The following is a 57,671-nucleotide window of genomic DNA, read 5'->3' as shown; positions in this document are numbered from 1 at the left end:
TGAACATGCTAACGAAAGAAATTGCCCCATTAATGAATATATCTGAAAGAGGAGTTGAAACACATCGTTACCGACTTAAAAAGAAATTGAATTTAGACAAGGAAGATTTGCAAACATTCTTGAAAATTTACTAGTCAATTTTGTAAATGTGATAATTTTAACGTTATAAATTTGTCATAATATGAATTTCATTTACTTAATATATACGTCATTACTACGTCATTTTTATATATTACTTCCCAAATCAATCTAATTTAGATTGATTTAAACTACGTCAATAGTGATTTTTTCAATTTTAACATCTCTTGACGTAACTAAAATGTATTTCATTTTTTGAATACCTATTTACTTGTATTAAATTTAACCATACTAACATTCAAATATATAATTTTATGAAAAGAGCATGTTTAAAAAGCACGAACTTTAGTAAAAAAGGTATAGTTAATTTAAATTCAAATCCTTTACTTAAAATGGGATTTAGATTGACTTCAAAAATACCTTTACTATTGTTATTTTTTATCTTCACGCTAACCGCAAATGCCCAAGAAATAACTGTTTCTGGGATGGTTACAAGTGCAGATGATAATTTACCACTACCAGGAGTAAATGTCATTATTAAAGGAACCACAAATGGTACAAGTACTGATTTTGATGGTAATTATTCTATTTCAGTAAATAAAGGTGAAGTTTTAGACTTCAGTTTTATTGGTTTTACAAATCAAAGTATTACTGTAGGGGACCAAACAGAAATTAATGTAGTGATGCAAGTTGATGCACAAGCCTTAGATGAAGTAGTTGTTGTGGGATATGGTGAATTAAAGGTAAAAGATTTAACTTCAGCCATTACAACGATTAAAGCAGAGGAAATTGGTAAAACACCTACTGGTCAAGCGATGCAGGCTTTACAAGGAAAAGTGGCAGGTTTGCAAGTCGTAAGTAGTGGTGCACCTGGTGCATCTCCAACTATACGTGTTAGAGGTATCGGTAGTTATCCTGGTGTGGGTGATGAAAGTCCACTCTATGTTGTGGATGGTATGTTTTATGATAATATCGATTTTTTGAACCCATCTGATATTGCATCAATATCAGTTTTAAAAGATGCTTCGGCATCGGCTATATATGGTGTAAAGGCTGCTAATGGTGTAATTTTAATTGAGACCAATTCTGGAAAGTTTAATCAAAAGGGGAAAATTACCTATGATGGTTATTATGGAACTCAAATAGCCCAAAACGTTTTAAAAATGGCCAATTCAGAGCAATTTGTAAATATGGCTATGGAATCGGGTTCACCCGCAGATATTGGCTATGTTCAAAACGCTATGCAACGGTATGGAAGAAGTAGAACCAATCCTAATGTTCCTGATGTTAATACTGATTGGTATGACGAAATTTTACGACCCGCTGCGATAATGAATCACAGTTTAAATTTTACAGGGGGTAGTGAAAACGCCAGTTATGCTGTTGGAACCAATTATTTCGCACAAGAAGGGGTTTTAGATATGAAAAATGAATATGAGAGATTTAATGTGCGAGCAAAACTTGATTTTAAGGTAAACAATTGGTTGACCGTTGGAGGTAATACCATTTTTAGTAATGGAACAACCTATGCACAAGAAGAAAGTGCTTGGTTTACCGCTTATTATGCAGTTCCAATAATGCCAGTATTAGATCCGTCAAATACTGAGGCATGGCCTACACCTTATGCTTCTGCAGAAGATTTAGGATATCGTGGAGCTAAAAATCCAAGACCTGTAATGGATAATAATAGAGAACGGTTAAAAATAAGAAAAATATTGGCCAACTTTTACGTTGATATGGAAATTGTTCCTGAAAAGTTGAGTTTTAAAACCAGTTATAATCATAGTTATGAAACACTTAATAAAAGAGAAGCAGGTTTTCCTTATTTCGTGAGTAATGGGTCACAAAGACAAAGAGAATCAGCCTTTGTAACTAAACGATCTGAGGTTTATTCAAAACAAATATGGGATAATGTGCTAACATTTACCAATACGTTTGATGATCATGATGTAACAATTATGGCAGGTACTTCTTTTAGAGATGATTCCTTTGATTTTGTTACGGGCACGGGTACAAATTATCCATATGATTTATCTGATGATAATGAAGAGCTTTGGTATTTAAGTCAATCAGAAGCAGAAACTCGCACAGCTGATGATGGCGGAAGTAGACAATACGGAATGTCTTATTTTGGTAGGGTTTCCTATAATTTTAAAGACAAGTATTTAGTATACGGTACATTTAGAGCCGATGGAAGCTCTAAATTTCAAGAAAAATGGGGGTATTTTCCAACAATTGGTGCAGGATGGGTACTTTCAAGTGAGTCATTTATGGAAGACAATAATGTAATTGACTATTTAAAAGTTAGAGCAAGTTGGGGGCAGTTAGGTAATGACAAGGTTCCTGCTAGTGATGGTGCCAATTCTTTAAGTACAGAGGAAGTTGCCATTGGAGATCAATTAGAAACAGGTACCGTAGGTAGTAATACTTTTGATTACTTAAAATGGGAACGAACTGAAGAATATAATATCGGATTAACTTCAAGAATTTTGGATAATAAATTATCTATTGAAGCTGATTATTATATCAGAAATACTAAAAATGCTATAATTCCTATTAATGTGCCTGCGACAGGTCAAAGTATTAGAAGAAATAGTGGCGAAATAAGAAATTCTGGTTTTGAATTATCATTAGATTGGAAAAATTCAATTTCAGATAAGCTGAGTTATAATGTTGGGGTCAATTTAAGTACCTTGAAAAATGAAGTTATTGATATTTTTGGTCAAGACTATATAGATGGTGGTTCAGCTGAATTTAGACAACGTACTCTTGTGGGTGAACCTTTGTTGGCATTTTTTGGATATGAAGTAGCAGGAGTGTATCAAAATGATGCTGAAATTGCTGCAGATCCAACAGCTCAAAATGAAATCAATAATAATAACAATATCTTAGTTCCAGGTGATTTCAAATACCAAGATATGAATAATGACGGAAAGATAGATGGCGACGATAGAGTAGTACTTGGTTCTTACTTGCCTTCATTTAATTACGGATTAAATTTAGGTGTAGATTATAAAAACTTTTCTTTTTCAGCGAACATGTTAGGGCAAACAGGTAATAAAATCCTAAATAGAAAAAGAGGTGAAGTAATCTTCACACCCGATGGTAATATGGATGCCGATTTAGCTATAAATCGTTGGCATGGAGAGGGAACTTCTAATACATACCCGTCATCATCAGGTTTAAGAAGAGGATGGAATCAAAAGATGAGCGACTACTTAGTAGAAGATGGTTCGTTTTTTAGATTGCAAAATGTGAGAATGGCTTATAAATTTAATGGTGAAGAATTATTTGGTACACCTATGCCAAATGCAACCATCTCATTAACTGCAGAAAGACCTTTAACTGTGTTTGGTTATAATGGGTTTAACCCAGAAGTGCAAGATGGAATAGATAGACAAGTTTATCCAATACCAGCAGTGTATACAGTAGGATTAAATATCATATTTTAAAAAGAAATTATGAAAAATATAAAAAATTTCACAAAGTATTTTTTGGTCATATTAGTAGCAATGGTTGCTATTAACTGTGACAGCAAATTAGATGACCCAGTTGAAAATTTATCATTGTCGGCAGAGGAAGATTTTACACAATCTAGCAATATGATTTCACCTTTAATTGGTGCCTATGCTCAGTTTTATAGTCGTGGTTGGGAGGAGTCTTTATTGATTTCAGTCAGGGGAGATGATGTAAACCATGGTGGTTTAGGTGATCAACAACCGTTCGCAGATACCGATTTTTATAATTATGATAAAGATTATTGGATGTACAATTCAGTATGGCAAAACGGATATAGAGATATATTTGATTTACACAATGCCATGGAACGTATAGAAAAATATAAAGAGGCTGGGGCTGATGCTGCACTTGCCGATCAATACGTGGCAGAAGTTAAAGTTTTACGAGCACATTTACTTTTTGAAATTAGTCGTCTTTGGAGTGCCATGTTTATAACAAATTCATCAGATGCTTCTGAATTGTATCAGGCTGATGTGTCTTCAAGGGATGAAGTATTACAACACATTTCTGATCAAATGGATGAAGCTATACCCTATTTATTAGATGAACATCCTGCAAATAGAGCAGATGTTACTGGTGGCGTTACAAAGCATGCAGCATTGGCTATTAAGGCTCGGGCAAATTTAGAATTGAAAAATTATCAAGCTGTGGCAGAGGCTACAGGTCAAATTATTGCTTCCAATAAATTTAGTTTATTTCCTGATTTTTATGAGGAATTTAAAACTGCAGGAAAATTGAGTCAAGAGAATGTATTTGAAATGCAGTATTCTGATTTCGGACAAGGATCAGGACCTAGTTCAAATCATTTATGGGCACCTTATGGACCTCAAGGCTGGACTCCTGCGGTTACTGGAGCGAGTGCTGGATGGGGATTTTACGAACCTAGCTTAAAATTTATTAAGTTTATGTTAGATCGTGATGAAACAGTACGGTTAGAAACTTCAGTTTTATTTACAGACAGAGGAATTGCTAAAATTAAAGAAGATCCAGATTATGCAACGTTGCCTAGTTGGATATCAAATACTACCCGTGATGGTGATGTAATTAATGATTATGCAAGAGCAATGTTTGCTAGTGGTAAACATTATTTACCCTCTAATGAGCTCATTGCAGGAAGAACATCTTATGGTAGCAATAAAGATTTTATTATAATTCGTTATTCAGAAGTATTGCTCATGTATGCAGAGGCTTTAACACAAGGAGCTACCGGTACTGGAATAACTGCAGATCAGGCTGTGAATCTTGTGAGAGATAGAGCTGGATTAGATGATTTGTCTGGGGTAACTACCCAACAAGTTATGGATGAAAAATTTGCTGAATTAGGAATGGAATGGGGTATCAGATATTATGATATGGTTAGATTAGGTACAACCAGTGAGTTGACCTATGATGATCATGTATATGATGACAATAAAAGATTTTTACCTTTTCCTCAAAATCAAATTGATCAAATTCCTGCTTTAAGAACGTATGTTCAAGGACTATAAAAAAAACTAAAGATGAAAAAAATTAGAAATATTCTTCCGTACTTACTATTAGTACTATTTATATATTCCTGTAATGATGGAATTGACCCACTTACTGAGGTAGCTCCAGGGCCTGACGCCACAGCACCAGATGTAATGATAAAGTATCCTGTTGAGGGTACAAAAATAAAGGTAAATGAGCCTGTTGTACCAATTACCATTGAATTTGAAGTTACAGATGACATCGAAGTTGCAGACATTCAAGTGCTGATGGATGGTACTGAAATTGCTATGATGAGTGATTTTTTAGACTATCGACGTGTGTTAGCAGAAGTAGCTTTTGATAATGTTACTACAGGTGTTCATGAATTAAAAGTTACAGCAACTGATTTAGATGGTAAATCGACGACATCTACTGTGAATTTTGAAAAAGAACCACCTTATATTCCTTTATTTCCAGATTTAGGCGAGCAGTTTTATATGGCTTTTGACGGTGATTATACAGAGTTGATAACGGTTACTAAAGCTACGAAAATTGGCACACCTGGTTTTTCAGGTGAGGGTGTTGCAAGTCCCAACGCTTATGCGGGGGCAATAGCATCTCAATTAACATTTCCTGTTGAAAAAATGAACTTAGGAACCGAAATAACCGGTATGTTTTGGTATAAAGTTAATGCGAGTCCTGACAGGGCAGGTATTTTAGTTATTGGTGATAATGCTGATGATCGTAAACAAGGTTTTAGGTTATTTAGAGAAGGTAGTGGTACGGAGCAAAGAATAAAATTAAATGTAGGTACTGGTGATGGTGAAAGTTGGAATGATGGTGGCGTTATTGATGTTACCGCTGGAGATTGGGTGAATGTTGCATTCACTATATCTGAGACTAAAAGTGTAATTTATTTAAATGGAATTGAGCAAAATTCGGGAAGTTTGTCAGCTCCAATTGATTGGACAGGTGTTTCTGTTCTTGATATAGCTTCTGGAGGTGAAACGTTTTCATACTGGGGGCATGCAAATGACTTAAGTTATATTGATGAATTGCGTTTCTTCGATACAGCATTGTCTCAAGAGGAAATTCAGAATGTTCTTGGTATAACCAATCCTTATGAACCTGCTGATGGTGAAACGTTGTACATGACTTTTGATGATAATTTTAGTAATAAGGTAGGCGGAGCAGTAGCCGAGCAAGTGGGGAGTATAGGTTTTGCAAGTGAATCGAAAAAAGGTTCCAATGCTTTTGCTGGTGCTGCAGATTCATATCTAACATATCCTATTGATGGTTTATTTGGTGAAGCTTTCAGTGTAGTATTTTGGTATAAAGTAAATGCTGATCCTGATAGAGCAGGTATAATCGCTGTGGGAAATGACACGCCAGAAAATAGAATGCAAGGTTTTAGAATTTTTAGAGAAGGTGATGCTTCGGAACAAAGAATTAAATCTAACATTGGTATTGGTACAGGTGAAGTATGGAATGATGGAGATGTTATTGATGTGACAGCCGGTGAATGGGTACATATTGCAATTACGGTCTCTACTACAAAAAGTAAAATATTTTTTAATGGTGTAGAAAAAAGAGCTTCTGATATGGCTTCTCCTATTGATTGGGCTGGCTGTAGTAATATGAGTATTGGTTCGGGAATGCCATCCTTTGGTTATTGGAATCACTTATCAGATTCAAGTTATATTGATGAATTGAAAGTATTTAATAAGGCATTATCTAGTGAAGAAATACAAGATTTAATGTAAAGTATATTTAAGTTGAGTTAGTAATTTCCGTCTGGGGGTATTAATAGCTTTATTAGTTGACAAACCAACTAAAACCTGGATGGTCTTTTGGCTGCATTCTTAATTGAATGCAGCCAAAATTTACTATACTATTTGTTATTCCCAGTGAAATAAACGAATGTTTTTCAGCTAACTACAAATTAAATGGAGCGAAAAATCTGTTCAAAACTAGTAGAGAGCTTTATTATAATAATATTACAAAAAATGAAAAAATACAATCACCTATATTTATTGACCTTAATACTGTTTTTTGTCTTTTCTTGTGAAAAGAAAAAAGAGGTAGAAGAAATTAAATCTAACGGTAACGAAGAAGTTGTTGACTTTAAACTAACAGCAGAGGATGAAATTTTGCTTGACACCATTGAAAAACAGACGTTCAATTACTTTTGGGAAGGAGCAGAACCAAATTCTGGATTAGCCCGAGAACGTTTGCATATGGATGATATTTATCCCACATCACCCAAAAATACAGTAACCACGGGAGGAAGTGGCTTTGGACTCATGGCTATTTTAGTAGGAGTTGAAAGAAAGTTTATAACTAGAGAACAGGCTCTTAAAAGGTATCAAAAAATAGTAGCCTTTTTAGAAAAATCTGATCGTTTTCATGGGGCTTGGCCGCATTGGATTAACGGAGAAAATGGTAAAGTAGTAGCTTTTAGTAAAAAAGATAATGGTGGAGATTTGGTAGAAACCGCATTTTTAGCACAAGGCTTATTAACAGTTGCAGAGTATTTTAGAGAAGGTAATGAAGAGGAAAAGGAATTGGTAAATAGCATTGAAAATCTTTGGAAGGCTATTGATTGGAATTGGTATACAAAAGGAGATGATGTACTCTATTGGCATTGGTCACCTGAATATCAATGGGAAATGAATTTTCCTGTAGGTGGTTATAATGAAGCTTTAATCATGTATGTGCTTGCGGCCTCTTCTCCCACGCATCCAATTCAAAAATCTGTATATGATAAAGGTTGGGCAAGAAACGGCGATATTACAAAAGATACGGTTTATTATGGCTTAGAAACGGAATTAGATCATTACGAACATGACAAGTCTCCAGTGGGGCCACTTTTTTGGGCACATTATTCGTATTTAGGCTTAAACCCTAATGGATTAACTGATCAATATGGAGATTATTGGAAATTAAATCAGAATCATGCGATGATCCATTATAAATATGCGTTGGATAATCCTAAAAAATATAAAGGCTATGGCGAGGATTATTGGGGTTTTACTTCAAGTTACTCCATAAAAGGTTATGACGGACATCGTCCCGATAGAGATCTTGGCGTTGTTTCACCTACTGCGGCACTTTCTTCATTTCCGTATACACCCAAGGAGAGCATGCAAATGTTAAGGCACCTTTATAAAGACATGCCAGAATATATTGGTAAATATGGACCATATGATGCCATTGCATTAGATAGTGATTGGAAAACGGTAAGGTATTTAGCCATTGACCAAGGTCCAATTCCTGTAATGATTGAAAATTATAGATCTGGCCTACTGTGGAATTTATTTATGAAAAATAAAGATGTTCAAAAAGGATTAAAGAAATTAGGGTTTCAAAGTCCAAATTTGAAAACGAATGATTAAAAGAATCACATATATACTATTACTAATTACAATTATTTCGTGTAAAGACGATACATACGTATATGAGCCACCTGTGATAATTGACCCAGACCCTGTACCAACACTTACAGATGAAGAGTTATTAGATCTTACACAAAAAGAAACGTTTAAGTATTTTTGGAATTTTGCTCATGTAAATTCTGGAGCAGCAAGAGAACGTTATCATCCTGGTAATCCTTCAAATGATGCCAATACAGTAACTACAGGAGGAACTGGTTTTGGATTAATGGCTATTTTAGTTGGTGTAGAACGAGGGTTTGTAAGTAGAACAGAAGCATCAGAAAGGCTAACTAAAATTTTAATTTTTTTAGAAAATGCAGACCGCTTTCATGGAGCGTGGCCACATTGGTTAGATGGTGATACAGGTGCTGTAAAACCTTTTAGTACCAAAGATAATGGTGGTGATTTAGTAGAAACGGCTTTTTTAGTGCAGGGTTTAATCTGTGTTAAAGAATATTTTAAAAACGGAAATGATTCCGAAAAGGAACTGGCTGCAAAAGCAGATGTTCTTTGGAAAGGAGTAGATTGGAACTGGTATACAAACGGTAATAATGAGCTGTTATGGCATTGGAGCCCTAATTTTGGTTTCGATATAAATTTAAGACTGAAGGGGTATAATGAAACCTTAATCACATATATTTTGGCCGCAGCATCACCAGATTATAGTATTTCAAAAGAAGTTTATGAAGAAGGCTGGGCGGATAACGGAACCATAAAATCAACCGTTACCCAATATGGATTCCCATTGGTATTGAAACATGCTGGTGCTCCACAATTCGGTGGGCCTTTATTTTTTGCTCACTATTCTTATTTGGGTTTAAATCCTACCAATTTATCTGATCAATATGCTAATTATTGGCAGCTAAATGTAAGTCATGCTAATATCAATTATCAATACTGTGTAGAAAACTCTAAAAACTTTAGAGACTATGGAAAAGACTGTTGGGGGTTGACGGCAAGTTATTCTAGAAATACTGATGGTTCTATAGGTTATACGGCTCATAGTCCAAACAATGACATTGGCGTTATTTCTCCAACGGCTGCAATAAGTTCTATACCTTATACTCCTAAAGAATCTTTAAAAGCATTACATTATTTTTATAAAAATAAAGATATTTTATTAGGTCCAGCGGGATTTTATGATGCCTTTAGTCCGCAATACAATGATTGGGTAGCGGAAGCTTATTTAGCTATAGATCAAGGTCCACAAATTATAATGATAGAAAATTATAGAACAGGATTATTGTGGAATTTATTTATGCAAAATAGTGACGTAAAAAAAGGGTTGGATAAATTAAAGTTTAATTATTAATAGTGGATGCCCTTAAACCAAGTTAATCTTTTAATGAATTCGACTATAGACGGTTGGAAAAATTGAATTAGCTTACTAAATAATGATTAAATCTGTTCAGAATATTTTAACTTTAAGGTCCAAATAAAATAAAAAAACATGAAAACAAAAATAATACTTACCATGGTCTTCTTATGTTCTGCATTCGCAATATATGCACAACATCAACAGGAATTTGTAAAAGAATATTTGGTTGAAGGAACAGATACGTTGAAATTAAGGGTTTTGTACCCAAAAGATTTTAAAAAGACTGAGAGTTACCCATTGGTGGTATTTCTTCATGGAGCAGGCGAGAGAGGGAATGATAATAAAAAGCAATTGACACATGGTAGTAAATTATTTTTTGATTCTATCCAGAAATATCCTGCAATTGTGATTTTTCCGCAATGTAAGGAAAATGATTATTGGGCTAACGCTGAAGTAGATAGGACTTCCCAACCTTTAACGATACAATTCCCTAAAGACAGTAAACCTACAAAATCGATGCACTTAGTAATGCGATACTTAGATGAATTGGTGAAGAATTCCTATATAAAAAAGGAACAGATTTATCTTGGAGGGCTTTCGATGGGAGGTATGGGCACATTTGAACTCCTAAGTAGAAAACCAAACACTTTTGCTGCTGCTATTGCTATTTGTGGAGGAGGGAATCCAGAATTGGTTGAAAAATATGCGAAGAATACCGCCATGTGGGTTTTCCATGGAGCGGAAGATAATGTTGTAAATCCGCAATTATCCGTAAAAATGGTATCTGCATTATTAAAATATGGAGGAAAACCAAATTTCAATATCTATAGTAAAGCCAATCATAACAGTTGGGATAGTGCTTTTGCAGAACCAGAATTATTGTCTTGGTTGTTTTCCAATAAAAAAGAGTAGCTCATTAAAATTTTAAAAAAATATCCGAACCGAAAAATCAGGATTTAAAATCAAGTAAAAATGAATCGATTAAAATTACGAAACACCTTGTTTCTAATCACTTTTTCGTTACTTTTTATGTCTTGTCAAAGCCAAAAAGTAACCACTGTTCAGAACACATTATCAATCGAAGAAAAAGTAGATTCGTTGATGAAGTTAATGACATTAGAAGAAAAAATTGGTCAATTAAATTTGCCAAGTGCAGGCCAAATAACCACAGGGCAAGCGACAAATTCTGATATTGCTGGTAAAATTGAAAAAGGCTTAGTAGGTGGACTTTTTAATATAAAATCAGCCGCAAGTATTCATGAAATTCAAAAAATTGCAGTGGAAAAAAGCCGTTTAAAAATCCCTTTACTTTTTGGAATGGACGTCATTCATGGCTATAAAACTACGTTTCCAATTCCTTTAGGGTTATCCTCTTCTTGGGATATGGATCTTATTGAAGAAACGGCGAGAGTAGCAGCCAAAGAAGCCTCTGCAGACGGTATTAATTGGACATTTTCTCCTATGGTTGACATATCTAGGGACCCTAGATGGGGGAGAGTATCAGAAGGTTCTGGGGAAGATATTTTTGTAGGTAGTAGAATTGCTGAAGCTATGGTAAAAGGATATCAGGGCGAAGATTTAGCACTAGATAACACTATTATGGCTTGTGTAAAACACTTTGCTCTATATGGTGCCGCCGAAGCAGGTAGAGATTACAATACGGTAGATATGAGTAAAATTAGAATGTATAACGAATATTTACCTCCTTATAAGGCTGCTGTTGATGCTGGTGTCGGTACTGTAATGGCGTCATTTAACGAAATAGATGGTGTGCCAGCGACAGGTAACAAATGGTTGCTTACCGATTTATTAAGAAAAGATTGGGGGTTTAATGGTTTTGTAGTTACTGATTATACAGGTATTAACGAAATGATCGCTCATGGTATGGGTGATTTGCAACAAGTATCTGCTTTGGCTTTAAAAGCGGGAAGTGATATGGATATGGTGGGTGAAGGTTTTTTGACCACTCTAAAACATTCTATAGACCAAGATAAAGTAAGTATTGTTGAGCTAGATAATGCCGTTAAAAAAATAATAACCGCAAAATATAAGTTGGGACTATTTGAACATCCATATCAGTACAGTAATGTTGAGCGGGCAAATAAGGAAGTTTTTACTAAAGAGAATAGACGTTTTGCAAGAAGAGTTAGTGCAGAATCAATGGTTTTATTAAAAAATGAAAATAATGTTTTACCATTAAAAAAATCAGGAACTATAGCTTTAATTGGCCCTTTATCAAATACGGCATTGAATATGTCAGGAACATGGAGCGTAGCAACAGATCAAGAAAAATCAATTCCCTTGTTAGAAGGTTTAAAAACAGTGGTCGGTAATAAAGCAACTATTGTGCATGCCAAAGGAAGTAATGTGGATTATGACATAGACTTTGAAAAACGAGTGACCATGTTTGGGAAAGAAATTCCAAGAGATGGTAGATCGGATAAAGATTTATTAGATGAAGCTCTAAAAGTGGCTTCAAATGCTGATGTTATTGTAGCAGCAATAGGTGAAACTGCTGAATTCAGCGGAGAGAGCAGTAGTGTAACTAATCTTCAGATACCACAAGTACAAAAAGAGTTATTGAATGCCTTATTAAAAACAGGCAAACCAGTAGTTCTTGTGTTGTTTACAGGCAGACCATTGGCCATAACCGAGGAAGCTAAAAATGTACCAGCAATTCTTAATGTTTGGTTTCCCGGAAGTGAAGCGGGCTTGGCAATTTCAGATGTTTTATTTGGTGATGTAAATCCTTCAGGTAAATTAACAGCTACGTTTCCGATGAATGTTGGTCAAGTTCCTATCTTTTATAATCACAAAAATACAGGAAGACCGTTGGGGAATAAGGAAGGCAGATTTGAAAAATTTAAAAGTAACTATTTAGATGTTAAAAATGAGCCTTTATATCCTTTCGGATATGGTTTAAGTTATACAACATTTGATTATGGTACATTACAATTATCTACAAAAGAAATTTCATTTTCTGAAAAATTAACAGCCTCTGTAATGGTTACGAATTCAGGAAATTATGACGGAGCAGAAGTCGTACAACTATACATTAGAGATAAGATAGGAAGTGTTACCCGTCCCGTAAAAGAATTAAAAGGTTTTCAAAAAATATTCCTAAAAAAAGGAGAAAGTAAAAAGGTGAGTTTTACGCTATCCATAGAGGATTTAAAATTTTACAACAGCGAATTGAATTTTATAGCAGAACCTGGCGATTTTGACATTGCGATTGCAGGCTCTTCCGACTTTGATTTTGAGGAAGGATTTGTATTAAAAAATAGAGAATAGAATGTAAGTAATGGAAGGTCTTTAGAAGTAACTTAATAGGCTTAAACTTTTTGTTAAATTAGCAACTCAATAATAATCTCAAATGAAAAAAATCATCACATTCATTATTTTTTTACTGATAGTTACAGTAAATGCACAAACCAAAACAACGTATACCTACGCAATAAAAGGTAAGGATACCTTACAATTAGATGTTTATCAGCCTAAAAATAGTATATCTACTGATACGTTCCCTTCTTTATTATGGATGCATGGTGGCGGTTTTGGCGGTGGAACAAGAGACAATGAATGGGAACAAAAATTAGCGGAATACGCGGCTAATAATGGTTTTGTTGGTATTTCAATTTCATACCGTTTAATGCGAAAAGGAGAGCCTACAGGTTTTGGATGTAATTGTCCCAAAGAGGAAAAACTTAGTACTTTTAAAGCTGCCGCGGAAGATTATATGGACGCGGCTTTATTTGTGTCAAAGAATGCTGAAAAGTTAAATATAAATACAAATCAAATTATAGCAGGTGGCAGTAGTGCAGGAGCGGAGGGTATTTTAAATGCTGTATACATGCGTGAATATTTTATTGAAAATTTAGAGAAATATAAAACGGTACAATTTGCAGGTGTATTTTCGTTGGCAGGAGCCATCGTAAATGCTAATTATATAACAAAAGATAATGCAATTCCCACAGTATTATTCCATGGTACAGACGATAATTTAGTCCCTTTTGGTACGGCATCACATCATTATTGTGATGTTGATAAACCAGGATACCTTGTATTGGAGGGCTCTAGTAGTATTGTTGAAAAATTAATAGCATTGGAAACCTCTTATTATTTTTATGTTAAAAAAGGTGGGAAACATGAAATGGCTGGAGTTCCTTTTTATGATTTAGACAATGTGTTTAATTTTTTTAAACAAACCGTTTTAGAAGATAAAACCATACAGATTAAGAAAATAAATAATAAATAAAATATGCGTCATCTTCTCATTGTTATATTTTTACCTTTATTCTTACTGTCCTGTAATAATAAACAGAAAAACAACAAAGAACAACTCGAGAAGCCTACGCGACCGAATATAATATTTATAATGGCAGATGACCATGCTGAACAAGCTATTAGTGCATATGGACATCCGATAAGTAAACTAGCACCAACGCCAAATATTGATAGAATAGCGGAAGCAGGAGTACGCTTTAATAATAATTTTAATACCAATTCAATTTGCGGACCAAGTAGAGCAGTTATTTTAACAGGGAAGCACAGTCATATTAATGGGTTTAAAATGAATGGCGATAAATTTGATGGCAATCAAGTTACCTTACCAAAATTACTCCAAAAAGAAGGGTATCAAACGGCTATTGTAGGAAAATGGCATTTACATGGATATCCACAAGGTTTTGATTATTGGAACATTATTGAAGATCAAGGGCACTATTATAATCCCGATTTTATTCATAATGGAGATACAACCAGAATAGAAGGTTATGCTACAGATATTATTACGGACATGAGTTTACAATGGTTGGAAGAAAATTCAAAAAAAGAGAAACCTTTTTTTATGATGATCCATCACAAAGCTCCACATAGAAATTGGATGCCTGCTCCACGACACATGAACTTATATGATTCGGTTAGTTTTCCAATGCCTGAAAGCTATTTCTCAAAACATGAAAATCAGTTATCAGCACAGCTCCAATTACAAACGGTATATAAAGATATGTATGAAGGGCACGACTTAAAAATGACACTAAAAAAAGGAAGTCCAGAATTAGCTCATAATCCTTGGACAAATGATTTTGACCGAATGTCTTTAGAGCAACGAGCGGAATGGGATAAAGCGTATCAACCCAAAAATGATGCTTTTCATGATGCGAAATTGACAGGTAAAGCATTGGCAGCATGGAAATACCAACGTTATATGCAAGAATATTTGGCTACCATAAAATCTGTTGATGAGGGGGTAGGTAAAGTTCTTGATTATTTAGAAGAAAATAAGTTGTCAGAGAACACTATTGTAGTATATACGTCAGATCAAGGGTTTTATCTTGGAGAAAAAGGTTTTTTTGATAAACGTTATATGTATGAAGAATCTTTAGGGATGCCTTTGTTAATGAAATATCCAAATGGAATTACAAAAGGCACAATAGTAGAAGCATTAACACAAAACTTAGATTTTGCAGAAACTTTTTTAGATTATGCCCAAGCTGAAATTCCCGCAGATATGCAAGGAAAATCACTAAAGCCTTTGTTAGAAGGTAAGATACAGGATAAATATTTTAGAGATGCTATTTATTACCATTATTATGATTTTCCTGCATTCCATATGGTTCACAAACAGTATGGTGTAAGAACAAAACGCTACAAGTTAATTCATTTTTATGATGATATTGATACGTGGGAGTTATATGACTTACAGACAGATCCAAAGGAGAATAAAAACCAAATAGATAACCCAGAATTCAATTCGATAAAAGAAAGCTTATTAATTACATTAGATTCATTGCAAAGTGTATATAAAGTAACCGAAAAGGATTTTAATAAAGCTTCTAAGAAAGCGATTGATCAAAATTATAAAACCTTTAAAAGATTACGTGGAAAAGAACCTGTTATTACCTATTAATATTCGATGAAATTTATGTAATTTAGTCATCCGAAAATTGAAAATCAACTCAAATCAAAACGGTGTTACAAATAAAAAAACAATCCAACTTTTTATATGTTTTACTTCTAATTTTTATTGTGGCTTGTTCCAAGCAAGAAACTTCACAAAAAAAGTGGTTTAAAGGTAATTTACATGCCCATTCCTATTGGAGTGATGGCGACGATTTTCCTGAAATGATTATGGATTGGTATAAGACAAATTTATACGATTTCACGGTGCTTTCAGATCACAATACTTTAAATGAAGGTGATAAATGGATTACGATATCAAAGAAAGAATATCTTCAAAAAGGGTTTATAAATTATCTAACCAAATTTGGAGAAGATTGGGTAGAGCATAAATTAGACAGTGCAGATAACTTACAAGTAAAATTAAAAACATTACAAGAATATAAGTCACTTTTTGAAGATGAAAATTTTATAATGATTCCTTCGGAAGAAATAACAACCGGATTTGAAGGGAAGCATATTCATATCAATGCCACCAATATTCAGAAAGTAATTAAACCCTTAAAGGGCGATTCAAAAGTAGCGATCATTCAAAAGAATATAGATGCTATTCTCGCTCAGAGAAAAGAATTGAATGTACCCATAATGCCGCATATCAATCATCCCAATTTTGGATTTTCTTTAACTGCTGAAGACTTTGTGCAATTGAACAATATTCAATTTTTTGAAGTTTATAATGGGCATCCTTTGGTCCATAATGATGGTGACTCAATACATTTAAGTACAGAACAGGTTTGGGATGTTGTAAATACAGCATATGTGCAACAAAACAAGCCGTTATTGTATGGTATAGCTGCAGATGACAGTCATCAATATCATCAATTGGGAAAAAAATATAGCAATGCAGGTAGGGGATGGGTAATGGTCGAATCTGACAGTTTAAATGCAGAGAGTATTATTACGGCTATGGAAGCGGGTGATTTTTATGCAACTACAGGCGTTCAATTGGAAGAGTTGTCTCGAGTAAATAATCAGTTATATATAAAAGTTAAAGCAGACCCCAATGTAAATTACACGATAGAATTTATTGGAGTTACGGCGTCAGACAATAAGAAAAAGGTAATAAAAGTAGTCAATGATTTAGAAGCTTCAATGGTTTTAGATAAAGATTATTTATTTATAAGAGCTAGAGTTGTTTCAAGCAAAACCAATGTCAATTTCTTTGATGAAAATGAATTTGAAAAAGCATGGATTCAACCAATAAGTTTTAAGTAAAATTACCTTTAAAAAGGTAAGCTATTTATTGCGACATTTTTTTTAATAAACGATATTTGTATATCAATTAACTAATCACTATTAATACAATTATGACAGCACATTTCGGATTTTGGGATTATTTTATATTTATAACCTACGCACTACTTATTTTAGGAGTTGGATTATGGGTATCACGCGATAAAAAAGGACATCAAAAAAATGCTGAAGATTATTTTTTGGCGAGTAAGTCATTGCCATGGTGGGCAATTGGAGCTTCTTTGATAGCTGCGAATATTTCCGCAGAACAATTTATAGGGATGTCAGGTTCGGGATTTGCATCTGGCTTAGCCATTGCCTCATATGAATGGATGGCTGCACTAACTCTATTAATCGTTGGTAAATTCTTCTTACCTATTTTTATTGAAAAAGGTTTGTATACTATTCCTGAATTTGTAGAAAAACGGTATTCTACCAATCTAAAGACCATTTTAGCGGTATTTTGGATTGCATTATATGTGTTTGTCAATTTAACTACAGTGTTGTATTTAGGAGCTTTAGCCTTAGAAACCATTATGGGTGTACCTATGGTTTATGGAGTATTGGGGTTAGCACTTTTTGCAGCTGCTTATTCACTTTACGGTGGATTGTCTGCTGTAGCTTGGACAGATGTAATACAAGTTGTATTTTTAATATTAGGAGGCTTGGTGACTACTTATTTAGCGTTGGATACAGTTTCTGGTGGACAAGGTTTTTTAGCGGGTCTTACAAGAGTTTATGAAGAAGTACCTGATCGTTTTGCGATGATCTTAGATAAATCGAATCCTGAATTTAAAAACTTACCAGGTATTGCTGTTTTAGTAGGAGGAATGTGGGTTGCCAATTTATATTATTGGGGTTTTAACCAATACATTATTCAAAGAACATTAGCTGCAAAATCTCTAAAAGAAGCTCAAAAAGGTATTTTATTAGCTGCATTTTTAAAACTAATAATACCCTTAATAGTTGTTATTCCAGGTATTACAGCCTATGTAATGATTAACGACCCAGAAATTATGGCTAGTCTTGGTGATGCTGGGCTAAAAAACTTACCCACTTTAGATCAAGCGGATAAAGCATATCCATGGTTATTACAATTTTTACCAACGGGATTAAAAGGTGTGGCATTTGCAGCACTAGCTGCCGCAATCGTATCATCGTTGGCTTCGATGTTAAATTCAACGTCAACTATTTTTACAATGGACATTTACAAACAATATATAAATAAAAATGCAAATGATAAGAGTACAGTAGGTATGGGAAGAATATCTGCAGGAGTTGCTTTACTTATAGCAGCACTTTTAGCTCCACAATTGGGGAATTTAGATCAGGCATTCCAATTTATTCAAGAATATACAGGTATTGTTAGTCCTGGTATTTTAGCGGTATTTATGTTAGGTTTATTCTGGAAAAAAACGACAAACAAAGCAGCAATTATTGGTGCGTTATCATCTATACCTATTGCCATGTATTTCAAAGTTGGTCCAAATGGTTGGTCAACAAGTTCATTATTTGTAGATGTCCCTTTCATGGATCAAATGGGATATACATTTGTTTTAACGATGGTGGTTATAATTATAGCCAGTCTAATACAACATCAAGGGAAAAATGATGAAAAAGGTATTGATATTAAGAAAGGCTTGTTTAAAACGAGTCCCGTCTTTAATATTGGTGCATTCATAGTTATGATTGTACTTGTCTTATTGTATTCTGTATTCTGGAATTAAGACCATAACACTAGTGTTTTTATAGGATTATCTAAATAAACAACATTTTCTAAATTAGAATTAGAAAATGTTGTTTAATTTTATAGGATATAAGACAATTTAAATTATGCCAAAAATTCTTTCTGTAAAACAATTATACCAAGCTGATACTACTACAGTAAAAAAAATGGATATTAGCTTTATCGATTTAATGGAACATGTAGGTACGCTTTGTTTTCATTGGATTAATGAACGACTTCAAGGAGATCCCATAACTATACAAATATTTTGTGGTACTGGTAATAATGGTGGAGATGGATTGGTAATTGCTAGACATTTAAAACAATATGGATATAATGTTAAAACGCATATTATTAATTGTGGTAATGAACGTTCAGAAGTCTTTCTTAAAAACTACGACAGATTAAAAGAAATTGGTGTTTGGGCAGAGATGATTACTTGTGAAAGTGAACTACCGGCAGTGTCAGAAAATGACATGGTGGTTGACGCTATTTTCGGGTTAGGGTTGAGTAGAAAACCAGAAAATTTAATAAAAAAAGTTATTGAGCATATTAACGGTTCAAATGCCTTTGTGCTATCTATAGATTTTCCGTCTGGGTTATATGCTGAAAAATCGGTAACGGATACCGTATCAGTTGTAAAAGCGTATCATACATTAACATTTCAAACTCCCAAATTAGCATTTTTATTACCAGAAAATCGTTATTATACTAAAACTTGGGAAGTACTTGATATTGGTTTAGATGCTGAATATATTTACAATGCTAAAACTGATAATTACCTCCTGTATAAACAAGATATCAAACCAATGTATCGTTTTAGAGAGAAATTTTCTCATAAAGGTGAATTTGGTCATGCTGTAATCATTGGAGGAAGCTATGGTAAAATGGGAGCTGTTTCATTATCCACAAAAGCCGCAATATCTATTGGTAGCGGTTTAGTTACGGCTCATATTCCACAATGTGGCTATCAAATTATACAAACTTCAGTTCCTGAAATAATGGTAGAAGTTGATGCCGAAAATGAAATGCAAAAGTTTGATAAAACCGTTAATGCAACGGTTATAGGTATTGGAGTTGGTATGGGCACACATATAGAGACCGTTAAGGGATTTACAGAATTCCTAAATAAAAATAAAGTACCATTGGTATTAGACGCAGATGCTTTAAACATTATTTCAAAAAATAAAGAATTATTAAAATTAGTACCAGAAAATTCTGTTTTAACTCCCCATCCGAAAGAGTTTGAAAGATTAGTAGGGAAATGGAAAAATGATTATGATAAATTAAAAAAACTACGTTCATTATCTAAAAAACATAAGCTTATAATAGTACTAAAAGGAGCCTATACAGCTATTGCTCATGAAGGTGCAATATTTTTTAATTCTACAGGAAATCCAGCATTGTCTACAGCAGGTAGTGGAGATGTGTTAACAGGAATAATTACCGGGTTAATTGCTCAAAACTACCATCCATTTGAAGCTGCAAAAATGGGGGTGTATTTACATGGGAAAACATCAGAATTAGCAATGAAGACAAAGGTTTATGAAACATTTATAGCTTCTGATATTATTGACTATTTATCAAGTGCCATTATGGATTTATTAATGAAAGAGCCCAAGGTTGTTCCACAAAAAGAAGCTGAATCAAAAAATGATAAAAAAGCAAAACCTGATGAGGGAAAAGAAATGTATATATAAAACTAAACGACGTGTTGGATTAGTTGAATTTAAGCTTTGTATAATGTTGTTAATAACTGGATAATCATTCGTCAGTAAAGATTGATTTATTTTGATACTTTTGCGGAAAATTAAATGCTAACCTGCACAATTGCAGATAATAAGATAAATAATGTTCCCCTTCAACAAATCGTTCAATAACAAAATATTATTATTTTTTGCCGTAACTCTTTTTATTAGTTTTTCATCTCTAGCACAACGTGCCGTAGATTATGTGAATCCTTTTATAGGTACTTCAAACTTTGGAGCTACAAATCCTGGTGCAATAGCTCCAAGAGGTATGGTAAGTGTTTCTCCCTTTAATGTTGCCGGTAAGCAAAATGAACTAGAAAAAGATAGCCGCTGGTTGTCCAATCCATATGTTTATGAAAATGAATTTTTAACAGGTTTTTCTCATGTAAATTTAAGTGGAGTGGGATGTCCTGATCTTGGGGTTATTATTTCTATGCCTACTATTGGTGAATTAGAAATAGACCATTTAAAATATGGTACTACCTATAATGATGAAATAGCAAAAGCGGGTTACTATAGTACAACCTTAGATAAGTCAAAAATTAATGTGGAAACAACAGCAACCACTAGAGCTGGGATAAGTAGATATACTTTCCCTGCGGGTAAAGCTAACATATTACTGAATTTAGGTTTGGGCTTAACCAATGAGCAAGGGGCTATGATTAAAGTAGTATCTCCAACAGAAATTGAGGGTGTAAGAACGGTTGGTGGATTTTGTTATTACAAACCAGAAGAAACTTATCCGGTGTATTTTGTAGCACAAGTAAATGTAGAAAGTGACGAATTTGGAGTTTGGAAAAAAACAAGAAAGGAATCTGGTGCTGAAGCAGAATGGATGGGTTATAACGGAAAGGATAGATTTTATAAAAATTATTATAAGGAAGTAATGGGAGATAGCATTGGTGGCTATTTTTCATACAATTTTGATAAACCAACAAAAGTGGAGCTGAAAGTAGGTGTTTCTTATGTTAGTATTGAAAATGCTAGAGAAAATTTAGAAAGAGAAACTTCAAATTTAACATTTTTAGAAATTTATCATAAAACGCAATTGGAATGGAATGATTTACTTTCTAAAATTTCAGTTGAAGGAGGTACAAAAGATGATAAAACGGTATTTTATACGGCCTTATATCATACGCTTATTCATCCGAATACATTGAATGATTACAACGGAGAATATCCTAAAATGAGAACTAGAGAGACCTTAAAAACTAAAGGTACTCGCTATACCGTTTTTTCACTTTGGGATACCTATAGAAATTTACATTCATTAATGTCGTTAGTTTATCCAGAGCAACAACTAAATATGGTAAATAGCATGCTTGATATTTATGATGAAAGTGGATGGTTGCCAAAATGGGAATTAAATGCTACGGAAACCACGACAATGGTTGGTGATCCTGCAGGCATTGTGTTGGCAGATACCTATCTTCGTGGTATTCGTAATTTTGATATAGAGAAAGCATATCAAGCGATGGTTAAAAGTGCAGATCAAATAAATAACAATCCGTTAAGACCTGGTTTAAAAAATTATATAGAAAAAGGATACCTAACGAGTTCAGATGGCGGGTCAGTATCTACAACACAAGAATATAATATTTCTGATTTTGCAATTGCTCAATTGGCTCAAGTACTTGGAAAGAAAAATGATGAAGAAAGGTTCAGAAAACGCTCAACTTCGTATAGAAATTTATTTGATAAAGATTATAAATTGTTAAGACCTAAAAATGATGACGGAACATGGTACAGTCCTTTTGACCCGTTAGCAGGTGCAAACTTCACTAAAAATATTGGTTTTATAGAAGGTAATTCTTGGCAGTATTCTTTTATGGTAAGTCATGATATTGATTATTTGATAAGATTAATGGGAGGTAAGCGAGCGTTTACAACGCAATTACAAGAAGTATTTGATAAAGGACATTTTGATATGGCTAATGAACCAGATATAGCCTATCCATATTTATTTAATTATGTAAAGGGAGAAGAATGGCGTACGCAAAATATGGTGAATGCTTTAAGAAGATCATATTTTAAAAACGCACCAGATGGTTTGCCGGGTAATGATGATACAGGCACCATGTCTGCTTGGATTATTTATACCATGATGGGGATTTATCCAGTGAGTCCTGCGGATCCAACGTATACGTTTACGACACCTGTTTTTGATAAAATTACAATTGAATTAAATCCTAAGTATTATAAAGGCAGGGTCCTCGTTATTGAAAAAGAGGGGTCTGGTAATATTAAGGAGGTTTTATTGAATGGAGAAGAGCACAAAAGCTTTTTTATTAATCATTTTGAATTGGTAAATGGCTTTAGATTAAAGTTTTTACTTGAATAATACGTATAAAGCGACGAAAGGTTCTCTTTTTATTATTATATAATGTACTTTATATAAGTTCATGGTTGTTGTTTGTCGATTAGATTCTTGATCTATAGTCGTCTAATTTATATTTGAAAGAAGATATTTAAATATAAACTATGACTTTTTCTAATAGAATTTACAATTTTAGGAATAAAACAAAAATTGCAAGCATTGGAATACTTTGCTTATTTTTAAGTAACGTTTTTACTTCATGCTCCGATGGCAATATCAAATTAACAAATAATGGAACTACAGATTATGAAATTGTTTATATAGGAACACCATCTGAAAGTGCGTACCAATCAGCTGTAATACTTAAAAAATATATAGACAAAATTGCAGGAACGGAAATAGAACTGGTAGATGAGGGGTCGCAAAGTACAAAAAACAATAAAGTATATGTAGGTGCTATAAATGAAGTGAGTTTGACACCTCATGAGCTGAGTATCCAATTAAAAGATAAAAACATATTTATTTCTGGAGGCTCTGATAACGCATTACAGAATGCGGTTTACGTTTTTATAGAGGATTATTTGGGTGTAAAATGGTTTTCACCAACAGTGGAGAAAATTCCATCACAAAGTACAATTACATTACCAAGTACTATTAATTATAAGTATAAGTCAGAAATTACCACAAGAACGGTACATTCAAGATTATTTTATGAAAACGATGAATTTGCTAATAAATTAAAAGTTACAACAGAAGCTTTTCCTACCTATGTGTCAAATGCAAGAGTCCATACCTTTCATAAATTTATACCAGAAGAAAAATTTTACAAAGAACATTCTGAATATTTTGCCTTACGGCAAAATAAAAGATTACCTACACAATTATGTTTGACGAATACTGATGTATATACTATTGTAAAAGATTCCGTGGCTTCTTTATTTAAGAAAAACCCTTTAGCCAAGGTAGTATCAGTAAGTCAAGATGACAATACACAATATTGTCAATGTGAAAATTGTTCAAAGATTGATGAAGAGGAGGGAAGTCCCGCAGGTTCATTGATTTTGTTTGTAAATAAAATTGCTGAAAATTTTCCTGATAAACAAATATCAACCTTGGCGTATCAGCATACAAGAAAACCTTGTAAAACAAAACCAAGAGAGAATGTATTGATCACACTATGTTCTATAGAATGTGATAGAAGTGCACCAATTACAGAAAAATGCAATGATTTTACGGAAGATTTAATTGGATGGAGCAAATTGACTGATAATATCCGTATTTGGGATTATACCACTCAATTTACTAACTTTTTGGCTCCATTCCCCAATATGAACACCCTACAACCCAATGTTCAATTATTCAGAGATAATAACGCAAAATGGGTTTTTGAGCAACACAGTAATAATCCAAGTGAATTATTTGAACTCCGTTCTTATATTACGGCAAAATTATTATGGAATCCAGATTTAGATAGCTTAATCACTGAATTTACAGTTGGTTATTATGAAGAAGCAGGAGTGTACGTAAAAAAGTATGTCGATTTAATTCATGCGGAACTTAAAAAACATCCTGATTTTTTCTTATTTCTTTATGGAGATCCTTCACAAGCTTTTGATTCTTATTTGAATCCTGAATTATTAGAGATTTATAAAGGCTATTTTGATGCTGCGGAAAAAGCTGTGGCTACAAAACCTGAAGTATTAAAAAGAGTAAAAGAAGCTAGGTTAAGTACTGATTATGCCATTTTAGAAGCGGCTAAACAGAATCTTAATTCACAACTTTCCTTAGTATCTCAAGAAAACTCCAACAGAGCCAATATGTTTATTAAAGATAAATTAGAAGACTTTTACAATACATGTAAGGCTGCTGATATTAACTTAATGAATGAAATGGGCTTTACAGTAGATGAATATTATAATTCTTATAAAAAAACAATTGAAGTGGCCATAAAACCTAATATCGCCAAAGGAAAAAAAGTAACTTTATTCACCAAGCCTAAAAAGTATGCTAATGAAAATCCTCAGGTGTTAACCGATGGAGCTCTTGGCGGTAATAATTTTTACGCCAATTGGTTAGGATTCGAAGGTAATCATTTAGAAGCGGTGATAGACTTAGATTCTATCCAAACCATAAGTTCAATTTCTACAGCATTTTTACAAGTTACAAATCATATTGTTTTTTATCCTTTGAATGTTAGTTATTATTACTCAAATGATAACAAAACTTTCAAAAAGTTAGGTGCTTTGGTCAATGATGAACCTTTACGTAAAACTAGCAAAATAAATAATATCAAATATTTTGAATTTGCCTTTCCTAAAGTTGCTGCCCGATATATTAAAATAAAGGCTGAAAACATGAATGAAGCCCCATATTGGCATCATGCTGCTGGGTTGCCAAGTTGGATATTTGTAGATGAGGTCATTGTGGAATAAATTTTTGTTACACAATTAAAAACAAAGAAGCGAGTAATATTTATGAGGTTTTATAAAATGGGAAAGAATGTAAGAGTTTTACTGTCAGTTACTTTGAATGTGTAAATGGCTTTAGATAAAGCTTTTATTGCAGTAGGACGACTAATAAGCAACTACTTCTAATTATATTTGTTAAATCATGCAGTTGATGCCTTAAATATTGTCACTTGTCGAATTATAGTATTTTATTTATTAAATTTTTGTTAAATTCGTTAGAATAAACTCAAATATTTATAATTATGATTCAAAAAGTGACTAAGATGTTACTGGTTTTGTGTTTTTTTGGTTTTCAAACCATATTTGCACAAACCACAGTAACAGGAATTATCAAGGATGCTGCAGATGGAACTACGCTTCCAGGTGTAAACATCATTGAGAAAGGTACATCAAATGGTGTAACTTCAGATTTTAACGGAAAGTATAGCATTGAAGTATCCGAAGGTGCTACATTACAATTTTCTTTTATTGGTTATACCCCTAAAGAAATCGCCGTAAAAAACCAAACTGTTATTAATCTCTCTTTAGCTCAAAGTGCAGAAGCCTTGGATGAAGTGGTAATAACTGCCTTAGGTATCTCGAGAGAGAAAAAATCCTTAGGGTATGCAATTACGGAATTAAAATCTGATGAAATTAATACTGTAAAAGATCACAACGTGGCCAACTCTTTAGTAGGTAAAGTTGCAGGGGTAGTTGTAAATCAATCAGGTGGTGTTGGTGCAGGTTCAAGAATTACCATTAGAGGTAACAATACAATTACTGGTAATAACCAGGCTTTAATTGTAGTAGATGGTATACCAATTGATGTTAATGGTTCAGAATCAGGTGGTGGTGTTTATAGCAGTACTGTAACTGGAGGTGGTATTACCGATATTAATCCTGAAGATGTAGAATCTGTTTCTGTACTTAAGGGACCAAATGCAGCAGCGTTATATGGTTCTAGAGCTGCAAGTGGTGTTTTACTAATTACTACGAAAAAAGGTAGTAAAGGACGTGGATTGGGTATTTCTATCAATTCAAACATGACAGTTGAAAACACAATGTTTTTACCGGAGTTTCAAAATGTATATGGTCAAGGAACAAATGGTGCCACGGCAACATTAGATAGTGATCCAACAGATGGTATATATTCATTAAGTGGTTCTTCTTGGGGGCCAGAAATGGATGGATCTCAACAACTTTATTTTACAGAAGAGGGGGCAATGGCAGCATATACTGCACAACCTGATAATGTTAAAGACTTTTTTGAAACTGGAATTAAATCGATTAATTCTATTTCTTTAGATAAAGGTGGAGATGAATATAGTGTAAGATTCTCTTATACAAATAACGCTACTAAATCAATTTTACCAAACTCTGATTTAAATAGTCATAACTTTAATTTAAGAGCATTATATGATTTAAATGATAAGCTAAGTTTTGACGCCAAAGCAACTTATTTTACACAAGATCTTAATAATCGTGTTTCTTTAGGTTCTGAAGGTGTATTAGCATATGTATTTGGTATGCCAAGAAATATTAATGTGAATGATTTAGAGAATCATATTCAAAAGGAAAATCCTTCATTGTATGTTCCGGGTGTAGATACTGATTATGACGTAATTAGTTACACAGGGGTTGGTAATAGTACAGGAAACCCGTATTGGATGTTGAATAAAGATAGCAATCAAGAAAGAAGAGGTCGTTTTTTAGGATTTGCAAAGATGAATTATGAGTTCAATGATTGGTTAAGTGGTTTTATTAGAGTAGGTAGTGATATAGCTAATGTTAGGTCAGAAGGAGTTAAACAAGTAGGACACCACTTTACAAGGTATGGAAGTTTTAGTTCTTCAACTAGAAAAAACACGGAATTTAATGCAGACTTTTTGTTTACTGCAAATAAAGACTTAACAGAAAAATTAAACTTAGCCGCAAATGTTGGTGGTAACCTTTCTAAAAGAACATATGAGGCCGTGAGTGTTAGTGGTTCACAGTTTAAAATACCTACTAGGGCTTTTCTAGCAAATACTAATATACAGACAAACAATCATACCCCATTACAAACGAAAAAAGTAAATTCTATTTATGGGTCTTTTAATTTTGCCTATGATAATTTTATGTATTTGGATGTTACTGCAAGAAATGACTGGTCATCAACATTAAGTGAAGATAACAGGTCTTATTTTTACCCATCTTTAAATTATGCTATTTTAGTTGATAAGTTTATAGATCCTGAACATAAAAAGTTTGATTATCTTAAATTAAGAGCAAGTTGGGCACAAGTAGGTAATGACACTGGTGTTTATCAATTAACGCAAACATTTAGTGTTCCTTCTATTGGCTATTTAGGTCTTACAACGCTTAATGCACCTACAATTAAATTAAATCCTGATTTAAAACCAGAAAGTGTTTCTTCGATGGAGTTTGGTTTAGAAGCAAGAATGTTCGGAAACAGATTGTATGCAGATTTTTCTACTTATAAAATTACAACTACTGATATGATTTTTGATATTGATGCTCCTAGTGGTAGTGTATATCAATATTTAAGAGAAAATGTTGGGGAAGTTGAAAATAATGGTGTAGAATTTTTAATCGGAGGTATCCCTGTTCGTACAGATGATTTTAGCTGGGATGTATCATTAAATTTTTCAAAAAATAAAAATAAACTTGTTGAACTTATAGATGGTCTAGATAATACAGTGTTAAATAATTCAAATACTGGTAATTTATCTATTCGAGCAGAAGTAGGTGGTGGTATTGGTGATATTTACGGTCCAGTATGGAAAACAGATGATGCTGGTAATTTATTAGTTAGTGCAGAGGGAAGACCTTTAGCATCAACATCAGCAGAATATTTAGGTAATGCTCAACCAGACTGGATTGGAGGTTTAACAAATACTTTAAGTTATAAAAACTTTTCTTTAAGATTCTTAATAGATGGTCGTTTTGGAGGTGAAGTGTACTCTGCTACATCTGCATCATTAGATTTAGCTGGTAATTCCGAAAGAAGTTTAGCATTTAGAGAAGGAGGAATTGTTATAGATGCAATTAATGAAGGGACAGGTTTGGCAAATACAGAAAATATTACAGCTCAAGAATATTGGACTAGTTATGCAGGAATAGCTTCTCATTATGTATATGATCAAACTAATGTAAGATTAAGAGAATTTGCTTTAAATTATAATGTTCCAAGTGAAACAGTACAAAAACTAGGATTGACAGGAGCTTCTATAGGCTTAATTGGTAGAAATTTATTTTTCTTATATAGAAAAGCTGATGATATAGATCCAGAATCTACTTTAGGTACAGGACTTTCGGGTCAAGGAATATCATTAAATAATATACCTACAATACGTAGCTTAGGATTAAATATAAATCTTAAATTTTAAAAATTAAATTATGAAAAATATAATTATAAAAACTGGAATGTTATTGATGTTGGTAGTTTGGTTTACCAGCTGTGATGACTTTGAAGATGTTAATACTAAGCCAGATGCTTTTACATCGGAGGAAGTAAGTGCAAAATTCTTTGTTACTGGAACCCAAAATAGGTTGTATGCACCTGGTAGATATGCTTATTGGAGAGCAAATATAATTACAGCTGATAGATATTCGGGGCACATTACCTTTGGTTCTAAGAACAGTTGGTGGAGTGGTGGTCTCGGTTATACCTATAACGCTAGTTATACCAACGCCGCATTTGATTATTTTGATGAGTACATAGGTAGATTAAATACACTTATGAGTTTTGTAGAAGTTGGTGGTGATTTAGAAAATGAAAAATATTATGCGATAGCTTTGATTATGAAAGGCTTGTATTATCAAATGTACACTGACGCCTTTGGTATGATACCTTATTCTGAAGTTGGTAATGTAGATGTTGTAGCACCAAAGTTTGATACACAAGATGTATTATATGAAGGGGTTATTGCTGAACTTAATGAAGCTATGACTATTATTGGCGATGCAACTGTTACAGGAGAAGGTGTTGAAGTTTTATCAGACAATGATTTATTTTTTAATGGAGATTTACAAAAATGGAAAAAATTGGCAAATACATTAAAATTAAGAATGGCCTTAAGAGCAGAAGGTGCCACAGGTGCTACTTTTGCTGAAACAGCAATTTCAGAAGCTTTAAGTGAAGGTTTAATAACTGCTGAGGACGATAATGTTACTATGGAGAAAGATACTGAAATCTCACAATGGGATAATGCAGCTTATGGAGATGTATGGTATAACTTCGGAGCTGGATCTAATTGGAGTGTAGGTAAAACACTTATTGATTATCTTAGAAATAATAATGATCCACGTTTGTCTAAATATGCTCAACCTATAGCTGCAGCTGGAGGTGATGTAACCTTTTTAAAACCTACAGCAGGAAGTGGTGTAGCATTGTTTGATAAGCATGTTAATTTTATAATTGAACAATTAGATAATGCAGGAGTATCATATACACGAGTTAATTCAACTGATCAAGTAAAGATAACAATTGCTGCTGGAGATTATTATGTTGGTCAACCGACAAGACTTAATAGTGATATACAAACTCATATATATGAAGAGTTATTTTCAATGCCTGCAGATCTAGTAATTAATCCTAAAAACCAAGGTTTACCAATTTTTGATGAGATCGTAATGACCGCTGCAGAAGGAAATTATTTACAAGCCGAAGCAATCGTAAAAGGCTTAGCTTCTGGTGATGCTCAAACGTTATACCAAGAAGGATTAACACAAGCGATGAAATTATGGGATGTTTCAGATGATGAAATAGCAATGTATATTGCCAATGAAGATATGGCAATGTTAAATGGAACTATGGATGAAAATTTAGAGAAAATTGCTGTACAACGTTGGATAGCAAGTTTTACTGATGGTTTTGAAGCTTGGGCAATTATAAGAGATACTGGTTATCCTAAAGAGTTAGCACAAGGTGTTTCTGATTATGATATCTATAGTGGCGGTACATTAAACGGAGTATTTCCTCAAAGACTTCGATATGGAAGTGGAGCTTATAACACAAATGGAGATAATACAGAAGCTGCAAATCAAGTTCAAGGATCAGATGAGCAAGCCACTAAATTGTGGTGGGCAAAATAGAATTTTATTGTAAAAACATATTCTTGAATCAAATGCAGAAAATCTTATCATTAATGTGATAAAATTAGTCATTCGTCGAATATTTTATTACAAGAGTTTTTTCTTATTTACCTTTGAAATAATCAACTAATTATAACATTTTATAGGGAAATAGCAATAATATTTAAGTTGAGTAATTTGAATTAGTATTCAAGAGCTAGAGAAGTCTAGCTCTTTTTTTTTTGATACTATTTTGATAGAAATGATCTTAAAATTCGAGAGATCTATCGAAGATTTAATAGTCTACTAACTTGTTGTGTAACATTTCAATTCCTTTCCACCGTATATTGAATTTAAACAAGAAATTGAATACATACAGCTTACAGAAAAGGTTGGCATTTACTCTATATAGAGCTCATCAATAAACATCCACGATTTACTACCTGCACCTTCATGACTAGGAGGACATACGCCGATGTTTTGAATATTAATTTTTAAATATCTTGTCCTTAGTGATTTATCAATACTAAATTTTCCTTTAAATGTCTTTTTATTTATGTTGTTTTCTTCATCAGTTAAAAATTGTGTGTTTTTAAAATCTTTACCGTTTGAGGAAATACGCACAGTAACTTGTTCAGGTTTAAAAATCCAATTCCCTAAATCCTGCATATAGCCACAAGAAATTTTTTCTATAGTTTGTTCTTTTTTCAGATCTATTAAAAATTCTAAATCTTGGCCCTCTTGTCCAATCCATTGTCCTGAGCTATAATCTAAATAGCCTCTTTTACCATCTATTAATACTTCAATATTTTTATAGTTGGTATGTAAAGGCAAGGTGCTCTCTATAATTGCATCGACAGCCAAATGGTTTATTATTTTTGTTTTTTTAGGAATATCATCAATAGAACCATATTCCCATTCAGTGTATTTCTTTATTAGTTTTTTTACAATTTCTGGATGTTTCGAAGCCAGATTTGTCATTTCTGATACATCTTCATCCAAGTTTGATAAAAACAAAGCATCACTTTCCAAATCAAGTTCTCCTTTATGAGACGTGTCTTTTGGGTACGCAATCAATTTCCATTTTCCATCGCGTACCACCCACGTATTTCCATATTTCCAGAATGCAGAAGTTCTTAGTGATTTTTGCTTTGTGTTCATTAACATTGAAGACAAATCTATACCGTCAATTGCAGATTTTTGATTTTCCAATCCACATAAGCTCGATAGCGTTGGCATCCAATCTGTATTTAGTAAAAACTGCTTACTTACTTTGTTTTCTGGTAAATTTCCTTTCCAGCTTATAATAGTTGGTAATCGTATACCACCTTCGAATAAGCTGCTTTTTGCTCCACGATAAGGTCCAGAACTACCACCACCATTAAAAGCACGCACTTCTGTAGAATACCCATTGTCAGATTGATAAACAATTATGGTGTCTTCTCGCAATCCTAAGCTATCAAGTTGGTTTATTAACATTCCAATTCGTTCATCAATAGTAGAAATAAATGCTCCGTAATCAGATCTGGGAAAATCGACGCCTTTATCTGTATAATATTTTTTCCATTTTTGAGTAGGTTGGTAGGGATAGTGTGGCATGTTAATCGCATAAAATAAAAAGAAAGGATCTTTTTGATTTTCGTCAATAAAAGCATCCACTTTTTCGGCCATTAAATCAGGAAAGTATTTTCCATCATAAAATACCTCTTTACCGTTTTCATGTAAATCATGAATGTTAGGCCCTTCCCAAAAGAAAAAATGAGAATAATTATCAATACAACCTCGTAAATGGCCAAAGGAATAGTCAAAACCTTGATTGTTAGGGCTACTTTCTTCACTCATTCCTAAATGCCATTTACCAACATGAGCCGTTTTATAACCGTTGTCTTTAAATAATTCTGCCATGGTATATTGCTCGTCAGGTAAACCATCTGAACCAATACTTGCAGACGTGTTTCCAGGCACACCAGCTCTTTGAGGATAATTACCTGTTAATAAAGCTGCTCTTGAAGGAGCACACACAGGTGCTGCTACATAAGCTTTTGTAAACCGGATTCCATCTTCTGCAAGCTTATCGATGTTTGGCGAAAATATATCTGTGGCACCATAACAACCTAAATCGCCTGCACCTTGGTCATCTGTATAAATCACAATTACATTCGGTTTTTTGGTGTTTTGGGCAGTTAAATTATAGAAACCCAAAAACAATAGTAAAATAGTTAGGCTTAATTTTTTCATTTTTTGAAATTGTTAATTTTCTAATAGATCCTAAAATAAATATAAAATTTAAAAGAGCTGAATTTTTTAGACAATAGCTCCAATAAATTAGTTAAACAACAGAAATGAACTGCATTCGTTGAACTATTTAAGTTGTTTGTCTTTTAAAATATTAGAATTGTTAAGATTGAATTATATTTATAAAATATAATTTAAAAAGTATTGGATTATGTTAAAGTTACATAATATAAAAGCACTTACATTTTTGATGGTTGTGAGTTTCATTTCTTGCAAAAGCGGAATAGATAAAAAAGAGAATAATAAACAACCTAATATAATAGTAATTTATGCCGATGATTTGGGCTTTGGTGATGTAAGTGCATATGGTAGTACGGCGTTAAAAACACCAAATATTGATCGCATAGCCGATGAAGGTATTAAATTCATGAATGGTTACGCGGCTTCACCTACATGTAGTCCAAGTCGCTATGCATTGTTATCTGGTAATTATCCATTTAAAAAGAAAAATGCTAGAGTACTCCCCGGAAATGCTCCTTTAATACTTGATACGAGTAAGCAAACTTTACCATCTATGTTAAGAGATGCTGGCTATACCACAGGTGTAGTTGGTAAATGGCACCTAGGTTTAGGAGATGAAAATATGGATTGGAATGGTGAAATTAAACCAGGACCATTAGAAATTGGTTTTGACGAATCTTATATAATGGCCTCAACAAACGATAGAGTGCCATCTGTTTATGTAAAAGGACATCGAATAGATGGATTAGATCCTAAAGATCCAATTGAAGTAAGTTATAAAGAAAATTTTGAAGGAGAACCTACAGGAAAAGAAAATCCAGAATTATTAAAATTGCATCCAAGCCACGGACATGACATGAGTATTCATAATGGGATTTCACGAATTGGGTTTATGCGTGGTGGCAAATCAGCATTATTTACTGATGAAAATATGGGAGATGATTTTTTACGAGAATCAAAAGCATTTATAGACCGTAATAAAGAAAAACCATTCTTTTTATTTTATAGCTTGCATCAACCGCATGTACCGCGAGTGCCACATCCTCGTTTTGTAGGTAAAACAAATCTAGGACCAAGAGGAGACGTAATTACTGAAGCTGATTGGGATGTTGGTCAATTGTTAGATTATCTAGATGAATTAAAACTAACAGAAAACACCATAATTATCTTTTCTAGTGATAATGGTCCTGTTTTAGATGATGGATATAAAACTGATGCCGTTGAAAAAAATGGAAATCACACACCAGCTGGGAAACTAAGAGGAGGGAAGTACAGCCTTTTTGATGGAGGAACACATGTTCCATTTATGTTAATGTGGAAAGGCACTATCGAACCAGGCATTTCAAATGCCTTGGTCTCACAAATGGACTTACCAGCTTCATTTGCTTCGTTTACGGGGCAAAATAACACAACTGAAGATGGTGAAAATGTGATAAATGCATTGCTTGGAAAATCAGATCAAGGAAGACAAAGTTTAATTTTAGGTAGAACAAATGGAATTTCTATTCGTCATGGAGATTGGATATTAATTCCACCACATAAAGGTCCAAAAAGTACAGGGAAGTTCACCAATATTGAAACAGGTAGAGATACAATTTATCAATTATATAATGTAAAAGAAGATATAGGTCAGCAACATAATGTGGCCTTAAAATATCCAGAGATGGTTAAAAAAATAATGGAGGAAATGAATAAAATAAAAGCGGGAAAATAATTAAACCTCCTATCAATTCTTTTAATTAAATTTATACTCGTTAATCAAACACATACATTTAAATTATGAAAAAAGTATTTTACGCATTTAGTATTTTAATGATGTTGTCGGCATGCAAAAGTGAGAGCCCAACGGTTGAATATGCAATTATTTCTGGAAAAGTTATTAATAAAGGGGATGGATTATTAAGACTTTATAGTGGAGATATGAGTTTTATAGACACTATTCAGGTTTCAGATGATGGTGTGTTTAGAGATACTATGAGAGTTAAGTTCGGTGACTTTGTTTTATATGACGGTAAAAGTGTGACTCCAATTCATTTACAACAAGGTAATGATATTCAAGTAAATTACGATAGTGATAACTTTGACAAAACGATAAAGATATCTGGTGTTGGAGCTGACGTAGGAAATTATTTTTTGGCGAAAGGTAAAAAAATAAAAAGTTTGCAAGGATCAGGTAATTCCTATTTTGAATTGGAAGAAGATACCTATAAGAAGAAGTCTAATGAAATAAAGGTAGCCAATGAAGCTTTATTAGATTCTATGACGAGTATTTCTAATGATTTTAGAACAAAAGAAAAAAGAAATCTGAATTACGAATATTTATCAGCATTAAACAATTATGAATCTTATCATAAACATTATGCTAAAAAACCAGAATTTAAAGTGTCTGAAGATTTTTTAACAGAACTTGAAGGTTTAGATTTTAATAATGAGGAAGATTTTTTATCATCCCAAGCTTATGTTAGTTTAGTTTCTTCTCATTATATAAAAAAAGCAGAAAAGACTATGGAATTAGATTCAACCTTGTCTAGAAGCCTTGCAACGTTAAAATCATTTTTATCAGCACCCAATGAGACCATAAAGAATGGGCTATTATACAATCACAGTAAATTTGAAATTTCATATACAGATGATTTAGAAACTTTTTATAAAACTTTTATGGAGGGTTCAACTAATGAAAATAACAAAAAAGAAATAACTAAAACGTATTCTAAAATAAAATCAGTATCAAAAGGGAATGTTTCTCCAACATTTACAAATTATGAAAATCATGCTGGAGGTACTACTTCGTTAGGAGATTTAAAGGGTAAGTATGTTTATATAGACGTTTGGGCAACATGGTGCGGCCCCTGTCTTGCTGAAATACCATCATTGAAAAAGGTAGAAAAAAAATACCATGAAAAAAACATTGCATTTGTTAGTTTATCAATAGATGAAAAAAAGGACTATGATAAGTGGAAAAAAATGGTAACAGAAAAAGAATTAGGTGGGTTGCAATTGATAGCAGACAATGCATCTAATTCTAAATTTGTACAAGAGTATCAAATCATGAGTATTCCTCGTTTTATTTTAATAGACCCACAAGGTGATATTGTAAATTCAAATGCTCCTAGACCTTCAGATAAAAAGCTGATTGCTTTATTCAATGAATTAAAGATTTAATTTATACTTTATAAAAGTCTATTAAAATCACTTTAGTTATTTTTACTAAGGTGATTTTTGTTTTAATTTAGCCAAATGCAAAAATCAATTTATAAACTATTATTTCTTTTCGGATTAATTTTATCACAATCTGGTATTGCTCAAGATAAAGATGATGGAAAAAATTGGTTTACAGCCTTCGGAGAAACATTTGATAGAGCTCCAGATTCTTTATATCAACAGTTAAACGCTGCTGAGAACTTAAAAGATAAAGCCTTTTTTATTGAGCAAATTGCAAACGTACATATAGTATTAGGTAATACTGATTCTATAAATTATTATGGTAAGTTACTTGAAGATGAAACCACAAATATTAAAACGGAAGGTCTTGTTTCCAATTTATATTTGTCAAAAGCATATTCTATTTTAGGTAAAGGTAAAATGTTGCAAGGGCTATATGAAGAAGCCATGAAGTACTATTTAAGTGGATTAGAAATAACGAAAATAACAGATAGTCCTTATTTGTATTATACACATTCTTTAGGTCTAGCATCTGTATATATAAATAACGAAGAATTTGAAAAAGCCACACCATTATTAGATAATGCCATTGAAAATAGTGAGAACAGTTATTTTACAGGAATTGCAAAGCAATGTTATGGAGATATTTATTATTTAAAAAGAGATATCGAAAATAGTAGAAGTTATTATAAAGATGCTTTGGTTGATTTAGAACTATCGCCAGATAAAAAGGAAGCATTAAAAATTAAATTAAACTTAGGAACCATGGATGTGGTTCAAGAAAAGGTTGATGAAGCTTTACTACTTTTTGATGAAGTTAAAAACACCGCTCATAAAAAAAAGTATTATGATTTATATGTAGAAGCAGTTTTGAGAATTGGAGATGTATATATGAAGCTTAAAGATTATCATAATGCACAAATGATATTATCCATAGCACATATAAACTCTGTACAGTGGGATAGATTAGAACTAGAAAAAAAAGTGATTCGTAGTCTAGTTGATTTATATAGTGAACAAAAGGATTATGAAAATGCATATGCTTTAATGACACAATACGTTAGCGTTTCTAATAGAATAATTCAAGAGCAAAAAAGTAAAGAAATAAAGGAACTTGAAATACAATACCAAACCTTGCAAAAGGAAAAGGAAATCAGTTCATTACAAGAAGAACAATTGTTGAAAGAGAGTGAAATTAAAAGGCAAAAAACCATAAAATACGCTATTTTAATTGGTTTTTTAATATTGCTCATCCCGATAGCTGCTTTATTTATAGTTTATTACCAAAAGCTGCAAGCTCAAAGTCAACTAAATGAACAGCAAGAAGAATTGAATAAACAGAAGGTGAGCTCGTTAATTAGAGAGCAAGAATTAAAGTTAGTAAAAGCCTCGGTGGCGGCTCAAGATGAGGAGCGAACAAGGATTGCGAGAGAATTACATGATAGTATAGGTGGTAATTTGGCAGCTATAAAAATGCAAATGAACAATCTTAATGATAATGCCGATTCTAGTGTCATTATTTCTCAAATTGACGATACCTATCAACAAGTTAGAGAAATATCTCATAATTTAATTCCGAGTAAGTTTAGTCAGAATGCTTTTACCACTTTAATAAGTGAATATATTAATAAATTAGATAAATCGTCAGACCAAGATATTGTATTTATGCCTTATCCTGAAGAAAAAATAAATGCATTGGACGAAAGTATTCAAGTGGAAGTCTTTAATATTATTCAAGAATTGGTTACGAATACGTTAAAGTATGCCAAAGCAAAAAATGTAGAAATTCATTTGAATGTACATAATAATTCATTACAATTGTTGTTTGAAGATAATGGCATTGGTTTTGACCAAAGTAAAACACCAACAGGTATTGGTTTACAAAATATAAAAAGTCGTTTAGATAAATTAAATGCCGAATTAAATATAGATTCATCAATTAACCATGGTACGGCAGTTACCATAGAAATTCCCTTATAACATGACATTAGCAAGAAAGTATAAATTAATTGTAGCAGATGACCACAAAATGTTTTTAGATGGTTTGCTAAGTATTATTGCAAATGAATCAGATTTTGAAATCGTGATGACAGCAAACAGTGGTCAGAATGTTATTAAATATCTTGATAATTGTGAAGGTAAAGATGTTGATTTGGTGGTAACGGATATTAATATGCCTGATGTTACAGGAATTGAATTGAATAAACATATTAAAGCTAAGTTTCCTAATATTAGAACCTTGGTAGTAAGCATGCGACACGATTCTAAGACAATACATAGATTAACCGAGGATCAAGTAGATGGATATGTTCCTAAAAATGCCGAAAAAGGAGAATTAATTCTAGCCATTGAAACCATATTAAAAGGAGAAAAGTATTTTTCTGAAAGCATCAAAAAAGCATATATGGACAGTATGTTCAATAAGGAAAAAGATGTTATTACTTCTTTAACAAAGAGAGAAAAAGAAGTGTTGAAGTTAATTGCAGAAGAACACACTACACAAGAAATAGCAGATAAACTTTTTTTAAGTAAACACACTATTGAAGGCTACAGAAAAAATTTGATCTCAAAATTAGAAGTCCGTAACCTCGCAGGCTTAACAAAGTATGCCATACAGTTAGGCTTGTTGGATTAGTTTAGTGTAACTAATTAATTTTTTAAAAAAAGTTGTAAATGAGTGAAAATTTAATTGCCGTTTTACTACTTTCAGGATATTTCATTCCTATTACGTATAATTTGGTAATGTTAATAATAGAGATTACTAAAGGTAATAAGTTGGCTCTTAAGAAATTTCTAATGTTTTTAAAATACAGTACTCTTATTTTATTGACTTTCGTTTTCACCTTTGGAGTTTTAAATCACACGAACTATCTAAATTATGAAAGTCCACTTACTTATGATAAATATGAAGACATAACATTTGAAAACTTTAGAGGTTTAGAATTGTTTAAGAAAACATTTTATGGAAGCAAAAAATTTGCTTATGTTGTTACTTCAATTGAAAGTGAGATAAAGGACAATTCTGTAACAATTCAATCATTATTTTATCCATCACGTTCTTTTGTTTATAATAAAAATACAAATAGTAAGGAATTATTAATTCATGAAAAATATCATATAAAAATAACTGAATTATTTGTTAGAAAAGGTAAACAAAGAATTTCAAATCTCAGTAATTTTGATGAAGATAAGATTTCTGAAATAATAAAATCAATAAAAAAAGAAGAAAGAAATTTTCAAAAAAAGTATGATTATGATACATTTCATAGTTATGTCTTGAGCGAACAAAAAAAATATGAGCAAAATGTTGATAGTTTAATAAATTTGCTATCTGAATTTAAAGACACAAAAGTAAAGTTCAATGAGAAAGATAAGTTACATTAAACCATTAATAATAATATTAATTCTAACACTAACTAATTGTTCATTAGATAAGCATAATTTTCCTTTGGAAAAAAGGTATTGGGATGTTGATGATTATAACAATGCAGTTCGTGAGTATAAATTTGGTTTTAAAAATGATGATAAATTACCAACTTTTGATAACCCAGAAACTAGAATTATTGTTCAAAAATTTACTGATGAAGAAAATTATAAAGTGGTACTTGATGATAATGAATTAGGTATAAAACACAGAAATGACATCGCGGAAAAATTTTTTAATGAATGGAGAGAAATGACTAATCTTTATAATGCATTAGATAGAAAGGACAAATACTTATATGATAAAGAAATGATAGCCGTTTGGCATTTTGGATTAGGACTTCAATTGAAGTATTTTAATTTAGGAAATAGGCAAATTAGAGAAAATGCAGACGATCCAAATTCGTATAGTACAAAAAATAGAATTAACTCTAATATTAGCACATTAATAAGTAACTATACTAATTATATTAATAGAATAAATGAGGAAAAGGCCTTTTCGGATGAAGGTAAAGTTAAACTTGCTGAAGGAATTGATAAATACTTTATTGAATTAATTTCTCTATATCCCGATGCTAATTATAGCGGAATGAAGAAAAAGGCAAATTTGATGTTAAAAAAGAGTAATTCTGATAAAATTAAGTCATCATTGACTAAGTTAATTAAAGAAATTAAGGCGAAATCTGATGAGAAAAAACGAGCCGAAAAAGAAAAACTTGAAAAAGCAATTAATTAGCAAAGTATTAGATTAAGCGTGGTATGTTGGATTAGAAATAAGAATTATTCAAGATCATATTATTGTCAATAAAAATAATTATTTCAATTGAAATAATAGAAATAAAATTTAAGATGACTGAAGAACAAGAGTTTTTCAATACCATAGGTCAATCAATTACGAATTCTGAACAAAGTCAAATGTTTGGAAAGCCTTGATTTAAAATAAAGGGTAAAGCATTCGTTTGTTTTTTTCAAAATGAAATGGTTTTTAAATTAACAGGAGATTTGCATAGTGATGCATTAAGTTTAGATGCTTCACAACTATTTGATCCATCAGGAAAAAATAGACCAATGAAAGAGTGGATTCAAGTATCTTATGATTATAAAGACCGTTGGTCACTGTTAGCAAAGAGTGCCGCAGCACATGTTGGTGGGTTATAGAAATAAACAAAATAATTCTATAATTGAACCATTAACGTTTTTAAAAATATGGTTATTAGGTGTTTACTTTAATAATCTCATTCCCATCACTTATTCTCTTGACTCCATTTCTATACGTTCAAGACGAAACATTAACCACCGCTAACTACTCGAACCCCAATTTTCAGGGGTCACATTTTACCCTTAACTAGTGTTTTACAACCGAGCTTTCTGATGCATTTTTGTAATCAAATTAATAACCAATAAAAATTAAAAATTATGATTTACGGAATTTCATTAGTATTGTTAAGTATCATTGCGGTACCATCATTAATCTTATCAAAAAAACCAAACGCAGCTGAATTATTAGCAAAAATAGAACCTTATCAAGGTTGGATAGGTCTTGTATTTTGTTTCTGGGGTGTTTGGGGAATTATCTCTGCCTTTTTAAATATGGGTTGGTTAACATCTGCACCAATTTGGTGGATTACCTTATTAGCAGGTAGTGTTGTAGAAGCAGGTCTTGGCTTTTTATTAGGCTACGGACAAATCAGTAAAATATTTTTAGGGAATAATCCAAAAGCACAAGAAAAAGCAGCCTTAATACGTGAGAAAATTGCACCAATGCAAGGTAAATTGGGAGTATTAGGACTAATTGTTGGAGCTTGGATGATTGTAGCTTCATTTATGTTTATGGCATAAATAGTTACAGAATTAAAATCTACTATAATGAGAAAATTAATTATTGCTGTTTTGTTGTTAATCGTTGCAAATACATTTGCTCAAGACAAAGCCAGCACAAAGAACACAATTAGTGTTAGTAGTAATGTAAAGTTAAAAAAAGAGGTAAAAGCGTTCAGAATAAAATTGATCATGGGGTTAGACCAAATGGGATATGGTAATAACGAATGTAATACGTTAGATGAATTAAAAAAGAAGTATTTCGATAAACTGAAAGAGAAAGGTATAGATCCTAGTAAACTCGAAGAGAAAAAAATTGAATACTTAAGCATGTATTATCAAAGAGAAGGTACTGTTTACTATTACGAAGCTAGTACAGAAGAAGAAGTCTCTAAGGTTTTAAGTGCAAGAGTTAATGGTATTACTAACAATGGGTTAGAATATAAAATGCAATTGGACGATGCTACTTATGACGGTTTAATAGAAAAAGCCATCAAACAAGCAAAAGATAAAGCCAAAAGAATTGCAACAAAAGCGAATAAAAAAGTTGGGGAAATTGCTATGATTTCAGATAATTCTTATGGTTTTGAAGATTGGGTTTACTATTCTCCGAAAGATGAATATTTAAGAATTAACGTCGTTTTTGAATTATTATAATATTAAAGTAGGTTAGTTGATGTTACCCAATCTGTTATATATTTTTATATGTCAGGTTGGGTTTTTTATGTTATATTCCATCAATTGAGATAATTATAAATTAAAATGGTTGTTTTTTTTACTATTTTAATGAATGAAATAGTGTTTTATTGAAACTATTTTATTGAAAAATAGTGTATATCATAATTTTAAAAAGAATTATCCGTTTATTTTTAAGTTATAGTATATCTATGACTTGAATGATAACCCCCAAAATACCATGAATAAAACAATAGAAGTAAGTGGATCCGTTAAACTAGTGCGGAAAATTGTTAAATATAGGGCAAAAATAAGCATAGAAGTGACTCAAAATCCATACGGAGATGAAGAAATAACAGATTTAGCTGAAATAAAAAATCAGTATTATTTAGCATTGGTTGAAAATGGCATTGATGTAACCAAATTTGAAGAAGACACCTTTGAATTTAGAACGTACAATTATCAAGGAGAAGGCACCATGTTAAAATATGAATGTTCTTCGCAAAAAGAAATTTCACAATTGCTAGATATTAAAGTACCAGGTATTTATGTTAACCTATTAGAATGTAAATATGTAATTGATGATCAATTATATGATGAAATGACAGAAGCGGCCTTGGTGGATGCTCGGGTACGGGCTAACAACATTGCCTCTAAAATTGATAAAAAAGTAGGGGACATTGTTTCTTTAGTAGATAATAGAGTCCTAAATAATTATTGGACAACTTTTAACTCTTATGATGAATTTTTTGAACTCAAAGTAATTTTTGAGATAGAATAGCATCGTTATTAGTAGCGTATACAAATGATTATCTTTTAATTAAAGACTCATTTTATCTCTTAAATAGAATGCAATTTTAGATGTAAATTCTTTTTTTCTATACTTACTAACTGGTTGAATACCAACAATGGCATTCGTTAAAAAGATTTCATCAGTTTTTTGGAGTTCAAAAGGAGAGATTACTTTTTCTTCAATGGTTAACGTATCATCTTTTGAGATAAATTCTAGCAAGTTTTTTCTAAAAACACCTTTTAAACATCCTTCTGAAAGGGGAGGAGTAACAATATGTTTTCCTTTTACTAGAAAAATATTGCCATTTAAAGCTTCTACAACTTGCTTTTTCTCATTGAGCAACACACAATTATCTAATCCGTTTTCGTTCGCATAAATACTGCCAATGACGTTTAACACCTTATTATTTGTCTTTAAAGTGGACAAAATTCCAGAATACACATAATAATCTTTAAAGAGATCAATTTCGTAATCCTTTTTTAATGAAACAGAAAGTGGATTCGCTTCCACTAAAAAATGAGTATTATTAGTGCTAGGCAAATACAATCCACCATCTTTTCTATTAACGGTGAAACGTATTCTAGCATTAGATAAATTATTAGCAACTACGGTTTTTAAAATTTCTTGTTCAAAAAACTCCAAGGTAAATTGCATATCAATTTTCATGCGTAACATACGCATAGAAGCCATTAATCTAAAGTAATGATCTTCTAAAAATATTACATTACTATCTATTACTTTTATGGTTTCAAACAAACCATCTCCATATTTAAAAGCTCTGTTATTGATACTTAAAGTAGGAGGAGACTTAGAAATTGTGCCGTTATAATTTATCATTTCCAGTTAATTAATTCCCTCTTTACCTCTCCTTTGGAGAGGTCAGAATTACTTTTTTGGTAATTCTGAGTGAGGCTAAAAAAAAGCCTCGAAAAAATCAAGGCTTGCTATTCTTTTAAATTTGTATTACTTTTTATGCTCCAATAGTTTGTTTAAGCTCAGAAATTTGGTTTTCCCAAAACATTTTTCCTTCATCAACTTCATCGTCATCTGCAAAATCAGTAACAATTAAAGAAACATCAGAGGTCAAATCATCAACAACAATTTTAAATTCGAAAAAGGTACCTTCTTCTTCATCTGTCAACCATTTATATTTGATACGCTCATTGGTTTTATAAGACAATCTTTTGGCTTGTTCTTCTGAACCATCCCAAAGAAAGGTGTATACATCACTTCTTGAATTTACATTATCGGCAAACCATTCGCTTAATCCGTCTGGTGTTGATAGATACTGATATAAAAATGCAGGTGAAGAGTGCATGATAAACTCTATACTATATTTTACTTTGTCGGCCATAGGTCAATTTTTATCTTGAATGGCAATATATATATTATCTCAATTTAAAAAAAACTTTTTTGATAAAAATAATTAGAAAGAATTATTGCCACTCGTAAATTTGTTTTTATATTTGCAACCTTGAAATTTTGGCGAGGTAGCTCAGTTGGTTAGAGCGTCGGATTCATAACCCGGAGGTCGGGGGATCGTGCCCCCCTCTCGCTACGAAAATCCAGATATATTTATCTGGATTTTTTTTGTCCTAATATTTCGATTTTTATACAGTAAACCTGCCTAAATTCAATAAATTTGTACATACAAAGGCTATAAATTGAAAAATTTACCATTAACTTCAAAAGACGATTTAACTATTCAAATAAGAAATTCAGGTGTTGAATCTTGGAGAGACCTGATAGATACCGTAAAACTGATAAAGTACGGCAGAACTTCTAAAAGAACAGATTTAAACTTAGTTTGGACGGAACAGCAAGGTACTTGTAGTTCAAAACATGCTTTTTTAAAAAAAGTAGCTGATTTAAATCATATACCAAATGTTAAACTGATGTTGTGCATGTTTAAAATGAATACGATAAACACGCCCAGTATTGGTGATGCCTTAGACGGTCAACCTATCACTTATAATCCAGAAGCTCATTGCTATTTGAGCATTGAAGACGAGAATATTGATATAACCAATTCTCAATCTTCATTTGCTAAAATTAAAGATGATATAATCGAGCAACTTGAAATTATACCTAAACAGGTATTTCAATTTAAAGTAGATTATCATAAGGATTTTCTAAAAAAATGGATTTTAAAAGAAAAATGCAGCCTCAGTTTTGATCAAGTTTGGAATATTAGAGAAAAATGTATTGAAAATATGAGTAAATAGGGGGTTAGTCCTTCATATATTTTCCCTTCTTACTTCCTTCATACATTTCATACATTACCAATCTACAATCTAATTTACCATTAAAAACCTTAATTTTTTTGGAGGTTCGTAATCCTACATTTTTTAATCCATTTTCAAAATCAGAAGTAATGAGCCATGCATTTGTGCCAGGATAGCCTCGTTTCAACGTATTTCCAATTTCTTTATAGAATACAGGAACATCAATTTCTAAACGTTCTCCATATGGTGGATTAAATAAGACAATTGTTTTTCCTTCTATTTCTTTTTCTGTTCTAAAGAAATTTTGCTCTTCTATGGTAATAAATTCTTCTAAATTGGCATTTTCAATATTGTCTTGAGCCTTATATATGGCGGATGGAGATTTATCATAACCGATAATTTTTGCTGTAGATTCTCGCGTTTTTTTAAGTAATGAATTCCGAATAACATCAAACAAATCAGGATCAAAGTCGCTCCATTTTTCAAAGCCAAATTCTCTTCGGTTAATATTTGCCGGAATATTATTTGCAATCATGGCAGCTTCAATTAAAATAGTACCACTACCACACATGGGGTCAATGAAATGTTGTGTACCATCATAACCTGACATTAATACTAAACCTGCAGCTAATACTTCATTTATAGGAGCAATGTTTGTAGCACTTCTATAACCTCTTTTGTGTAAAGAATCTCCAGAGCTGTCTATAGAGACCGTACAATCTCTATTATGTATATGAATGTTAATCTGTAAATCAGGATGATCTAAATCTATATTGGGACGTGATCCTACTTTATCTCTAAAATAATCTACAATTGCATCTTTTGTTTTTAAAGAAACATAATGTGAATTGGTGAAATTATCAGCATTGGCAACAGCATCAACAGCAAAAGTACCATTCACATCAATATAATTATCCCATTTTATGGTTTGTATTTGATCGTATAAATCGTGTTCATTATTAACTTTAAACTGTCGTATTGGTTTTAAAATTCGTACTGCAGTCCTTAACGCTAAATTTGCCTTATACATAAAACCTTTATCACCAGAAAAAGTAACGTTTCTTATGCCTATTTTGACATCCATAGCACCAAGGTTACGTAACTCTTTTGCAAGTATTTCTTCAAAGCCAAATAAAGTTTTGGCTAACATTTTAAAATTTTCGTTCATTTTGTACGTGTAAGTATTTTAATATAATATCAACTAATAAATTCTATTTTACAGCCGCTTTTAATGCATTTGGGAAATAGATTTCTATTAAACACCAAAAATACGTTTATTATTCTAAGGGGCTAAAATTGATTTAGTACTTTTGTATACATTTTTTTAAGATTTCAATGAGCACAAAAAAACAGGAGTGGTTTAAGGATTGGTTTGACACAAAGTATTATCATATTTTGTATCAAGATAGAAATGATGATGAAGCACAAAACTTTATGAAACATCTCATTTCTTTTTTAGAATTGGAAAAGAACAGCAAAATTTTAGATTTACCATGTGGTCGAGGAAGACATTCGGTTTTTTTAAATCAATTGGGGTATACTGTAATTGGTGCTGACCTTTCAGAAAACAGTATTGCTTTTGCAAAACAGTTTGAAAATGAGACATTACATTTTAAGATTCACGATATGCGTGATTCTTTTGAAACTAAATTTGATGCTATTTTTAACTTATTTACAAGTTTTGGATATTTTGATGATGCAGAAACAAATATTCAAGTTTTAAAGAATTTAAAAAACGGATTAAAAGAAAATGGCTTATTGGTTATTGATTTTTTAAATGTTGATTATGTTAAAAAACACATAGTTTACACGGAATCTGTGTCTAGAAACAATATTGATTTTAATATCAGTAGAACTGTTGATGGCAATGCGATAATTAAAGATATTCGTTTTTTTGCGGATGGTAGAGATCATCATTACACGGAGAAAATTAAATTTTTACCTCTTGAAACATTAAAGGAATACTTTAAAACTGCTGGTTTACATTTAAAACACACTTTTGGGTCGTATGCACTTGAAGATTTTAATGTTGATAAATCGAGTCGCTTAATACTTCTTTTAGAATGAATTTCATAGCTTTATTTTTATCTGTTTTAATAGGTGTTCTGGTTGTTATTTCTTTAAAGCCAAGTACTAAAATAATCCAACTTTTTTTATCATTCAGTGGTGCGTATCTATTATCTATGACGGTACTACATCTATTACCAGAGGTATTTGAGTCGCATAAAGAAAATGTTGGCATCTATATTCTAATAGGAATTTTAATACAAACGATATTAGAATATTTTTCGAAAGGGGCAGAGCACGGTCATATTCATGTTCACAACCATTCTCATATTAAAAAAGTACCATGGTTATTGTTTTTGAGTTTATGTATTCATTCTTTTTTAGAAGGAATACCACTTAATTTAGCTCAAAACAATTTACTGTTGTGGGCAATTGTAATTCATAAGATACCAGTATCTATTGTGCTAACCGTTTTTTTATTACAATCTACTTTATCAAAAAAGCTAATTTATACTTTTATTATCTTATTCGCATTGATGAGTCCGATGGGCCTTTTATTCAGTTCGAAAATTCCATTTTTCGAAGTTTACCACACACAGATAACAGGTTTAATTATTGGAGTTTTCTTGCATATAGCCACAGCAATATTATTTGAAAGTTCTCAAAATCATCAATTTAATATCAGAAAATTTATTGCAGTGTTGTTGGGGTTCACTATTGCATTTTTAGGAACTCAACTGGGAGGGCATTAAATAATTTGTGCAGAACATTGAAAAGAGAATCGTAATTATTTTATCTAACATAAAAAAGCTCAAGAAGTTATTCATGAGCTTTTATTTTTTTATTTCTGCTAAAGTAGGTGATTTTTAATTTTATTAATTAGCTACTTCACTTATAAATTTAATTCGCATAAGGCGTAATTCTTCTTCATCATAATCGCCATCAAACTCATCGAGTGCTTCTTGAATTTTATCAGTATCAGCTTCCATAAAATAATCATGAATTTCTTCTTGCTGATCTTCATCAAGTAAATCGTCTAAACTATAGTTGATATTTATTTTAGTACCAGAATAAACAATACGTTCCATCTCTTTCGTAAGCTCTATCATTGATAAACCTTTAGATTTTGCGATATCTATTAATGGAAGTTTTCTATCGGTATTTTGTATAATATATAATTTTAAAGCGGAATTTACACCTGTTGTTTTTACAATAAGATCATCAGGTCTCGTGATGTCATTATCGGTAACATAACGCTGAATTAAGTCTACAAATTCTTTACCATATTTTTTTGCTTTACCTTCACCTACACCATGTACATTAGCTAATTCTTCTAAGCTAATGGGGTACTTCATCGTCATGTCTTCCATTGAAGGATCTTGAAAAACGGCAAAAGGAGGTACATTTTTACGTTTACCCACTTTTTTTCGTAAATCTTTTAACATAGACATCAGTTGTTGGTCAACTGCGGCTCCAGATGCTTTACTATTTGTTATAATATTACTATTATCTTCATCTCCGTAAAAATGATCTTCAGTCATCATAAATGAAGTCGGGTTTTCAATATAATCTAAACCTTTTTGCGGAATTTTTAATACACCGTATTGTTCAATTTCTTTGGTTATAAAACCAGCCACCAATACTTGACGAATTAAAGCCATCCAAAATACGTTTTCTTTATTTTTTCCTACTCCAAAATAAGTTTGTTCGTCAGTTCTTCTTGATTTTAATAAAGCATTTGATTTTCCTATTAAAGTATTAACTACTTCTTTAGACTTGTATTCTTCTTTTGTATCTCTTATGGTTTCTAATAATATTTTAACCTCATTTTTAGCCTCTACTTTCTTTTTCGGATTTCTAACATTATCATCCATATCAGCTCCTTCACCATTTTTCTCATCAAATTCTTCTCCAAAATAGTGCAATAAAAATTTACGTCGAGACATTGATGTTTCCGCATAAGAAACCACCTCCTGTAGTAAGGCATGACCAATTTCTTGCTCAGCAACCGGTTTTCCAGACAAGAATTTTTCTAACTTTTCAATATCCTTATAGGCATAAAAAGCAAGGCAATGACCTTCGCCACCATCTCTACCACCTCTTCCAGTTTCTTGATAATAACTTTCTAAACTTTTAGGAATATCATGATGTATTACAAAACGAACATCCGGTTTATCAATCCCCATTCCAAAAGCAATAGTAGCGACTACGACATCTACATCTTCCATCAAAAACATATCTTGATGTTTGGCTCTGGTTTTACCATCTAAACCTGCATGATAAGGTACAGCCTTTATTCCGTTAACGATGAGCACATTTGCTATCTCTTCAACTTTTTTTCTACTAAGACAGTAAATAATTCCTGACTTGTCTTTAAAATCTCGAACAAATCTGATAATATCTTTTTCTACATCTTTAGTTTTCGGCCTTATTTCATAATATAAATTAGGTCGGTTAAAAGAAGCCTTATACGTTGTAGCATCTGTAATCGCTAAATTCTTTAAGATATCTTCTTGAACTTTTGGAGTTGCCGTAGCGGTGAGTCCTATAATAGGAACATCATCTATACGTTCAATAATTTTTTTAAGATTTCTATATTCAGGTCTAAAGTCATGTCCCCATTCGGAAATACAATGGGCTTCATCAATAGCTACAAAGGATATTTTTTGGGTTTTTAAAAAATCAATGTATTCCTCTTTCGTTAAAGATTCTGGAGCTACATATAATAATTTTGTTACGCCTGATTTTATATCATTCATTACCCGTGCAACATCTCCTTTATTTAAGGAAGAATTTAGCACATGGGCAATACCTTCATCTTCAGAAATACCTCTTATGGCATCTACTTGATTCTTCATCAAGGCGATTAAAGGAGATACTACAATTGCAGTACCTTCTTGTATTAATGCCGGTAATTGATAGCATAAAGATTTTCCGCCACCAGTAGGCATTATAACAAAGACATCTTCTTTGTTTATAATACTTCTAATAACTTGCTCTTGTAAACCTTTAAATTTGGTGAATCCAAAATATTGTTTTAAGGCGTCGTGTAAGTTTAAATTTGTCACTCTTTTTATTATTTATCTATAATTTTAGATACATTTGCAACTAAAGATACTACTTTATTTTTATATACTAATAATTTCCATTTTGAATACTAAAAAAGATATTTTAGAAATTGCCAAAAATAGTATTACTATCGAAAGTAAGGCGATAGCGAATTTAATAAATTTTTTGAACAAAGATTTCGAAAATGCTGTTAAATTTATTCTTAAATCGAAAGGTCGCGTTATTGTTACAGGAATTGGCAAAAGTGCCAATATTGCCACAAAAATAGTTGCAACGTTAAATTCAACAGGAACTCCTTCTATATTTATGCATGCGGCAGATGCTATTCATGGTGATTTAGGTATTGTTCAAAAAGATGATATCGTAATCTGTATATCAAAAAGTGGTAATACTCCAGAAATAAAAGTGTTATTACCATTAATAAAAGATTCAAAAAATAAAATTATTGCTATTACTGGTAATTTAGAATCATATTTGGCAATGCAAGCCGATTTTGTTTTAAACTCTTTTGTTGAACAAGAAGCTTGTCCAAATAATTTAGCACCAACTACCAGTACTACAGCACAGTTGGTTATGGGTGATGCCTTGGCCATTTGTTTGTTGGAAATGAAAGATTTTACAAGTAAAGATTTTGCAAAATATCACCCAGGTGGTACATTGGGCAAAAGGTTATATCTTAGAGTTTCTGATTTGATAGAGAGAAATACAAAGCCTATTGTAAAACCAGATGATTCAATTACCACAGTAATTATTGAGATTTCGGAAAAACGATTGGGAGCTACAGCTGTTATAGAAAACGGAGCTATTATCGGTATAATTACGGATGGTGATATAAGAAGAATGCTTAGAAATAGTAATGACTTTACGCATTTGACAGCCAAAGAAATTATGGGTAAAAACCCAAAAGTTATCGGATCAGATGCTATGGCTGTTGCGGCACTAAATATTATGGAGAGCAATAATATCACACAATTATTGGTTGCAGATGGCGATGAATATAAAGGAGTAGTACATTTACATGATTTAATAAAAGAAGGTATAATTTAAGATGGCAAAGAAAAAGACTAAAGAAGAAAAGGAAATGTCTTTCTTAGACCATCTTGAAGTACTGAGGTGGACATTAGTGAGATCAACATTAGCAGTACTTGTAATGAGTTCTATCGCTTTTTTAATGAAATCATTTATTTTTGACGTCATTATTTTTCTTCCCAAAGACCCTCAATTTATTACGTATAGGTTTTTATGTAATCTTTCTGAAAAGTTAGGTACCAATGGATTGTGTATTGAGGAAATACCTTTTATAGTGCAAAGTAGAACCATGGCAGGGCAGTTTTCTGCTCATATTTGGACGTCAATTACGGTAGGGTTTATTGCGGCTTTTCCTTTTATATTATGGGAAATTTGGAAATTTATAAAGCCAGCATTGTATGTAAAAGAAAGGAAACATGCCCGAAGTTTTATTATAATATCTTCGTTATTGTTCTTTTTAGGTGTATTATTTGGTTACTTTTTAATAACACCGTTGTCTATAAACTTTTTAGGATCTTATAGAGTTTCTATGCAAGTGGAGAATAATACTGATATAAGTTCATACATTGGTTTGTTAAGAGCTTCGGTATTAGCCGCAGGTTTAATTTTTGAAATGCCTGTTATTATCTATTTTCTTGCAAAAATGGGAATAGTAACTCCTGAGTTTTTGAGAAAATATAGAAAGTATGCCATTGTTGTGTTACTTTTATTAGCGGCAATTATTACACCACCAGATGTTGTTAGTCAATTTATTGTTGCAATACCGATGGCAATTTTATATGAAGTAAGTATAATTATAGCGAGTGTAATGGCACGAAAAGCAAGAAAGAGAGCAGCTAAAGTTTAATTTTTTTTCTTGAAAGTGTTAAGTAAGAAAGGGAACGATTAAAAAATAAAGATTCCAATGGAGGCAAAAAGCATTGGTATAAAAGATAAATAAAAATTGTTAAAAAAAGCTAATGATTTTAAGAGCGGAGAATATTGAAAAAACTTACGGTAGCAGAAAGGTTGTAAAAGGCATCTCGTTACAAGTAAAACAAGGTGAAATTATCGGTTTACTAGGTCCAAATGGAGCAGGTAAAACCACTTCTTTTTATATGATTGTTGGGATGGTAAAACCTAATGAAGGCAGAATTTTTTTAGACAACGAAGACATTACGGATGATTCGATGTATAAACGTGCTCAAAAAGGAGTAGGCTATTTAGCCCAAGAAGCTTCCGTATTTAGAAAACTTTCTGTAGAAGATAATATACTTTCCGTTTTACAATTTACGAAATTGTCTAAAAGAGAACAAAAGGAAAAATTAGAATCGCTCATTGATGAATTTAGTTTAGGTCATGTTAGAAAGAATAGAGGTGATTTATTATCAGGTGGAGAACGTCGTAGAACAGAAATTGCTCGAGCATTAGCATCTGATCCAAACTTTATACTTTTAGACGAACCTTTTGCCGGTGTAGACCCAATTGCGGTTGAAGACATTCAAAGTATTGTTTCTCATTTAAAAGATAGAAATATTGGTATTTTAATCACTGATCATAATGTACAAGAAACGCTTGCTATTACTGATAAAACCTATTTAATGTTTGAAGGTGGTATTCTTAAAGAAGGAACACCAGAAGAATTGGCAGCTGATGAAATGGTAAGAAAGGTATATCTAGGCGAGAGTTTTGAGTTAAAAAAGGTAAAACAGAAAATGAAATAAAACTTCGTTTTGCAACCAGAGTACTGTTTTTATCGAGTGTATTTCTGGCATGATAATCTTTTTTCCACTAAAAATTTGCCTGAATAAATGCTCTTAGCTTTACAGTAGTATCTAATAAATTTGCACCTTCCCAACCGTGACCTTCACCACTATAAAGAGTGAATTCATTGGTAACTCCCAGTTCATTTAATTTAGCATGCATATCTATTCCTTGAGAAGAAGGAATTAATGGGTCTTCATCACCATAAAACAATAGCGTAGGCGGAGCATCTTCAGTAACCACGTGGTATGGACTATTCGCGATATAAAATTGTGAATTCTGTTCAAAACTTACTCCTGTAATTGCTTGTATTTGTAAGGCTAAAAACAAATAAGTGAGCTCCGTTGGATTCACATAAGCGTTATCTGTGAAATTTGTTGGTCCAACAATACTACAAACCATTTCAACATCTTTATTTATATCATGTGAATAACTATAAAGCATGGCTAAATGTGCACCAGCACTCGTACCAATAAATGCAAAGTTATTAGCTATCTGATATTCATCTTTTTTTACTTTTAATTGTGCTATTACGTCTTTAATATCATCAATTTGCATTGGAAACGGGCTATTACCTTGAGATGCCAAACGATAATTTATATTAACAATAGCATAATCAGGAGATTCCTGTTGTAATTCAGGTATAAAATCTTTCATATCCTTTTTGTCTCCTTCAATCCATCCGCCTCCGTGTACTAAAATAAATACCTTTGTTGCTTGTGTTGTTCTTCCTTTTGGAAGATAAATGTCGTATTTTTGCTCTGCATGATCACCATAAGAAACATCTATTATTTCAGACTTTTCTAATTCAACTTCGGCATTAGGAGCGTCATCAGTGCAAGAAATAAATAAAAGTAATAGTGCTGAAATGGAAAATGTTATTATTATTTTATTAATTTTATACTGCATAATTGTAGTTTTATCTAAAAATGGCTCAATTTATAAAAATTTACAACGAAAACCCTAACCCTAAGGAAATCAGCAAGGTAGTTGAAGTTCTTAGAAAAGGAGGTTTAATAATTTACCCTACAGATACCATTTACGGCTTAGGATGTGATATTACTAACGCCAAAGCAATGGGGAAAATTGCACGAATAAAAGGGATAAAATTAGAGAAAGCGAACCTTTCGTTTATATGTAACGACTTAAGTCATTTGTCTGATTATGTAAAACAGATAAATACACCAACCTATAAAATTTTAAAACGGGCATTACCTGGACCCTATACGTTTGTCTTACCTGGTAATAACAGTTTACCTAAAGCTTTCAAGAATAAAAAAACGGTAGGTATTAGGGTTCCAGATAATAATATTGTTCGAGAAATAGTTAGGGAATTAGGTAATCCTATTGTTTCAACATCTATTCGTGATGATGATGATGTTATTGAATACACCACAGATCCTGAATTAATTTTTGAGAAATGGCAAAAATTAGTAGATATTGTTATTGATGGAGGTTATGGAGATAACCAACCGTCAACTGTTATCGATTTATCTGAAGATGAAATAGTAGTAATTAGAGAGGGTAAAGGAAGTTTAGATATTTTATAAAACAATATCATTACTTACCAATTCCTTATAATTTCTATTTAGTTTTTTCAATAAAAAGCCATATATCAACTGATAAAACAGCCAAAATAGCACTACCAAAACTACGATGAGAATTACGGATAATACCCATACCACGAGCATGTTGGTGTCTTGAGGTAATTGTTCTAGAAAATTTTCAGAATGATAAATTTTATAAAATAAAATAGAAGAAATTACAGGTATTAGTGCTAAATTAAACCATATATAATACTTTACAATTTTTCTAGTTTTTAAAATGTTTTGCAACAGTAATTTAGAACTTACGTTGGTAGCAATGGTTTTATAATTCTTGTAAAATAAGTAGATAAAGTATATAATTACCAGATAGTAAAAAACATAAAACGATTTTATATAATAGGAGTTCATAAAACTAGTTAAACCCAAATTCTCTAATTCTTCTGCCGATCCCATTTTTCCAGTAAATAAAGAGATTAGTATGGGAATTACCAGTTCTAACACACTAATTATAAAGATCCACTTTACAATGGAAGATGATTTTTTATGAATAATTTTGGATAGTGCGTCTTTAGATAATCTAGGGTTGACACTATCTTGTCTTTTCCAATCTTTTTTTAATAAATCTAGTTGATCCATATTTACGGATTAAGTATGTTTTTTAATTTAGTTTTTACTCTATTCATTTTTACTCTAGCGTTTACTTCACTAATCCCCATCATTTCTGAAATTTCTTTATAATTCTTTTCTTCTAGGTAAAGTAGTACTAAAGCTTTATCAATATCAGACAATTGATAAATTGCTTTGTATAATAATTTTAATTGCTCTTCTTCGGTATCATCATAGTCAACAGACTCAATTTTATGCAAAACAGAATCAAAATCTTGCGTCTTTATGGAGCGTTTCGATTTCCTGTATATCGTTATGGCGGTATTTAATCCAACTCTATACATCCAAGTACTAAATTTAGAATCTCCTCTAAATTTGGGATAGGCTTTCCATAACTGAATACTGATTTCTTGAAATAAATCATTATGAGCATCTTTATTGTTGGTATAGATCCTACAAACCTTATGCACTATATTTTGATTTTCTTCTAAATCTGAAATAAATTTAAGCTCTAATTCTTTGTTCACTGGTGGTTGATTTCAAGGTATTAGTAGTGTAAAATTACGTTTTGTTACAAGAATCTTTAATAATTAATAAAAAAACGTACATTTGTTTTATAATAACCCAAATATGTTAAACAATATTAAAACTAAATTTTCTATTAAAGACTTAGAAAATTTCACAGGAATTAAACCTCATACGATTAGAATCTGGGAAAAAAGATATAATTTACTTGAACCTTCTAGAACAGATACTAATATAAGATATTATGATGGTGATAATTTTGTAAAATTATTAAACATCAATTTATTGTATAATAATGGCTTCAAAATTTCTAAAATTGCAGAGTTTTCAGAGGATGTATTGCTTTTGAAAGTTAAAGAACTTACGACAGACAAAGCGTTGGAAGACGGAGTTATCAATGAGTTTAAGATTGCAATGCTTAATTTTGATGCCGTTTCATTTAATGAAGCATATAATAAACTCTTAGCTTATAAATCTTTTAGAGAAATATTTTTAGAAGTATTTATTCCTTTACTAATTCAAATAGGATATTTGTGGCAGCATAAATCTATAAAACCGGTTCATGAACATTTTGTTTCAAATTTGATTATGCAAAAAATACAGTCAAATATTGAGCGTAGCCAAGTTACCAGTTTTAAAGAAAATGAAAAGACATTTGTATTATTTTTACCAATGCGAGAAATACATGAACTGGGGCTTTTGTATTTGCATTACGAATTGATATTACGTGGTTATCATTCAATATACTTAGGTCAAAATATTGCTATTGATGCAGTACAAGACATAAAACCTTTATATAGTAATGTTCAATTTATTTCGTATTTTACCGTAGAACCTAATGAAAATGATATCGGACAGTATTTAGAAGACATAAATGAGAAGCTACTGAAAGGAACAGATAATAACTTTTGGTTTTTAGGAAGGAAATCTTCTCAATATGAAAAATCAAAATCTTACTCACAAATTGAGGCCATTGGTTCACTAATGCAGGCCTTAGATAAAATATAAATAATATAATTTTGTTTTGTTTAATAAAATTGTATATTTGTTAAACAATATGGAAAACAAAATTATTATTATAGGATCTGGCTTTTCTTCATTAGCGGCTTCTTGTTATCTAGCTAAAGCTGGCTATTCCGTTACTATTTTAGAGAAAAACGAAATGGTTGGGGGAAGAGCGAGAGTTTTTGAAAAAGATGGATTTAAATTCGATATGGGACCGTCTTGGTATTGGATGCCAGATGTTTTTGAGAGTTTTTTCGCTGATTTTGAGAAAAAAGTTTCGGATTATTACGATTTAAGTAAATTGAGTCCTGCTTATCAGGTCTATTTCAATACGTCAGATAGTATAAAAATATCAGATAATCTAAGTGATATAAAAAAGACTTTTGAGGAAGTTGAACTAGGTAGTTCAAAATATCTTCAAGATTTTATAGATTCTGCAAAATTTAATTATGAAGTTGCAATTAAGGATTTGGTTTATAAACCAGGGAATTCTATTGCGGAGCTCATAACACCAGTTACAATACAAAGAGTCAATCAGTTTTTTACAAGTATTAGAAAAAAGGTTAGAAAAAAAATAAAGAATGAAAAGCTGATACAAATACTGGAGTTTCCGGTATTGTTTTTAGGAGCAAAACCTAGTAATACACCTTCTTTCTATAATTTCATGAATTATGCCGATTTCGGTTTAGGCACATGGCATCCAAAGGGTGGTATGCATGAAGTTATAAAAGCAATGACAAATCTTGCAGTCAGTTTAGGTGTTGAAATTAAAACAAACAGTAATGTTTCTAAAATAGTCATTGAAGACGGTAAAACGATTGGAGTTCAAGTAGACGATTTGATTTTAAAAGCAGATGTTGTTTTAAGTGGTGCAGATTATAACCATACAGAGACCTTGTTAGATAAACCATACCGACAGTATTCTGAAAAGTATTGGGATAAAAAAGTCTTAGCCCCATCTTCATTATTATTTTATGTGGGTTTTGATAAAAAAATAAAAGAAGTATGTCATCACACCTTATTTTTTGATTCTGATTTTGATAAACATGCTATTCAAATTTATGACGAACCTTCTTGGCCAGAAAAGCCTTTATTTTATGCTAACTTTCCAAGTTTAACAGACCCTTCATTTGCACCAGAAAACAAAGAAGCAGGATTCTTTTTGATTCCAATAGCTCCTGGTATTGAAGATACTCCAGAAATACGAGAAACATATTTCAATCATATTATGGATAGGTTTGAAAAATTAACCAATCAAAGCGTAAAAGATCATATTCTATTTAAAAAATCGTACTGCATCAAAGAATTTAAAGAAGATTATAATTCTTTTAAAGGAAATGCATACGGGTTGGCAAATACACTAACGCAAACTGCTTTTTTAAGACCAAAACTAAAAAGTAAAAAAGTAAGTAATTTATTTTTTACAGGACAATTAACCGTTCCTGGACCAGGTGTACCACCAGCATTAATCTCTGGAAAAGT

44 protein-coding genes and 1 tRNA gene (2 of these 45 cut by a window edge) are annotated in these 57,671 nt (G+C 32.0%); 37 read left to right on the top strand and 8 right to left on the bottom strand.

Features of this window, described 5'->3' with window-relative positions:
* From JBL43_RS10550 to JBL43_RS10470, 17 genes are all read left to right on the top strand, one after another.
* Window positions 1-134: the final stretch of a helix-turn-helix and ligand-binding sensor domain-containing protein gene (locus tag JBL43_RS10550; RefSeq protein ID WP_198841402.1), read on the top strand. It extends 2,647 nt beyond the left edge of the window; the window shows 134 of its 2,781 coding nt (coding positions 2,648-2,781); its start codon lies off the left edge, out of view; the stop codon is at window positions 132-134.
* 258 nt (window positions 135-392) lie between these two features.
* A complete protein-coding gene (locus tag JBL43_RS10545; RefSeq protein WP_233098756.1) occupies window positions 393-3,530 on the top strand; it encodes a SusC/RagA family TonB-linked outer membrane protein in 3,138 nt (1,045 codons plus the stop codon).
* Window positions 3,531-3,539: 9 nt separating this feature from the next.
* On the top strand, window positions 3,540-5,084 hold the full coding sequence (locus JBL43_RS10540) for a RagB/SusD family nutrient uptake outer membrane protein (protein WP_198841401.1): 1,545 nt from the start codon (window positions 3,540-3,542) through the stop codon (window positions 5,082-5,084).
* Window positions 5,085-5,096: 12 nt separating this feature from the next.
* A complete protein-coding gene (locus JBL43_RS10535) occupies window positions 5,097-6,809 on the top strand; it encodes a LamG domain-containing protein (RefSeq protein ID WP_198841400.1) in 1,713 nt (570 codons plus the stop codon).
* A 243-nt stretch (window positions 6,810-7,052) separates the two neighbouring features.
* Window positions 7,053-8,441, top strand: a complete 1,389-nt coding sequence (locus tag JBL43_RS10530) for a glucoamylase family protein (protein ID WP_198841399.1) — start codon at window positions 7,053-7,055, stop codon at window positions 8,439-8,441.
* Window positions 8,434-9,792 (top strand): glucoamylase family protein, encoded by a 1,359-nt coding sequence (locus tag JBL43_RS10525; RefSeq protein WP_198841398.1) that lies wholly within the window; start codon window positions 8,434-8,436, stop codon window positions 9,790-9,792. Before JBL43_RS10530 ends, JBL43_RS10525 begins: the two co-directional genes overlap by 8 nt.
* Before the next feature lie 138 nt (window positions 9,793-9,930).
* Window positions 9,931-10,710 (top strand): carboxylesterase family protein, encoded by a 780-nt coding sequence (locus JBL43_RS10520; RefSeq protein ID WP_198841397.1) that lies wholly within the window; start codon window positions 9,931-9,933, stop codon window positions 10,708-10,710.
* 117 nt (window positions 10,711-10,827) lie between these two features.
* Window positions 10,828-13,089: a beta-glucosidase BglX gene (bglX, locus tag JBL43_RS10515; RefSeq protein WP_233098760.1), complete on the top strand. Its 2,262-nt coding sequence runs from the start codon at window positions 10,828-10,830 to the stop codon at window positions 13,087-13,089.
* Window positions 13,090-13,171: 82 nt separating this feature from the next.
* Window positions 13,172-14,053, top strand: a complete 882-nt coding sequence (locus JBL43_RS10510) for an alpha/beta hydrolase (protein ID WP_198841395.1) — start codon at window positions 13,172-13,174, stop codon at window positions 14,051-14,053.
* A 3-nt stretch (window positions 14,054-14,056) separates the two neighbouring features.
* A complete protein-coding gene (locus tag JBL43_RS10505) occupies window positions 14,057-15,706 on the top strand; it encodes a sulfatase family protein (RefSeq protein ID WP_198841394.1) in 1,650 nt (549 codons plus the stop codon).
* Between the two features lie 62 nt (window positions 15,707-15,768).
* Complete coding sequence (locus tag JBL43_RS10500; protein ID WP_198841393.1) at window positions 15,769-16,971, top strand: PHP domain-containing protein; 1,203 nt, start codon at window positions 15,769-15,771, stop codon at window positions 16,969-16,971.
* Window positions 16,972-17,063: 92 nt separating this feature from the next.
* Window positions 17,064-18,716, top strand: a complete 1,653-nt coding sequence (locus JBL43_RS10495) for a sodium/sugar symporter (protein WP_198841392.1) — start codon at window positions 17,064-17,066, stop codon at window positions 18,714-18,716.
* A 106-nt stretch (window positions 18,717-18,822) separates the two neighbouring features.
* Window positions 18,823-20,415: an NAD(P)H-hydrate dehydratase gene (locus JBL43_RS10490; RefSeq protein ID WP_198841391.1), complete on the top strand. Its 1,593-nt coding sequence runs from the start codon at window positions 18,823-18,825 to the stop codon at window positions 20,413-20,415.
* Between the two features lie 151 nt (window positions 20,416-20,566).
* Window positions 20,567-22,807, top strand: a complete 2,241-nt coding sequence (locus tag JBL43_RS10485; RefSeq protein ID WP_198841390.1) for a GH92 family glycosyl hydrolase — start codon at window positions 20,567-20,569, stop codon at window positions 22,805-22,807.
* Between the two features lie 140 nt (window positions 22,808-22,947).
* Window positions 22,948-25,215 (top strand): glycoside hydrolase family 20 protein, encoded by a 2,268-nt coding sequence (locus JBL43_RS10480; RefSeq protein ID WP_198841389.1) that lies wholly within the window; start codon window positions 22,948-22,950, stop codon window positions 25,213-25,215.
* Between the two features lie 278 nt (window positions 25,216-25,493).
* Window positions 25,494-28,619, top strand: coding sequence for a SusC/RagA family TonB-linked outer membrane protein (locus JBL43_RS10475; RefSeq protein WP_198841388.1), 3,126 nt, complete (start codon window positions 25,494-25,496; stop codon window positions 28,617-28,619).
* A 10-nt stretch (window positions 28,620-28,629) separates the two neighbouring features.
* Window positions 28,630-30,327, top strand: coding sequence for a SusD/RagB family nutrient-binding outer membrane lipoprotein (locus tag JBL43_RS10470; RefSeq protein WP_198841387.1), 1,698 nt, complete (start codon window positions 28,630-28,632; stop codon window positions 30,325-30,327).
* 378 nt (window positions 30,328-30,705) lie between these two features.
* On the opposite strand, the gene JBL43_RS10465 is transcribed toward JBL43_RS10470, so the two are convergent.
* On the bottom strand, window positions 30,706-32,544 hold the full coding sequence (locus JBL43_RS10465; RefSeq protein ID WP_198841386.1) for a sulfatase family protein: 1,839 nt from the start codon (window positions 32,542-32,544) through the stop codon (window positions 30,706-30,708).
* A gap of 208 nt (window positions 32,545-32,752) precedes the next feature.
* On the opposite strand from JBL43_RS10465, the gene JBL43_RS10460 reads away from it, so the two are divergent.
* From JBL43_RS10460 to JBL43_RS10415, 10 genes are all read left to right on the top strand, one after another.
* Window positions 32,753-34,276 (top strand): sulfatase-like hydrolase/transferase, encoded by a 1,524-nt coding sequence (locus tag JBL43_RS10460; protein ID WP_233098755.1) that lies wholly within the window; start codon window positions 32,753-32,755, stop codon window positions 34,274-34,276.
* Window positions 34,277-34,341: 65 nt separating this feature from the next.
* A complete protein-coding gene (locus JBL43_RS10455) occupies window positions 34,342-35,724 on the top strand; it encodes a TlpA family protein disulfide reductase (RefSeq protein ID WP_198841385.1) in 1,383 nt (460 codons plus the stop codon).
* 75 nt (window positions 35,725-35,799) lie between these two features.
* A complete protein-coding gene (locus JBL43_RS10450) occupies window positions 35,800-37,704 on the top strand; it encodes a tetratricopeptide repeat-containing sensor histidine kinase (RefSeq protein ID WP_198841384.1) in 1,905 nt (634 codons plus the stop codon).
* 1 nt (window position 37,705) lies between these two features.
* Window positions 37,706-38,359, top strand: a complete 654-nt coding sequence (locus JBL43_RS10445) for a response regulator (RefSeq protein ID WP_198841383.1) — start codon at window positions 37,706-37,708, stop codon at window positions 38,357-38,359.
* Between the two features lie 38 nt (window positions 38,360-38,397).
* Window positions 38,398-39,108 (top strand): hypothetical protein, encoded by a 711-nt coding sequence (locus JBL43_RS10440; RefSeq protein WP_198841382.1) that lies wholly within the window; start codon window positions 38,398-38,400, stop codon window positions 39,106-39,108.
* A complete protein-coding gene (locus JBL43_RS10435; protein WP_198841381.1) occupies window positions 39,086-39,883 on the top strand; it encodes a hypothetical protein in 798 nt (265 codons plus the stop codon). The genes JBL43_RS10440 and JBL43_RS10435 overlap by 23 nt, the downstream gene beginning before the upstream one ends.
* A gap of 242 nt (window positions 39,884-40,125) precedes the next feature.
* Entirely contained in the window at window positions 40,126-40,305 is a 180-nt protein-coding gene (locus tag JBL43_RS10430) for a hypothetical protein (RefSeq protein ID WP_198841380.1), read from the top strand.
* A 258-nt stretch (window positions 40,306-40,563) separates the two neighbouring features.
* A complete protein-coding gene (locus tag JBL43_RS10425; protein ID WP_198841379.1) occupies window positions 40,564-40,986 on the top strand; it encodes a hypothetical protein in 423 nt (140 codons plus the stop codon).
* A gap of 27 nt (window positions 40,987-41,013) precedes the next feature.
* Window positions 41,014-41,622 carry an SIMPL domain-containing protein gene (locus JBL43_RS10420; RefSeq protein WP_198841378.1) on the top strand — a complete coding sequence of 203 codons (609 nt, stop codon included), beginning with the start codon at window positions 41,014-41,016 and terminating at the stop codon, window positions 41,620-41,622.
* Between the two features lie 259 nt (window positions 41,623-41,881).
* Window positions 41,882-42,421, top strand: a complete 540-nt coding sequence (locus tag JBL43_RS10415) for an SIMPL domain-containing protein (RefSeq protein WP_198841377.1) — start codon at window positions 41,882-41,884, stop codon at window positions 42,419-42,421.
* A gap of 39 nt (window positions 42,422-42,460) precedes the next feature.
* Here the strand turns inward: JBL43_RS10415 and JBL43_RS10410 are convergent, their stop codons facing one another.
* A complete protein-coding gene (locus JBL43_RS10410; RefSeq protein ID WP_198841376.1) occupies window positions 42,461-43,270 on the bottom strand; it encodes an aminotransferase class IV in 810 nt (269 codons plus the stop codon).
* 133 nt (window positions 43,271-43,403) lie between these two features.
* A complete protein-coding gene (locus JBL43_RS10405; protein ID WP_117880565.1) occupies window positions 43,404-43,787 on the bottom strand; it encodes an START-like domain-containing protein in 384 nt (127 codons plus the stop codon).
* Between the two features lie 130 nt (window positions 43,788-43,917).
* Here JBL43_RS10405 and JBL43_RS10400 point away from each other — a divergent pair.
* Together JBL43_RS10400 and JBL43_RS10395 are read left to right on the top strand one after the other, a co-directional pair.
* Window positions 43,918-43,991, top strand: a tRNA-Met gene (locus JBL43_RS10400).
* Between the two features lie 106 nt (window positions 43,992-44,097).
* Complete coding sequence (locus tag JBL43_RS10395; RefSeq protein ID WP_233098754.1) at window positions 44,098-44,658, top strand: hypothetical protein; 561 nt, start codon at window positions 44,098-44,100, stop codon at window positions 44,656-44,658.
* 4 nt (window positions 44,659-44,662) lie between these two features.
* Here the strand turns inward: JBL43_RS10395 and JBL43_RS10390 are convergent, their stop codons facing one another.
* Complete coding sequence (locus JBL43_RS10390; RefSeq protein ID WP_198841375.1) at window positions 44,663-45,826, bottom strand: THUMP domain-containing class I SAM-dependent RNA methyltransferase; 1,164 nt, start codon at window positions 45,824-45,826, stop codon at window positions 44,663-44,665.
* A 167-nt stretch (window positions 45,827-45,993) separates the two neighbouring features.
* On the opposite strand from JBL43_RS10390, the gene JBL43_RS10385 reads away from it, so the two are divergent.
* Together JBL43_RS10385 and JBL43_RS10380 are read left to right on the top strand one after the other, a co-directional pair.
* Entirely contained in the window at window positions 45,994-46,725 is a 732-nt protein-coding gene (locus JBL43_RS10385; protein WP_198841374.1) for an SAM-dependent methyltransferase, read from the top strand.
* On the top strand, window positions 46,722-47,417 hold the full coding sequence (locus JBL43_RS10380) for a ZIP family metal transporter (RefSeq protein WP_198841373.1): 696 nt from the start codon (window positions 46,722-46,724) through the stop codon (window positions 47,415-47,417). The genes JBL43_RS10385 and JBL43_RS10380 overlap by 4 nt, the downstream gene beginning before the upstream one ends.
* Before the next feature lie 123 nt (window positions 47,418-47,540).
* Here JBL43_RS10380 and JBL43_RS10375 read toward each other — a convergent pair whose 3' ends face one another.
* Window positions 47,541-49,733 carry a RecQ family ATP-dependent DNA helicase gene (locus tag JBL43_RS10375; RefSeq protein WP_198841372.1) on the bottom strand — a complete coding sequence of 731 codons (2,193 nt, stop codon included), beginning with the start codon at window positions 49,731-49,733 and terminating at the stop codon, window positions 47,541-47,543.
* A gap of 82 nt (window positions 49,734-49,815) precedes the next feature.
* Between JBL43_RS10375 and JBL43_RS10370 the strand changes: the two genes are divergently transcribed.
* From JBL43_RS10370 to lptB, 3 genes are all read left to right on the top strand, one after another.
* Window positions 49,816-50,781, top strand: coding sequence for a KpsF/GutQ family sugar-phosphate isomerase (locus JBL43_RS10370; RefSeq protein ID WP_198841371.1), 966 nt, complete (start codon window positions 49,816-49,818; stop codon window positions 50,779-50,781).
* Between the two features lies 1 nt (window position 50,782).
* Window positions 50,783-51,610 (top strand): twin-arginine translocase subunit TatC, encoded by an 828-nt coding sequence (tatC, locus tag JBL43_RS10365; RefSeq protein ID WP_198841370.1) that lies wholly within the window; start codon window positions 50,783-50,785, stop codon window positions 51,608-51,610.
* A 112-nt stretch (window positions 51,611-51,722) separates the two neighbouring features.
* Window positions 51,723-52,466: an LPS export ABC transporter ATP-binding protein gene (gene lptB / locus JBL43_RS10360; protein ID WP_198841369.1), complete on the top strand. Its 744-nt coding sequence runs from the start codon at window positions 51,723-51,725 to the stop codon at window positions 52,464-52,466.
* A gap of 67 nt (window positions 52,467-52,533) precedes the next feature.
* On the opposite strand, the gene JBL43_RS10355 is transcribed toward lptB, so the two are convergent.
* The gene (locus tag JBL43_RS10355) at window positions 52,534-53,415 is read right to left on the bottom strand and encodes an alpha/beta hydrolase (RefSeq protein WP_198841368.1); all 882 of its coding nucleotides are present in this window, start codon (window positions 53,413-53,415) and stop codon (window positions 52,534-52,536) included.
* Between the two features lie 20 nt (window positions 53,416-53,435).
* Between JBL43_RS10355 and JBL43_RS10350 the strand changes: the two genes are divergently transcribed.
* Window positions 53,436-54,056, top strand: coding sequence for an L-threonylcarbamoyladenylate synthase (locus tag JBL43_RS10350; RefSeq protein ID WP_198841367.1), 621 nt, complete (start codon window positions 53,436-53,438; stop codon window positions 54,054-54,056).
* Here the strand turns inward: JBL43_RS10350 and JBL43_RS10345 are convergent.
* Both JBL43_RS10345 and JBL43_RS10340 read right to left on the bottom strand, forming a co-directional pair.
* Window positions 54,051-54,689 (bottom strand): DUF8845 family protein, encoded by a 639-nt coding sequence (locus tag JBL43_RS10345; RefSeq protein WP_198841366.1) that lies wholly within the window; start codon window positions 54,687-54,689, stop codon window positions 54,051-54,053. The genes JBL43_RS10350 and JBL43_RS10345 overlap by 6 nt on opposite strands.
* 2 nt (window positions 54,690-54,691) lie before the next feature.
* Entirely contained in the window at window positions 54,692-55,186 is a 495-nt protein-coding gene (locus JBL43_RS10340) for an RNA polymerase sigma factor (protein WP_117880586.1), read from the bottom strand.
* A gap of 103 nt (window positions 55,187-55,289) precedes the next feature.
* Between JBL43_RS10340 and JBL43_RS10335 the strand changes: the two genes are divergently transcribed.
* Window positions 55,290-56,192 (top strand): MerR family transcriptional regulator, encoded by a 903-nt coding sequence (locus tag JBL43_RS10335; protein ID WP_198841365.1) that lies wholly within the window; start codon window positions 55,290-55,292, stop codon window positions 56,190-56,192.
* A 49-nt stretch (window positions 56,193-56,241) separates the two neighbouring features.
* A protein-coding gene (crtID, locus tag JBL43_RS10330; RefSeq protein WP_198841364.1) for a bifunctional phytoene desaturase/3,4-desaturase crosses the window boundary here: on the top strand, window positions 56,242-57,671 show its 5' portion. The gene runs 55 nt beyond the window's last position; 1,430 of the gene's 1,485 nt are visible here — the first part of the coding sequence; the start codon lies at window positions 56,242-56,244; its stop codon lies off the right edge, out of view.

Origin of the sequence: Aureibaculum flavum (genome assembly GCF_016406085.1) — a bacterium.
GTDB lineage: Bacteria > Bacteroidota > Bacteroidia > Flavobacteriales > Flavobacteriaceae > Aureibaculum > Aureibaculum flavum.
The sequence above is the reverse complement of the archived record's forward strand: the minus strand, read 5'-3'. Positions and strand labels throughout refer to the sequence as shown.

Bases quoted from the DNA above. Each gene is read 5' to 3' on its own strand.
- JBL43_RS10545 (WP_233098756.1), top strand. From the start codon at position 393: ATGAAAAGAGCATGTTTAAAAAGCACGAACTTTAGTAAAAAAGGTATA.
- JBL43_RS10540 (WP_198841401.1), top strand. From the start codon at position 3,540: ATGAAAAATATAAAAAATTTCACAAAGTATTTTTTGGTCATATTAGTA.
- JBL43_RS10535 (WP_198841400.1), top strand. From the start codon at position 5,097: ATGAAAAAAATTAGAAATATTCTTCCGTACTTACTATTAGTACTATTT.
- JBL43_RS10530 (WP_198841399.1), top strand. From the start codon at position 7,053: ATGAAAAAATACAATCACCTATATTTATTGACCTTAATACTGTTTTTT.
- JBL43_RS10525 (WP_198841398.1), top strand. From the start codon at position 8,434: ATGATTAAAAGAATCACATATATACTATTACTAATTACAATTATTTCG.
- JBL43_RS10520 (WP_198841397.1), top strand. From the start codon at position 9,931: ATGAAAACAAAAATAATACTTACCATGGTCTTCTTATGTTCTGCATTC.
- bglX (WP_233098760.1), top strand. From the start codon at position 10,828: ATGTCTTGTCAAAGCCAAAAAGTAACCACTGTTCAGAACACATTATCA.
- JBL43_RS10510 (WP_198841395.1), top strand. From the start codon at position 13,172: ATGAAAAAAATCATCACATTCATTATTTTTTTACTGATAGTTACAGTA.
- JBL43_RS10505 (WP_198841394.1), top strand. From the start codon at position 14,057: ATGCGTCATCTTCTCATTGTTATATTTTTACCTTTATTCTTACTGTCC.
- JBL43_RS10495 (WP_198841392.1), top strand. From the start codon at position 17,064: ATGACAGCACATTTCGGATTTTGGGATTATTTTATATTTATAACCTAC.
- JBL43_RS10490 (WP_198841391.1), top strand. From the start codon at position 18,823: ATGCCAAAAATTCTTTCTGTAAAACAATTATACCAAGCTGATACTACT.
- JBL43_RS10485 (WP_198841390.1), top strand. From the start codon at position 20,567: ATGTTCCCCTTCAACAAATCGTTCAATAACAAAATATTATTATTTTTT.
- JBL43_RS10480 (WP_198841389.1), top strand. From the start codon at position 22,948: ATGACTTTTTCTAATAGAATTTACAATTTTAGGAATAAAACAAAAATT.
- JBL43_RS10475 (WP_198841388.1), top strand. From the start codon at position 25,494: ATGATTCAAAAAGTGACTAAGATGTTACTGGTTTTGTGTTTTTTTGGT.
- JBL43_RS10470 (WP_198841387.1), top strand. From the start codon at position 28,630: ATGAAAAATATAATTATAAAAACTGGAATGTTATTGATGTTGGTAGTT.
- JBL43_RS10465 (WP_198841386.1), bottom strand. From the start codon at position 32,544: ATGAAAAAATTAAGCCTAACTATTTTACTATTGTTTTTGGGTTTCTAT.
- JBL43_RS10460 (WP_233098755.1), top strand. From the start codon at position 32,753: ATGTTAAAGTTACATAATATAAAAGCACTTACATTTTTGATGGTTGTG.
- JBL43_RS10455 (WP_198841385.1), top strand. From the start codon at position 34,342: ATGAAAAAAGTATTTTACGCATTTAGTATTTTAATGATGTTGTCGGCA.
- JBL43_RS10450 (WP_198841384.1), top strand. From the start codon at position 35,800: ATGCAAAAATCAATTTATAAACTATTATTTCTTTTCGGATTAATTTTA.
- JBL43_RS10445 (WP_198841383.1), top strand. From the start codon at position 37,706: ATGACATTAGCAAGAAAGTATAAATTAATTGTAGCAGATGACCACAAA.
- JBL43_RS10440 (WP_198841382.1), top strand. From the start codon at position 38,398: ATGAGTGAAAATTTAATTGCCGTTTTACTACTTTCAGGATATTTCATT.
- JBL43_RS10435 (WP_198841381.1), top strand. From the start codon at position 39,086: ATGAGAAAGATAAGTTACATTAAACCATTAATAATAATATTAATTCTA.
- JBL43_RS10430 (WP_198841380.1), top strand. From the start codon at position 40,126: ATGGTTTTTAAATTAACAGGAGATTTGCATAGTGATGCATTAAGTTTA.
- JBL43_RS10425 (WP_198841379.1), top strand. From the start codon at position 40,564: ATGATTTACGGAATTTCATTAGTATTGTTAAGTATCATTGCGGTACCA.
- JBL43_RS10420 (WP_198841378.1), top strand. From the start codon at position 41,014: ATGAGAAAATTAATTATTGCTGTTTTGTTGTTAATCGTTGCAAATACA.
- JBL43_RS10415 (WP_198841377.1), top strand. From the start codon at position 41,882: ATGAATAAAACAATAGAAGTAAGTGGATCCGTTAAACTAGTGCGGAAA.
- JBL43_RS10410 (WP_198841376.1), bottom strand. From the start codon at position 43,270: ATGATAAATTATAACGGCACAATTTCTAAGTCTCCTCCTACTTTAAGT.
- JBL43_RS10405 (WP_117880565.1), bottom strand. From the start codon at position 43,787: ATGGCCGACAAAGTAAAATATAGTATAGAGTTTATCATGCACTCTTCA.
- JBL43_RS10390 (WP_198841375.1), bottom strand. From the start codon at position 45,826: ATGAACGAAAATTTTAAAATGTTAGCCAAAACTTTATTTGGCTTTGAA.
- JBL43_RS10385 (WP_198841374.1), top strand. From the start codon at position 45,994: ATGAGCACAAAAAAACAGGAGTGGTTTAAGGATTGGTTTGACACAAAG.
- JBL43_RS10380 (WP_198841373.1), top strand. From the start codon at position 46,722: ATGAATTTCATAGCTTTATTTTTATCTGTTTTAATAGGTGTTCTGGTT.
- tatC (WP_198841370.1), top strand. From the start codon at position 50,783: ATGGCAAAGAAAAAGACTAAAGAAGAAAAGGAAATGTCTTTCTTAGAC.
- lptB (WP_198841369.1), top strand. From the start codon at position 51,723: ATGATTTTAAGAGCGGAGAATATTGAAAAAACTTACGGTAGCAGAAAG.
- JBL43_RS10355 (WP_198841368.1), bottom strand. From the start codon at position 53,415: ATGCAGTATAAAATTAATAAAATAATAATAACATTTTCCATTTCAGCA.
- JBL43_RS10350 (WP_198841367.1), top strand. From the start codon at position 53,436: ATGGCTCAATTTATAAAAATTTACAACGAAAACCCTAACCCTAAGGAA.
- JBL43_RS10345 (WP_198841366.1), bottom strand. From the start codon at position 54,689: ATGGATCAACTAGATTTATTAAAAAAAGATTGGAAAAGACAAGATAGT.
- JBL43_RS10335 (WP_198841365.1), top strand. From the start codon at position 55,290: ATGTTAAACAATATTAAAACTAAATTTTCTATTAAAGACTTAGAAAAT.